Origin of the sequence: Novimethylophilus sp. (genome assembly GCF_036504375.1) — a bacterium.
Lineage (GTDB): Bacteria > Pseudomonadota > Gammaproteobacteria > Burkholderiales > Methylophilaceae > Novimethylophilus.
The window spans coordinates 1-54,593 of record NZ_DASXVH010000028.1; the positions used below are offsets into that span (position 1 = coordinate 1).

Annotated in this window: 63 protein-coding genes and 1 other RNA gene (1 of these 64 running past the window's edge); 46 read left to right on the top strand and 18 right to left on the bottom strand. The window is 57.1% G+C overall.

Annotation, left to right across the window (positions count from 1 at the left end):
- The 3 genes from rsmH to rnpB form a co-directional block, all read right to left on the bottom strand.
- Positions 1 to 671: 16S rRNA (cytosine(1402)-N(4))-methyltransferase RsmH (gene rsmH, locus VGK14_RS03290; protein WP_331507504.1), on the bottom strand; the 671-nt coding region annotated here is incomplete at its 3' end.
- Positions 668 to 1,114 carry a division/cell wall cluster transcriptional repressor MraZ gene (gene mraZ / locus VGK14_RS03295; RefSeq protein ID WP_331507505.1) on the bottom strand — a complete coding sequence of 149 codons (447 nt, stop codon included), beginning with the start codon at positions 1,112 to 1,114 and terminating at the stop codon, positions 668 to 670. The genes rsmH and mraZ, both read right to left, overlap by 4 nt.
- 295 nt (positions 1,115 to 1,409) lie before the next feature.
- Positions 1,410 to 1,740: RNase P RNA component class A (gene rnpB, locus VGK14_RS03300), an RNA gene on the bottom strand.
- Positions 1,741 to 1,843: 103 nt separating this feature from the next.
- Between rnpB and VGK14_RS03305 the strand changes: the two genes are divergently transcribed.
- The 23 genes from VGK14_RS03305 to tatC all read left to right on the top strand — a co-directional run bounded on the left by VGK14_RS03305 (position 1,844) and on the right by tatC (position 16,875).
- Positions 1,844 to 2,650, top strand: coding sequence for an ABC transporter ATP-binding protein (locus VGK14_RS03305; RefSeq protein ID WP_331507506.1), 807 nt, complete (start codon positions 1,844 to 1,846; stop codon positions 2,648 to 2,650).
- Entirely contained in the window at positions 2,643 to 3,440 is a 798-nt protein-coding gene (gene mlaE, locus VGK14_RS03310) for a lipid asymmetry maintenance ABC transporter permease subunit MlaE (RefSeq protein WP_331507507.1), read from the top strand. Before VGK14_RS03305 ends, mlaE begins: the two co-directional genes overlap by 8 nt.
- Positions 3,440 to 3,922, top strand: a complete 483-nt coding sequence (mlaD, locus tag VGK14_RS03315) for an outer membrane lipid asymmetry maintenance protein MlaD (RefSeq protein ID WP_331507508.1) — start codon at positions 3,440 to 3,442, stop codon at positions 3,920 to 3,922. The genes mlaE and mlaD overlap by 1 nt, the downstream gene beginning before the upstream one ends.
- Positions 3,919 to 4,554, top strand: a complete 636-nt coding sequence (locus VGK14_RS03320; RefSeq protein WP_331507509.1) for an ABC transporter substrate-binding protein — start codon at positions 3,919 to 3,921, stop codon at positions 4,552 to 4,554. The genes mlaD and VGK14_RS03320 overlap by 4 nt, the downstream gene beginning before the upstream one ends.
- Positions 4,555 to 4,560: 6 nt before the next feature.
- Positions 4,561 to 4,860 (top strand): STAS domain-containing protein, encoded by a 300-nt coding sequence (locus tag VGK14_RS03325; protein WP_331507510.1) that lies wholly within the window; start codon positions 4,561 to 4,563, stop codon positions 4,858 to 4,860.
- A gap of 30 nt (positions 4,861 to 4,890) precedes the next feature.
- The gene (locus VGK14_RS03330; RefSeq protein ID WP_331507511.1) at positions 4,891 to 5,793 is read left to right on the top strand and encodes an ABC transporter ATP-binding protein; all 903 of its coding nucleotides are present in this window, start codon (positions 4,891 to 4,893) and stop codon (positions 5,791 to 5,793) included.
- Positions 5,793 to 6,548: an ABC transporter permease gene (locus VGK14_RS03335; protein ID WP_331507512.1), complete on the top strand. Its 756-nt coding sequence runs from the start codon at positions 5,793 to 5,795 to the stop codon at positions 6,546 to 6,548. The genes VGK14_RS03330 and VGK14_RS03335 overlap by 1 nt, the downstream gene beginning before the upstream one ends.
- A 4-nt stretch (positions 6,549 to 6,552) precedes the next feature.
- Positions 6,553 to 6,816, top strand: a complete 264-nt coding sequence (locus VGK14_RS03340) for a BolA family protein (RefSeq protein WP_331507513.1) — start codon at positions 6,553 to 6,555, stop codon at positions 6,814 to 6,816.
- Positions 6,817 to 6,818: 2 nt separating this feature from the next.
- Positions 6,819 to 7,136, top strand: a complete 318-nt coding sequence (gene grxD, locus VGK14_RS03345; RefSeq protein WP_331507514.1) for a Grx4 family monothiol glutaredoxin — start codon at positions 6,819 to 6,821, stop codon at positions 7,134 to 7,136.
- A complete protein-coding gene (gene murA / locus VGK14_RS03350; RefSeq protein ID WP_331507515.1) occupies positions 7,136 to 8,389 on the top strand; it encodes a UDP-N-acetylglucosamine 1-carboxyvinyltransferase in 1,254 nt (417 codons plus the stop codon). The genes grxD and murA overlap by 1 nt, the downstream gene beginning before the upstream one ends.
- 8 nt (positions 8,390 to 8,397) lie before the next feature.
- Complete coding sequence (hisG, locus tag VGK14_RS03355) at positions 8,398 to 9,051, top strand: ATP phosphoribosyltransferase (RefSeq protein ID WP_331507516.1); 654 nt, start codon at positions 8,398 to 8,400, stop codon at positions 9,049 to 9,051.
- Positions 9,052 to 9,062: 11 nt separating this feature from the next.
- Positions 9,063 to 10,361, top strand: a complete 1,299-nt coding sequence (gene hisD, locus VGK14_RS03360) for a histidinol dehydrogenase (RefSeq protein WP_331507571.1) — start codon at positions 9,063 to 9,065, stop codon at positions 10,359 to 10,361.
- Positions 10,362 to 10,530: 169 nt separating this feature from the next.
- Positions 10,531 to 11,592 (top strand): histidinol-phosphate transaminase, encoded by a 1,062-nt coding sequence (gene hisC / locus VGK14_RS03365; protein WP_331507517.1) that lies wholly within the window; start codon positions 10,531 to 10,533, stop codon positions 11,590 to 11,592.
- An 80-nt stretch (positions 11,593 to 11,672) separates the two neighbouring features.
- Positions 11,673 to 12,260 (top strand): imidazoleglycerol-phosphate dehydratase HisB, encoded by a 588-nt coding sequence (hisB, locus tag VGK14_RS03370; RefSeq protein WP_331507518.1) that lies wholly within the window; start codon positions 11,673 to 11,675, stop codon positions 12,258 to 12,260.
- Positions 12,261 to 12,340: 80 nt separating this feature from the next.
- Positions 12,341 to 12,982, top strand: a complete 642-nt coding sequence (hisH, locus tag VGK14_RS03375; RefSeq protein WP_331507519.1) for an imidazole glycerol phosphate synthase subunit HisH — start codon at positions 12,341 to 12,343, stop codon at positions 12,980 to 12,982.
- An 18-nt stretch (positions 12,983 to 13,000) separates the two neighbouring features.
- On the top strand, positions 13,001 to 13,741 hold the full coding sequence (gene hisA / locus VGK14_RS03380; RefSeq protein ID WP_331507520.1) for a 1-(5-phosphoribosyl)-5-[(5-phosphoribosylamino)methylideneamino]imidazole-4-carboxamide isomerase: 741 nt from the start codon (positions 13,001 to 13,003) through the stop codon (positions 13,739 to 13,741).
- Positions 13,742 to 13,754: 13 nt separating this feature from the next.
- Positions 13,755 to 14,513 (top strand): imidazole glycerol phosphate synthase subunit HisF, encoded by a 759-nt coding sequence (hisF, locus tag VGK14_RS03385; RefSeq protein WP_331507521.1) that lies wholly within the window; start codon positions 13,755 to 13,757, stop codon positions 14,511 to 14,513.
- A complete protein-coding gene (gene hisI, locus VGK14_RS03390) occupies positions 14,510 to 14,902 on the top strand; it encodes a phosphoribosyl-AMP cyclohydrolase (protein WP_331507522.1) in 393 nt (130 codons plus the stop codon). The genes hisF and hisI overlap by 4 nt, the downstream gene beginning before the upstream one ends.
- Complete coding sequence (locus VGK14_RS03395; protein ID WP_331507523.1) at positions 14,895 to 15,215, top strand: phosphoribosyl-ATP diphosphatase; 321 nt, start codon at positions 14,895 to 14,897, stop codon at positions 15,213 to 15,215. The genes hisI and VGK14_RS03395 overlap by 8 nt, the downstream gene beginning before the upstream one ends.
- Positions 15,212 to 15,550, top strand: coding sequence for a histidine triad nucleotide-binding protein (locus VGK14_RS03400; RefSeq protein ID WP_331507524.1), 339 nt, complete (start codon positions 15,212 to 15,214; stop codon positions 15,548 to 15,550). The genes VGK14_RS03395 and VGK14_RS03400 overlap by 4 nt, the downstream gene beginning before the upstream one ends.
- A 20-nt stretch (positions 15,551 to 15,570) precedes the next feature.
- Positions 15,571 to 15,789 (top strand): Sec-independent protein translocase subunit TatA, encoded by a 219-nt coding sequence (gene tatA, locus VGK14_RS03405; RefSeq protein WP_331507525.1) that lies wholly within the window; start codon positions 15,571 to 15,573, stop codon positions 15,787 to 15,789.
- Between the two features lie 49 nt (positions 15,790 to 15,838).
- Positions 15,839 to 16,153, top strand: a complete 315-nt coding sequence (tatB, locus tag VGK14_RS03410) for a Sec-independent protein translocase protein TatB (RefSeq protein WP_331507526.1) — start codon at positions 15,839 to 15,841, stop codon at positions 16,151 to 16,153.
- On the top strand, positions 16,150 to 16,875 hold the full coding sequence (tatC, locus tag VGK14_RS03415) for a twin-arginine translocase subunit TatC (RefSeq protein ID WP_331507527.1): 726 nt from the start codon (positions 16,150 to 16,152) through the stop codon (positions 16,873 to 16,875). Before tatB ends, tatC begins: the two co-directional genes overlap by 4 nt.
- Positions 16,876 to 16,879: 4 nt before the next feature.
- On the opposite strand, the gene VGK14_RS03420 is transcribed toward tatC, so the two are convergent.
- A complete protein-coding gene (locus tag VGK14_RS03420) occupies positions 16,880 to 18,028 on the bottom strand; it encodes a Do family serine endopeptidase (protein ID WP_331507528.1) in 1,149 nt (382 codons plus the stop codon).
- Positions 18,029 to 18,107: 79 nt separating this feature from the next.
- On the opposite strand from VGK14_RS03420, the gene VGK14_RS03425 reads away from it, so the two are divergent.
- The 3 genes from VGK14_RS03425 to VGK14_RS03435 all read left to right on the top strand — a co-directional run bounded on the left by VGK14_RS03425 (position 18,108) and on the right by VGK14_RS03435 (position 20,936).
- Positions 18,108 to 18,854: a Nif3-like dinuclear metal center hexameric protein gene (locus VGK14_RS03425; RefSeq protein WP_331507529.1), complete on the top strand. Its 747-nt coding sequence runs from the start codon at positions 18,108 to 18,110 to the stop codon at positions 18,852 to 18,854.
- A gap of 103 nt (positions 18,855 to 18,957) precedes the next feature.
- The gene (rpmE, locus tag VGK14_RS03430) at positions 18,958 to 19,158 is read left to right on the top strand and encodes a 50S ribosomal protein L31 (protein WP_331507530.1); all 201 of its coding nucleotides are present in this window, start codon (positions 18,958 to 18,960) and stop codon (positions 19,156 to 19,158) included.
- A gap of 137 nt (positions 19,159 to 19,295) precedes the next feature.
- Positions 19,296 to 20,936, top strand: coding sequence for an ArnT family glycosyltransferase (locus VGK14_RS03435; protein ID WP_331507531.1), 1,641 nt, complete (start codon positions 19,296 to 19,298; stop codon positions 20,934 to 20,936).
- A 4-nt stretch (positions 20,937 to 20,940) separates the two neighbouring features.
- On the opposite strand, the gene VGK14_RS03440 is transcribed toward VGK14_RS03435, so the two are convergent.
- The 5 genes from VGK14_RS03440 to VGK14_RS03460 form a co-directional block, all read right to left on the bottom strand.
- Positions 20,941 to 21,591 carry an ABC transporter ATP-binding protein gene (locus tag VGK14_RS03440; RefSeq protein ID WP_331507532.1) on the bottom strand — a complete coding sequence of 217 codons (651 nt, stop codon included), beginning with the start codon at positions 21,589 to 21,591 and terminating at the stop codon, positions 20,941 to 20,943.
- On the bottom strand, positions 21,588 to 22,283 hold the full coding sequence (locus tag VGK14_RS03445; protein WP_331507533.1) for an ABC transporter permease: 696 nt from the start codon (positions 22,281 to 22,283) through the stop codon (positions 21,588 to 21,590). Before VGK14_RS03445 ends, VGK14_RS03440 begins: the two co-directional genes overlap by 4 nt.
- 9 nt (positions 22,284 to 22,292) lie before the next feature.
- Positions 22,293 to 23,123 carry a substrate-binding domain-containing protein gene (locus VGK14_RS03450; protein ID WP_331507534.1) on the bottom strand — a complete coding sequence of 277 codons (831 nt, stop codon included), beginning with the start codon at positions 23,121 to 23,123 and terminating at the stop codon, positions 22,293 to 22,295.
- An 18-nt stretch (positions 23,124 to 23,141) separates the two neighbouring features.
- The gene (locus VGK14_RS03455) at positions 23,142 to 24,638 is read right to left on the bottom strand and encodes an OprO/OprP family phosphate-selective porin (protein WP_331507535.1); all 1,497 of its coding nucleotides are present in this window, start codon (positions 24,636 to 24,638) and stop codon (positions 23,142 to 23,144) included.
- Between the two features lie 142 nt (positions 24,639 to 24,780).
- Positions 24,781 to 25,116, bottom strand: a complete 336-nt coding sequence (locus tag VGK14_RS03460; RefSeq protein ID WP_414691698.1) for a winged helix-turn-helix domain-containing protein — start codon at positions 25,114 to 25,116, stop codon at positions 24,781 to 24,783.
- A gap of 163 nt (positions 25,117 to 25,279) precedes the next feature.
- On the opposite strand from VGK14_RS03460, the gene moaA reads away from it, so the two are divergent.
- The 9 genes from moaA to VGK14_RS03505 all read left to right on the top strand — a co-directional run bounded on the left by moaA (position 25,280) and on the right by VGK14_RS03505 (position 35,975).
- Positions 25,280 to 26,275 carry a GTP 3',8-cyclase MoaA gene (moaA, locus tag VGK14_RS03465; RefSeq protein ID WP_331507537.1) on the top strand — a complete coding sequence of 332 codons (996 nt, stop codon included), beginning with the start codon at positions 25,280 to 25,282 and terminating at the stop codon, positions 26,273 to 26,275.
- Positions 26,275 to 27,081, top strand: coding sequence for a formate dehydrogenase accessory sulfurtransferase FdhD (locus VGK14_RS03470; protein WP_331507538.1), 807 nt, complete (start codon positions 26,275 to 26,277; stop codon positions 27,079 to 27,081). The genes moaA and VGK14_RS03470 overlap by 1 nt, the downstream gene beginning before the upstream one ends.
- Positions 27,078 to 27,647, top strand: a complete 570-nt coding sequence (mobA, locus tag VGK14_RS03475; protein WP_331507539.1) for a molybdenum cofactor guanylyltransferase MobA — start codon at positions 27,078 to 27,080, stop codon at positions 27,645 to 27,647. The genes VGK14_RS03470 and mobA overlap by 4 nt, the downstream gene beginning before the upstream one ends.
- A complete protein-coding gene (gene mobB, locus VGK14_RS03480; RefSeq protein ID WP_331507540.1) occupies positions 27,644 to 28,204 on the top strand; it encodes a molybdopterin-guanine dinucleotide biosynthesis protein B in 561 nt (186 codons plus the stop codon). Before mobA ends, mobB begins: the two co-directional genes overlap by 4 nt.
- Positions 28,201 to 29,469: a gephyrin-like molybdotransferase Glp gene (glp, locus tag VGK14_RS03485; RefSeq protein WP_331507541.1), complete on the top strand. Its 1,269-nt coding sequence runs from the start codon at positions 28,201 to 28,203 to the stop codon at positions 29,467 to 29,469. The genes mobB and glp overlap by 4 nt, the downstream gene beginning before the upstream one ends.
- Before the next feature lie 82 nt (positions 29,470 to 29,551).
- Positions 29,552 to 31,765 (top strand): TonB-dependent receptor, encoded by a 2,214-nt coding sequence (locus VGK14_RS03490; RefSeq protein ID WP_331507542.1) that lies wholly within the window; start codon positions 29,552 to 29,554, stop codon positions 31,763 to 31,765.
- Positions 31,766 to 31,841: 76 nt separating this feature from the next.
- Positions 31,842 to 32,981 (top strand): flagellar biosynthesis protein FlhB, encoded by a 1,140-nt coding sequence (gene flhB, locus VGK14_RS03495; protein WP_331507543.1) that lies wholly within the window; start codon positions 31,842 to 31,844, stop codon positions 32,979 to 32,981.
- Positions 32,981 to 35,062 carry a flagellar biosynthesis protein FlhA gene (flhA, locus tag VGK14_RS03500; RefSeq protein ID WP_331507544.1) on the top strand — a complete coding sequence of 694 codons (2,082 nt, stop codon included), beginning with the start codon at positions 32,981 to 32,983 and terminating at the stop codon, positions 35,060 to 35,062. Before flhB ends, flhA begins: the two co-directional genes overlap by 1 nt.
- Positions 35,063 to 35,243: 181 nt before the next feature.
- Positions 35,244 to 35,975, top strand: coding sequence for a quinoprotein dehydrogenase-associated SoxYZ-like carrier (locus VGK14_RS03505; protein WP_331507545.1), 732 nt, complete (start codon positions 35,244 to 35,246; stop codon positions 35,973 to 35,975).
- A gap of 65 nt (positions 35,976 to 36,040) precedes the next feature.
- Here the strand turns inward: VGK14_RS03505 and VGK14_RS03510 are convergent, their stop codons facing one another.
- Positions 36,041 to 36,640 (bottom strand): cytochrome b, encoded by a 600-nt coding sequence (locus VGK14_RS03510; RefSeq protein WP_331507546.1) that lies wholly within the window; start codon positions 36,638 to 36,640, stop codon positions 36,041 to 36,043.
- 232 nt (positions 36,641 to 36,872) lie between these two features.
- Here VGK14_RS03510 and VGK14_RS03515 point away from each other — a divergent pair, with 232 nt between their 5' ends.
- Together VGK14_RS03515 and VGK14_RS03520 are read left to right on the top strand one after the other, a co-directional pair.
- Positions 36,873 to 37,793: a quinoprotein relay system zinc metallohydrolase 2 gene (locus VGK14_RS03515; protein ID WP_331507547.1), complete on the top strand. Its 921-nt coding sequence runs from the start codon at positions 36,873 to 36,875 to the stop codon at positions 37,791 to 37,793.
- 106 nt (positions 37,794 to 37,899) lie between these two features.
- Complete coding sequence (locus tag VGK14_RS03520) at positions 37,900 to 38,637, top strand: energy transducer TonB (RefSeq protein ID WP_331507548.1); 738 nt, start codon at positions 37,900 to 37,902, stop codon at positions 38,635 to 38,637.
- Between the two features lie 288 nt (positions 38,638 to 38,925).
- Here VGK14_RS03520 and thpR read toward each other — a convergent pair whose 3' ends face one another.
- Positions 38,926 to 39,522, bottom strand: a complete 597-nt coding sequence (thpR, locus tag VGK14_RS03525; protein ID WP_331507549.1) for an RNA 2',3'-cyclic phosphodiesterase — start codon at positions 39,520 to 39,522, stop codon at positions 38,926 to 38,928.
- On the opposite strand from thpR, the gene VGK14_RS03530 reads away from it, so the two are divergent.
- From VGK14_RS03530 to lplT, 3 genes are all read left to right on the top strand, one after another.
- Complete coding sequence (locus VGK14_RS03530; RefSeq protein ID WP_331507550.1) at positions 39,522 to 39,977, top strand: peroxiredoxin; 456 nt, start codon at positions 39,522 to 39,524, stop codon at positions 39,975 to 39,977. The genes thpR and VGK14_RS03530 overlap by 1 nt on opposite strands.
- A gap of 81 nt (positions 39,978 to 40,058) precedes the next feature.
- Positions 40,059 to 41,459 carry a PhoH family protein gene (locus tag VGK14_RS03535; RefSeq protein ID WP_331507551.1) on the top strand — a complete coding sequence of 467 codons (1,401 nt, stop codon included), beginning with the start codon at positions 40,059 to 40,061 and terminating at the stop codon, positions 41,457 to 41,459.
- Between the two features lie 66 nt (positions 41,460 to 41,525).
- Entirely contained in the window at positions 41,526 to 42,701 is a 1,176-nt protein-coding gene (gene lplT / locus VGK14_RS03540; RefSeq protein ID WP_331507552.1) for a lysophospholipid transporter LplT, read from the top strand.
- Between the two features lies 1 nt (position 42,702).
- On the opposite strand, the gene VGK14_RS03545 is transcribed toward lplT, so the two are convergent.
- The 5 genes from VGK14_RS03545 to VGK14_RS03565 form a co-directional block, all read right to left on the bottom strand.
- Positions 42,703 to 44,043: an NAD(P)/FAD-dependent oxidoreductase gene (locus VGK14_RS03545; RefSeq protein WP_331507553.1), complete on the bottom strand. Its 1,341-nt coding sequence runs from the start codon at positions 44,041 to 44,043 to the stop codon at positions 42,703 to 42,705.
- A gap of 24 nt (positions 44,044 to 44,067) precedes the next feature.
- Positions 44,068 to 44,604 carry a c-type cytochrome gene (locus tag VGK14_RS03550; protein ID WP_331507554.1) on the bottom strand — a complete coding sequence of 179 codons (537 nt, stop codon included), beginning with the start codon at positions 44,602 to 44,604 and terminating at the stop codon, positions 44,068 to 44,070.
- Between the two features lie 111 nt (positions 44,605 to 44,715).
- On the bottom strand, positions 44,716 to 45,255 hold the full coding sequence (locus tag VGK14_RS03555; RefSeq protein ID WP_331507555.1) for a c-type cytochrome: 540 nt from the start codon (positions 45,253 to 45,255) through the stop codon (positions 44,716 to 44,718).
- A 126-nt stretch (positions 45,256 to 45,381) separates the two neighbouring features.
- On the bottom strand, positions 45,382 to 46,317 hold the full coding sequence (locus VGK14_RS03560; protein ID WP_331507556.1) for a substrate-binding domain-containing protein: 936 nt from the start codon (positions 46,315 to 46,317) through the stop codon (positions 45,382 to 45,384).
- Between the two features lie 110 nt (positions 46,318 to 46,427).
- Positions 46,428 to 48,305 (bottom strand): methanol/ethanol family PQQ-dependent dehydrogenase, encoded by a 1,878-nt coding sequence (locus VGK14_RS03565; RefSeq protein WP_331507557.1) that lies wholly within the window; start codon positions 48,303 to 48,305, stop codon positions 46,428 to 46,430.
- 258 nt (positions 48,306 to 48,563) lie between these two features.
- Here VGK14_RS03565 and pip point away from each other — a divergent pair, with 258 nt between their 5' ends.
- A complete protein-coding gene (gene pip / locus VGK14_RS03570; protein WP_331507558.1) occupies positions 48,564 to 49,526 on the top strand; it encodes a prolyl aminopeptidase in 963 nt (320 codons plus the stop codon).
- A gap of 23 nt (positions 49,527 to 49,549) precedes the next feature.
- Entirely contained in the window at positions 49,550 to 50,827 is a 1,278-nt protein-coding gene (locus VGK14_RS03575; protein WP_331507559.1) for a YhjD/YihY/BrkB family envelope integrity protein, read from the top strand.
- 9 nt (positions 50,828 to 50,836) lie between these two features.
- Here VGK14_RS03575 and radC read toward each other — a convergent pair whose 3' ends face one another.
- A complete protein-coding gene (radC, locus tag VGK14_RS03580) occupies positions 50,837 to 51,511 on the bottom strand; it encodes a RadC family protein (RefSeq protein WP_331507560.1) in 675 nt (224 codons plus the stop codon).
- Positions 51,512 to 51,560: 49 nt separating this feature from the next.
- Here radC and coaBC point away from each other — a divergent pair, with 49 nt between their 5' ends.
- The 4 genes from coaBC (at position 51,561) to rpmG (ending at position 53,717) form a co-directional block, all read left to right on the top strand.
- Complete coding sequence (coaBC, locus tag VGK14_RS03585) at positions 51,561 to 52,760, top strand: bifunctional phosphopantothenoylcysteine decarboxylase/phosphopantothenate--cysteine ligase CoaBC (RefSeq protein WP_331507561.1); 1,200 nt, start codon at positions 51,561 to 51,563, stop codon at positions 52,758 to 52,760.
- Between the two features lie 4 nt (positions 52,761 to 52,764).
- Positions 52,765 to 53,211 (top strand): dUTP diphosphatase, encoded by a 447-nt coding sequence (gene dut, locus VGK14_RS03590; RefSeq protein ID WP_331507562.1) that lies wholly within the window; start codon positions 52,765 to 52,767, stop codon positions 53,209 to 53,211.
- 90 nt (positions 53,212 to 53,301) lie between these two features.
- On the top strand, positions 53,302 to 53,538 hold the full coding sequence (rpmB, locus tag VGK14_RS03595) for a 50S ribosomal protein L28 (protein ID WP_331507563.1): 237 nt from the start codon (positions 53,302 to 53,304) through the stop codon (positions 53,536 to 53,538).
- Between the two features lie 11 nt (positions 53,539 to 53,549).
- Positions 53,550 to 53,717 (top strand): 50S ribosomal protein L33, encoded by a 168-nt coding sequence (rpmG, locus tag VGK14_RS03600; RefSeq protein ID WP_331507564.1) that lies wholly within the window; start codon positions 53,550 to 53,552, stop codon positions 53,715 to 53,717.
- Positions 53,718 to 53,794: 77 nt separating this feature from the next.
- On the opposite strand, the gene VGK14_RS03605 is transcribed toward rpmG, so the two are convergent.
- Positions 53,795 to 54,593 carry the 3' portion of a mechanosensitive ion channel family protein gene (locus tag VGK14_RS03605; RefSeq protein WP_331507565.1) on the bottom strand. Its footprint extends 449 nt past the window's final position, so the window shows 799 of its 1,248 coding nt (coding positions 450-1,248); its start codon lies off the right edge, out of view; its stop codon occupies positions 53,795 to 53,797.

A 54,593-nucleotide genomic window follows, 5' to 3' on the forward strand; every position in this document is an offset into this window, starting at 1 on the left:
GGCAATGCTAGCGACAATTCCTCAAGCTCCTGATTGAGGAAAATCCGTAGAGCCTGAAATGTGCGCGTCGCCGGGTCCTGACCAGGCTCGGCTTTGGGGATCGCGCTTGCCACGAGCGCGGCAAGCTGTCTTGTGGTGCCAGGGGACACCCCCCCTGCGCGAGCCGCAACAATCGCCCTTGCAATCTGTTTAGCAAACCGTTCTTCACCATAATTTTTTATAACCTCCTGAAGTTGTTGCTCGGATGCCGTTGCCAGAAATTCCGCCGCCGTCTGTCCGCGGCTTTGGTCCATGCGCATATCGAGTGGGCCGTTGAAGCGAAAACTAAATCCGCGCTCCGCCTCGTCGATCTGCGGCGAAGACACGCCCAGATCGAGCAGCACGCCATCGATACGCCGCACCTTCAATCCCTCCAGTGCCGCACGAATATCGCTGAACGCGCTATGCACCGCCGTGAAACGCGCATCCGCGATTTCGCGCGCGGCCATCACGGCGGATTGATCGCGATCCAATGCGATCAATCGCCCATTGGGGCCGAGCCGCGACAGAATCTCGCGGCTGTGGCCGCCACGACCGAATGTGGCATCCACGTAAACGCCGCCCGGCCGCACGTTAAGCGCGGCAACAGTTTCTTTCAGCAGTACCGGAATATGCTGTGAGCTTGCGCTCACAGCGAGAAGCCTTCGAGTTCCGCCGGCAGGTCCATGCCCTCGGCGGCCATCACTTTCTCCAGCTGCGCCTTCCAGCTGTCCATGCCCCACAGTTCGAAATGGCTGCCCTGCCCAACCAGCATCGCCTGCTTTTCGAGACCGGCAAATTCCCTGAGCGCTGGAGAGACCAGCAATCTGCCCGCGCTATCGAGTTCGAGATCTTCGGCATAGCCGACCAGCAGTCGCTGCAATGCGCTGGATTGCCGGTCGAAACTGGAAAGCGACATAATCTTGGCCTGAATGGGTTCCCAGGCGGGCTGGGGATAAAGCAAGAGACAGCGATGCGGGTGCGCGGTCAGCACCACGCGGCCCGCCGATTCGGCGAACAGGGCGTCACGATGCCGGCTTGGCACGGCCAGCCTGCCTTTGGCATCCAGATTCAACGATGTTGCGCCGCGGAACATGGCACCCCTTTAATATTTAAAAACCGGGCCTACAATTAAGGAACCATTGACCGCCCTTAGCCTCAGTCAATGGCTCCCACAAAAACCCACTTTTCCCCACTTCCACCCACTATAGATAAAAAAAATGGGCTATGCAAGCCCTTTCTCGGTATTTTTCCTTTTCGGCTCAATTACTTACGAGCAAAATCCGATAAAATATTTATGCTTAAAAATTAATGAGATAGAAAATTATTTGAAAGTAATTTATCAGGATACGCCGCTATGTTGCCCATGCTTGCGCGGGGACAAAACGAAAGGGGAAAGCTGGCCGATAAGCCGGGTTTTGTCGTGGACAGTCATTCCTCTAGGTGCGCAGTTGCCTACGCGCTCAAGCAGCCTACCCGGAAACAGCGCGAGCCACGCCATCGTTTCCCTATTTGGCCTTGCTCCGGATGGAGGTTACCGCGTTTCACGTCCACCGCGGCGAACCGCGGCTTACTCGTCTCTGTGGCCCTATTCCTCGCCTTGGCCCTCAGGTTTTGCAACCCAGGGTTGCTGCGTACGGCCGTTAGCCGTCATCCCGCTCTACGGAGCCCGGACTTTCCTCTCCCCGCCAGGCGGCGGGCAGCGACTGTCTGGCCAACTTTCCCAAGCGCAATTTTATCACGCGCCCACATGGAGTTTCCGGCCCCTTATGGATATATTCCAGCCCTGCCACATTCCGGCGTTTTAGATTAAAATGCCGCGACCATGACTGACAATATCGTTGAAATCGACAATCTGTCGTTTTCCTATAACAATCGTCTGCTGCATCAGGACATCAACATGCGCTTTCCACGCGGCAAGGTGGTAGCCATCATGGGCGGGTCCGGGTCCGGCAAGACGACCTTGCTGCGGCTGATCGGCGGCCAGCTGAAGCCCAAGACCGGCGCGGTAAGAGTCACCGGCAAAATCGTGCATGAGCAGGACGATGCCGGCATTTACCAGCTGCGGCGCAAGATGGGCATGCTGTTCCAGTTCGGCGCGCTGTTCACCGATCTTTCCGTGTTCGACAACGTAGCCTTTCCGATGCGCGAGCACACCAATCTGCCGGAATCCATTATCCGCGACCTGGTGTTGCTGAAACTGCATGCGGTCGGCTTGCGCGGCGCACGCGACCTGATGCCTTCCGAACTTTCCGGCGGCATGGCGCGGCGCGTGGCGCTGGCACGGGCGGTAGCGCTCGATCCTTCCATTATCATGTACGACGAACCATTCGCCGGGCTGGACCCCATCTCGATGGGCGTCATTCTCAACCTGATCCGCAGCCTCAACGATGCACTGGGCGCAACCTCGATCATCGTCACGCACGACGTGCACGAGACATTCGCGATGGTGGATTATGTCTATTTCGTGTCCGCCGGCCGCGTAGTGGCGGAAGGCACGCCGGACGATCTGCGCCAGTCCGCACTGCCGTTCGTGCATCAGTTCGTGCATGGAGAAGCAGACGGTCCCGTACCTTTCCATTACAATGCGCCGGATTATCGGCAGGATCTATTGCGGGGTGCGCATGCTTGAGCGTTTAGTCAACACCATACGCGGCATCGGCCATCGCACCGTGGATCGTGTCCACAGGCTGGGATTTGCCGCACGCTTCTTTTTATACTCGCTGACCTGTTCCGGCGAGAGCTTTCGCCGTTTTCCGCTGGTCATCAAGGAAATCTATTTTACCGGCGTGCTGTCGCTGATCATCATTCTGGTATCGGCGCTGTTTGTCGGCATGGTGCTTGGTCTGCAAGGCTACAACACCCTGCAGCGCTACGGCTCGTCGGAGGCTGTTGGCGTGCTGGTGGCATTATCTCTGGTGAGGGAACTTGGCCCGGTGGTGACTGCCCTGCTGTTTGCCGGCCGCGCAGGCACCGCAATCACTGCCGAGATCGGCCTGATGAAAGCGACCGAACAGCTGTCTGCGATGGAAATGATGGCGGTCAACCCCATCGCCCGCGTCGTCGCCCCGCGCTTCTGGGCCGGCGTGATTTCGATGCCGCTCTTGGCCGCGTTGTTCAGCCTGACCGGCGTATTCGGCGGATTTCTGGTGGCGGTGCCGCTGATCGGCATCGATGACGGCGCATTCTGGTCGCAGATGCAGGCGAACGTGGATTTCCGCGAGGACATCGTCAACGGTGTCATCAAAAGCATGGTGTTCGGCGTTGCTTGCACCATCATCGCGCTGTTCGAAGGCTATGACGCGCCGCCGACCGCCGAAGGGGTCAGCCGCGCTACTACCCGCACCGTGGTGAACTCATCGCTGGCGGTGCTGGGGCTGGATTTCATAATGACGTCGTTCATGATACACGGAGGAAACTGATGGAACGGGCGACCATAGATTTGTGGGTGGGACTTTTTGTCGTGGCAGGAATAGCCGCATTGATGGCCTTGGCGATGAAAGTGGGCAACCTCACCTCGCTGAATGTCGGGGAAACCTATACCGTTTCCGCCTATTTCGAAAATATCGGCGGACTGAAAGCGCGCGCACCGGTCAAGAGCGCCGGCGTGGTGGTAGGCCGGGTTTCGGAAATCAACTTCGACGATGATAAAAAAGAGGCGCTGGTTACGATGAAAGTCGACACCAAGTATCATTTCGACAAGGATACCAATGCCAGCATTCTCACTTCCGGCCTGCTGGGCGAACAGTACGTCGGGCTGGAAGCCGGCGGCGACACCGAAATGCTGAAGAACGGTGATAAAATCAAGCTTACGCAAGGCGCTGTCGTCCTGGAAAAACTCATCAGCCAGTTCCTCTACAGCAAAGCATCCGAAGGCAACGAAAAGAAAGCAGATTCCAAATGAAACTGATTAGCACCCTCGTGGCGGCGACCGCCATGATCATATCGAGCACTGCATCGGCAGGTGACATCATCCCGCCCGACGCGCTGGTAAAAAATACCGCTACCGAAGTCATCGACGTCATCAAGAAGGACAAGGATATCCAGGCCGGCGACATGAAAAAGATCGTCGCGCTGACGGAAGAAAAAATCCTGCCGCATTTCGACTTCGAGCGCATGTCCAAGATCGTATTAGGGCGTAATTGGAGCAAGGCAAGCAAGGAGCAGCAAACGCAGTTCGTCAGCGAATTCCGTACCTTGCTGGTGCGCACCTATTCTTCCGCGCTGGCCAAGTACCGTAACCAGGCCATCGAATACAAGCCTTTGCGCGCCGCCCCCGGCGATACCGACGTTACCGTCAAGACGCAAATCGTACAGCCGGGCGGACCTCCGGTACTGGTGGATTATTCGCTGCAAAAGCGTGACGACGGCTGGAAGGTGTACGACGTCGTGATCGAGGGTGTCAGCCTGGTCACCAACTATCGCGGCCAGTTCTCCAGCGAGATCAAGCAGGGCGGCATGGATGGACTGATCCAGAAGCTGGCGGACAAGAACAAGCAAGGCACGGCTTCTGCGTCGGACAAGAAACAGGGCTGATTCCGCATGGCACTGATCGAACAGCAGGGCCATCGTCTCATCGTCAAAGGCGCGATGACGACGGAAACCGTCTGCGCCTTGCTGGCGGAAACCCTGCCTTTGCTTAAAGGCAACATTGAAGTCGACCTGGGCGAAGTCGAAGAGGCCGACTCCGCCTCAATCGGCCTGATGTTCGAATGGCTGCGCCAGGCGCATGCACAACAGGCCAGCATGGTTTACAGCAACCTGCCCCAGATATTGGTGAGCCTATCCACGCTGTATGGCGTGCTCGATCTGATTCCGCAACGGACTGCCTCGGCTCATTGATTTCTTCGGCCTTTTTGGCCGCACCCCGTTATGCCCCCCGCCATCAAGATCGAACAGGTCCATAAATTCTTCGGCAAGCTGCATGCCTTGCGCGGCATCGACCTCGCGATCGAGCAGGGCGAGTTTTTTGCGCTGCTGGGCCCCAACGGTGCCGGAAAATCCACGCTGATCAACCTGCTGGCGGGCTTGTTGCGCCCCAGCGGCGGCCGCCTTTCGGTACTGGGGCACGACGTAGTCGAAGACTACCGCGCCGCGCGCAGAATATTGGGCGTAGTCCCGCAGGAGCTGGTATTCGACCCGTTTTTCAACGTGCGCGAAATGCTGCGTTTCCAGGCCGGCTATTTCGGCTGCGGGCCGGAAAACGACCCATGGATAGATGAAATCCTGGAGGGGCTGGGCCTCGCCGACAAGGCCGGCACCAACATGCGCGCGCTTTCCGGCGGCATGAAACGACGCGCGCTGATCGCCCAGGCATTGGCGCACAAACCGCCGGTATTGGTGCTGGACGAGCCCACCGCCGGCGTCGATGTCGAATTACGCCAGATGCTGTGGGAATTCATCAAACGCCTCAACCGCGAAGGCCATACCATCATACTGACCACGCATTACCTGGAAGAAGCCGAAACCCTGTGTTCGCGCGTGGCAATGATGAAGCAGGGAGAAATCGTCGCCCTGGATTCGACGCGCAATCTGCTTGACCGTTTTCAGTCCAGGCAGCTTAAAATCAAACTGGCGCAAGACAGATTGCCCGACACCTTGGTGCCGCTGCTGCGCGGCAAGGAAAGCGATTATTTCACGCTGGCATTGAATGAAGCGGTGCAAATCGAATACGTCCTGGCGGAATTGCGCGCTGCGGGAATCGCCGTGGAAGACCTCAGGCTGACAGAAGCCGACCTCGAGGATGTATTTGTCGAAATCGTGGGGAGGCATTGATGCGCGGGTTGTACACCCTGTTCAAGAAAGAACTGCTGCGTTTCTGGAAGGTGAGCTTCCAGACCGTGGCCGCGCCGGTAATGACCGCACTGCTCTACCTGCTGATTTTTTCGCATGTGCTGGAATCGCATGTGCAGGTGTATCCGGGCGTCAGCTACACCGCGTTCCTGATCCCCGGCCTGACGATGATGTCGCTGCTGCAGAATGCGTTCGCCAACAGCTCTTCCAGCCTGATCCAGTCCAAGGTAATGGGCAACATCGTATTCCTGCTGCTGACGCCGTTGTCCTATTGGGAGTTTTTTGTGGCTTTCCTGGCGGCTGCGATAGTGCGCGGCCTGGTGGTGGGAGCCAGCGTATACCTGATGGCGCTGTTCTGGGTCGACCTGCCGCTGGCGCATCCGCTGCTGATCCTGGCGTTCGCGCTGATAGGCAGCGCGATGCTGGGCGCACTGGGGATCATCGCCGGCATATGGGCGGACAAATTCGACCAGCTGGCGGCATTCCAGAATTTCATCATCATGCCACTGTCGTTTTTATCCGGCGTATTTTATTCTATCCATTCGCTGCCGCCATTCTGGCAAAAGGTGTCGCACCTTAACCCGTTCTTTTATATGATTGACGGTTTCCGTTACGGCTTTTTCGGCCAGGGCGACATTTCCCCCTGGATAAGCTTGTCGATTGTCTCTCTATGTTTTTTGGCTTTATCATGGTCGACTTTGCTTCTGCTCAAGCGCGGTTACAAATTGCGGGGGTGATCTCATGTTGACGTCGGAACAACTCAGGAATTACATCATGCAGGGCCTGCCCTGCGATTTTGTCGCGGTACACGGCAATGACGGCCAGCATTTCGAAGCGGTCGTCGTCAGCCCCCAGTTCGCGGGGAAAAACATGGTGCAGCAGCATCAGCTCGTCTATAAAGCATTAGGCGAACGGATGCGCGAGGAAATCCACGCGCTTTCTCTACGCACTTACACGCCGGAGGCGTGGGCGCGCAATGCCAATGAAATGACTTCGGAGAATTAATCATGGACGTACAGGAACGCATCAAACAGCAGGTAAGCAGCAATTCGGTAGTGCTGTACATGAAAGGCACGGCGCAGTTTCCGCAATGCGGGTTCTCGGGCGCGGCGGTGCAGATGCTCAAGGCCTGCGGCGTACAAGGCCTGGTGACGGTGGATGTGCTGGCCGACCCGGAAATCCGCGAAGGCATCAAGGCCTACGCCAACTGGCCAACCATCCCGCAACTCTACATCAACGGTGAATTCGTCGGCGGTGCCGATATCATGCGCGAAATGTACCAGCAGGGCGAACTGCAAAAATTGCTGGAGGCCGCCGCTACCTGATGGATAAGCTGGTAATTCAGGGAGGAGTGCCGCTCAACGGCGAAATCCGCATTTCCGGCGCCAAGAACGCCGCCCTGCCGATACTTTGCGCCGGGCTTTTGGCCGAACAGCCGCTGCGGCTTTCCGCGGTGCCGCATCTGCGCGATGTCACCACGATGCTGGAACTGCTGGGCCACATGGGCATGCGCATCGCCGTGGATGAGCGCATGAACGTCGAACTGGATGCCGGCGACATCCACACGCCCGAGGCGCCGTACGCGATGGTGAAAACCATGCGCGCGTCCATCCTGGTGCTGGGCCCGCTGCTGACGCGCTTCGGCCATGCGCGGGTATCTCTGCCCGGCGGCTGTGCGATCGGCTCGCGCCCGGTGGACCTGCACATCAAGGGCCTGCAGGCGATGGGGGCCGAGATCCATATCGAGCACGGTTATATCGAGGCCAGGGCCGACCGTCTCAAGGGCGCGCGCATCTTCACCGATCTGGTCACCGTCACCGGCACCGAAAACCTGATGATGGCAGCCGCGCTGGCCGACGGCACCACGGTGCTGGAAAACGCCGCGCGCGAACCGGAAGTCATCGACCTGGCCGAGTGCCTGATCAAGATGGGCGCGCGCATCGAGGGCGCCGGCAGCGACGTGATCACGATACATGGCGTGGAACGCCTGTACGGCACGGAACATCGGGTCGTGTGCGACCGCATCGAGGCCGGCACCTATCTGGTGGCGACGGCAATGACCGGCGGCAAGGTCAGGCTCGCCAATGCGCGCGCCGACTTGCTGGAGGCAGTGATCGAAAAATTGCGCGAAGCCGGCGCCGACGTGGAGCATGATGCCGACTCCATCGGCATCCAGCGTCACGGTACGCTAAAATCGGTCAACGTACGCACCGCGCCCCACCCCGCGTTCCCCACCGACATGCAGGCGCAGTTCATGGCGCTCAACACCGTTGCCGACGGCATCGCGCGCGTCACCGAGACCATTTTCGAAAACCGTTTCATGCATGTACAGGAAATGCGCCGGCTGGGCGCCGACATCGAGGTGGATGGCCACACCGCCATTGTGCGCGGCGCTCCGCATCTGGACGGCGCCACGGTGATGGCGACCGATTTGCGCGCTTCCGCCAGCCTGGTGCTGGCCGGACTGGTGGCGCGCGGCGACACCATGATAGAACGGATTTATCATATCGACCGCGGCTACGAGCGCATCGAGGAAAAACTGTCGGCCTTGGGTGCGCGCATCAAACGGGTACACTAACGAACAATATGAGCCAGATCACCATCGCCCTGTCCAAGGGCCGTATTTTCGAAGAAACCACGCCGCTGCTGGAAGCGGCCGGCATCGTGCCGCTGGAAGATCCGGAGGCCTCGCGCAAGCTGATTCTGCCGACCAACCGCGACGACGTGCGGCTCATCATCGTGCGCGCCACCGACGTGCCGACCTATGTGCAATACGGCGCGGCTGATCTGGGCATTGCCGGCCGCGACGTGCTTTACGAGCATGACGGTAGCGGTCTCTACCAGCCGCTGGACCTGAAAATTGCCCAATGCAAAATGATGGTGGCGGTACAGGCAGGCTTCGATTATTTCGGCTCGGTACGCAGCGGCGCCCGGCTGAAAGTGGCCACCAAGTACGTCAAAACCGCGCGCGAGCATTTTGCCGGCAAGGGCATGCACGTAGATCTGATCAAGCTCTACGGTTCGATGGAACTGGCACCGCTGGTGGGCCTCGCGGACGCCATCGTCGACCTGGTCAGCACCGGCAGCACCTTGCGCGCCAACAATTTGAAAGCAGTGGAAGAGATCATGCCGATCAGCTCGCGCCTGGTAGTCAACCAGGCGTCGCTCAAGCTCAAGCGTACGCAGATCCAGCCGATCATCGATTCATTTGCCACAGTTGTGGCACAAAAACAGGGTTAGGAGCCCTTATGCTGAAAATCAGACGCTATTCGACCACCGACACCACCTTCGAGGCCTCGCTGCATCAGTTGCTGGCTTTCGAGGGCGCGCAGGACGACAAGATCGACCAGGTGGTCGCCGATATTCTCAGGGACGTAAAAACGCGCGGCGACGCGGCGGTGCTGGAATACACGCGGCGCTTCGACCGCGTCAGCGCCGACCAGTTATCCGACCTCGAATTGCCACAGGCGCGGCTTACCGAGGCCCTGGGCGGGCTGCCGGCCGAGCAGCGCGAAGCGCTCAAGCTGGCAGCCGAGCGCGTGCGCGTCTACCACGAGAAGCAGCTGATGTCCTCCTGGAGCTACACCGAAGCCGACGGCACCATGCTGGGCCAGCAGGTCACCGCGCTCGACCGCGTCGGCCTCTATGTGCCGGGCGGCAAGGCGGCTTACCCGTCTTCCGTGCTCATGAACGCGATCCCGGCCAAGGTTGCCGGCGTGGGTGAGTTAATTATGGTCGTCCCGACGCCAGACGGCGAGCGTAATCCGCTGGTACTGGCCGCCGCCGCGGTATGTGGCGTCGACCGCGTGTTCTGCATCGGCGGTTCGCAGGCGGTGGGGGCGATGGCTTACGGTACAGAAACCGTGCCGCAGGTGGACAAGATCGTCGGCCCCGGCAACGCCTACGTGGCCGCCGCCAAGCGCCGCGTATTCGGCGTGGTGGGCATCGACATGGTGGCCGGGCCGTCCGAGATTTTAGTCATTTGCGACGGCAAGACCAACCCCGACTGGGTGGCGATGGACCTGTTCTCGCAAGCCGAGCACGACGAACTGGCGCAGGCCATCCTGCTGTCGCCGGACGGCGATTTCCTTGACCGCGTCGCGGCCAGCATCAACCGGCTGATTACCGAAATGCCGCGCAAGGAAATCATCGCCACCTCGCTGCTGGATCGCGGTGCGCTGATCCAGGTGCGCGATCTCGACGAAGCAGCCGAAATCGCCAACTACATCTCACCGGAACACCTTGAACTGTCGGTAGACGATCCGGTGGCGCTGACCAAAAAGATCAAGCACGCGGGCGCGATTTTCATGGGCCGCCAGACTTGCGAATCGCTGGGCGACTATTGCGCCGGCCCCAACCACGTATTGCCGACCTCGCGCACCGCACGTTTCTCCTCGCCGCTGGGGGTGTACGACTTCCAGAAGCGTTCCAGCCTGATCATGGTATCGGAAGCCGGCGCACAGACGCTGGGCCGCGTCGCTACCACGCTGGCTTACGGCGAAGGCCTGCAAGCGCACGCCCGTTCCGCGGAGTATCGGTTAAAACCTTGACCTAACCGCCGATAAACGCCGATGAAATTCAAAAGCAAAATCATGCCTCGACAATCGAGGACTGGTGCCGCTGCAGAAATGCTGAATACCAATATGCGATTCTCTACAACTCCCGTAGTGATCGGCGTTTATCGGCGTTCATCGGCGGTTAGCTGTTCATGGGGCCGGGATGAGTAAATTCTGGAGCCAGGTCGTCCACGACCTTACCCCTTATGTGCCGGGCGAACAACCCAAGCTGCCGGACCTGGTCAAGCTCAACACCAACGAAAACCCTTACGGCCCCAGCCCCAAGGTACTGGAAACATTGCGGGCGGAAGCGGGAGATACGCTGCGCCTCTATCCGGACCCCAACAGCGGCCGCCTGCGCCAGGCCATCGCCGATTACCATCACGTAACGCCGGCACAGGTGTTCGTCGGCAACGGCTCCGATGAAGTACTGGCGCATGCTTTCCAGGCGCTGCTCAAGCACGATGCGCCGATTCTGTTTCCGGACATCACTTACAGCTTTTATCCGGTGTATTGCGGGCTATATGGCATCGCCTACCGCCAGCTGCCGCTGAACGAAGCATTCGAAATTCGCGTCGACGACTATCTGCAACCTAACGGCGGGATCATTTTCCCCAACCCGAATGCCCCCACGGCAAGGCTGCTGGCACTTTCCGAGATCGAACGTCTGCTACAGGCGAATGCCGACTCGGTGGTGGTGATCGACGAGGCCTACGTCGATTTCGGCGGCGAATCGGCAGTCGGGCTGGCGGCGCGCTACCCGCAGTTGCTGGTGGTCCACACGCTGTCCAAGGCGCGCTCGCTGGCCGGGCTGCGCGTGGGCTATGCGGTGGGACATGCGGATTTGATCGAGGCTCTGACCCGGGTCAAGGACAGTTTCAACTCCTATCCGCTGGACCGTTTTGCCGAGGCCGGCGCGGTTGCCGCGATGCAAGACCAGGCATGGTTCGACGAGACGCGCGGCAAGGTGATCGCCAGCCGCGACAAACTGGTAGCCGAACTGGAAATGCTGGGCTTCGCAGTACTGCCGTCCGCCGCCAATTTCATTTTTGCGCGTCACCCGGCGCATGACGGCGCAGCCTTGACTGCCAGCCTGCGCGAACGCAGCATCATCGTGCGGCATTTCAAACAGCCGTCGCGCATCGCGCCGTTCATGCGTATAACGATAGGCACCGACGCCCAGTGCGCGGCGCTGGTGAACGCGCTGCGCGAAATTATTGCCTGATGGCCGGACGATGCTTTATCCGTTTGACCATGTTGGGGTAGAATGAATAAAAATTTCAGCGACTTAGAATTTACTTTCAGATGCGTCAAGCCCAGATAACCCGCAACACCAAGGAAACCCAGATTTCCGTTTCCCTCAATCTGGACGGTTCGGGCAAGGCCAACCTCGCTTCCGGGCTCGGTTTTCTCGACCACATGCTGGACCAGGTCGCGCGCCACGGCATCATGGATATCGATGTCAGCGCACAAGGGGATTTGCATATCGACGCCCACCACACCGTGGAAGACATCGGCATCACACTGGGCCAGGCGTTCGCCAAGGCGATCGGCGACAAGAAAGGCATCCGCCGTTACGGCCACGCCTATGTACCGCTGGACGAAGCTTTGTCGCGCGTGGTGATCGATGTTTCCGGCCGGCCGGAAATGCAATACGACGTCAAATTCACCCGTGCGATGATAGGCAATTTCGACGCCGACCTGATCCATGAGTTCTTTCAGGGTTTCGTCAATCACGCCCTGATCACATTGCACATCGACAACCTGCGCGGCAACAACGCCCACCACCAGGCGGAAACCGTGTTCAAGGCGTTCGGCCGCGCGTTGCGCATGGCGGTGGAAGCCGACCCGCGCATGGCGGGCGTGACGCCATCCACCAAGGGAAGTTTGTAAATAGCCATCAGCAGAGCTTGCAGCCAACACCAGATATGCTTAATTTTTTGCTGATCGCCAAAAGCTGACAGCTATCCATCATGAGTGACATTGCAGTCATAGACTATGGCATGGGCAATCTGCGTTCGGTATCGCAGGCGCTGGAACATGTCGCCGGCGGCAAGACGGTAACCGTCAGCAGCGACCCGGCCGTGATCGCGGCTGCCGAGCGCGTGGTGTTCCCTGGACAAGGCGCGATGCCGGACTGCGTGCGCGAACTGGACAGCCGAGAATTGCGCGCTGCCGTGGTTGACGCCGCGGCGAGCAAGCCATTTCTCGGTATCTGCATCGGCCAGCAGCTGCTGTTCGAGCACAGCGAGGAAGGCAATGTCGATGGTCTGGGCATACTGGCCGGGCGCGTACGGCGCTTCCCGTCAGGCATGTCGGATGCCGATGGCGCCAAACTCAAAGTGCCGCACATGGGCTGGAACCAGGTGATGCAGGCGATGGATCACCCGCTGTGGGCCGGCATCGATCGCGACGCACGGTTCTACTTCGTCCACAGCTATTATGTCGACCCGGCCGATCCGACCCTGGTCGGCGCCTGGACGGAATATCCGTTCCGTTTTGCCAGTGCGGTAGCGCGCAACAATATTTTTGCCGTACAGTTCCACCCGGAAAAAAGCCAGCAAGCCGGGTTGGCGCTGCTTTCCAACTTCGTCAACTGGGACGGACGTCCCTAAGCATTCAATAACACTACCATGCTCATCATCCCCGCGATCGATCTCAAAGACGGCCATTGCGTACGACTCAAGCAAGGGCTCATGGAAGATGCCACGGTGTTTTCGGAAGACCCGGGCGCCATGGCTGCCACCTGGGTAGGACAAGGCGCGCAGCGCCTGCATCTGGTGGACCTCAATGGCGCGTTTGCCGGAAAGCCGGTCAATGAAGCCGCCATCAAGGCCATCGTCGATGCGGTGGGCGGCGAGATTCCGATCCAGCTGGGTGGCGGCATACGCGATCTGGATACTATCGAGCGCTATCTGGACGACGGCATCAGATACGTCATCATCGGTACCGCCGCGGTGAAAAATCCAGGTTTCCTGCACGAAGCCTGCGATGCCTTCCCCGGCCATATCATCGTTGGCCTCGATGCCAAGGACGGCAAGGTCGCGGTGGACGGCTGGTCCAAGCTGACCGGCCATGACGTGCTCGACCTGGCCCGCAGATTCGAAGGCTACGGCGTCGAAGCCGTGGTGTATACCGACATCGGCCGCGACGGTATGCTCACCGGCGTCAATATCGAAGCCACAGTGGCTTTGGCGCAAGGATTGAAGATTCCGGTCATCGCCAGCGGCGGCATCACCAACCTGGAAGACGTCAAGCGCCTCTGCGCAGTGGAAAGCGAAGGCATCATGGGCGCCATCACCGGCCGCGCGATTTACGAAGGCACGCTGGACTTCGCTGCTGCCCAGGCGCTGGCCAACGAATTGAGTGGCTGATGGAATCTGCTTCATGGGCTTAGCCAAACGCATCATTCCCTGCATGGACGTCACTTGCGGCCGCGTGGTCAAGGGTGTGAATTTCGTCGAGCTGCGCGATGCCGGCGATCCGGTGGAGATTGCCAGAAGATACGATGAACAAGGTGCCGACGAGTTGACCTTTCTCGACATCACCGCCAGCTCGGACAATCGCGGCCTGATTTTCCATATCGTCGAAGCCGTCGCCTCGCAGGTATTCATCCCCTTGACCGTGGGCGGCGGCGTGCGCGCGGTGGAAGACGTGCGCAACCTGCTCAACGCCGGTGCCGACAAGGTCAGCATCAACACCGCCGCGGTGGTCAATCCGCAACTGGTGGCAGACGCCGCCGGCCGCTTCGGCTCGCAGTGCATCGTCGTGGCAATCGACGCCAAGCGCGTCGGCGATCATTGGGAGGTCTTCACCCACGGCGGCCGCAAACCCACCGGCTTGAACGCGGTAGAATGGGCGCAGCGCATGACGGCACTGGGCGCCGGCGAAATCCTGCTCACCAGCATGGACCGCGATGGCACCAAAAGCGGCTTCGACCTGGAACTGACGCGCGCCATCAGCGACGCGGTGGAAGTGCCCATCATCGCCAGCGGCGGCGTCGGCAATCTGGATCACCTGGTGGAAGGCGTCAAGCAAGGCGGCGCGGATGCGGTGCTGGCCGCCAGCATTTTCCACTATGGCGAATATTCGGTACTGCAGGCTAAACAATACATGAGAGAGCATGGCATCGAGGTGAGACTATGACCGAAAGCTGGCTCAACAAGGTCAACTGGACGCATGACGGGCTGGTGCCGGTCATCACGCAGGAAGCCGGTACCGGCAAGGTACTGATGTTCGCCTGGATGGACCGCGAGGCGCTCAGGTTGACCGTCGAAACCGGCCATGCGGTGTACTGGTCGCGCTCCCGCAAGAAACTGTGGCACAAGGGCGAGGAGTCCGGCCATGTACAGCAGGTGAGGGAAATCCGCCTGGATTGCGACGAAGACGTAATCCTGCTGACGGTGGAACAGTTGGGCGGCATTGCCTGTCATACTGGCCGTCATAGCTGCTTTTTCCAGAAACTGGAAGAAAAGCAGTGGGTCACGGATGAGCCGGTGCTGAAGAATCCAGAGGACATTTATCGTCATGAGTGACATCCTCGACCGTCTGGCCGAAGCGCTGGAAGCGCGTAAACACGCCGACCCGCAGTCGTCCTACGTGGCGAAGCTGTACGCCAGGGGCACCGACAGCATCCTGAAGAAAGTGGGCGAGGAAGCCGCTGAAACCATCATCGCGGCCAAGGGCGGCGACCGCGAGCAGATCGTTTATGAAACCGCCGACCTGTGGTTCCACACGCTGGTGATGCTGGCCAATGCGGGCCTGCATCCAAACGACGTGCTGAACGAACTGGCCCGGCGTGAAGGCCTGTCCGGAATTACAGAAAAAGCAGCGAGGAAAGACCAATGAGCGATTGTATTTTCTGCAAAATCGCCAAGGGCGAAATTCCCAGCAAAAAACTTTACGAAGACGACGAGGTAATCGCCTTCCACGACATCCGCCCCATTGCTCCGGTGCATTTTTTGCTGATGCCCAGACTGCATGTGGAAAGCCTGAATGAATGCAGCGAAGTACATGCAGCGCTGTTGGCAAAAATGCTGTTGCTGGGCAGCCGGCTGGCAAAAGAACAAGGCCTGGGTACGGGGTTCCGTACCATGATCAATACCGGAACAGGCGGTGGACAAGAAGTCTTCCACTTGCATTTCCATATATTCGGCGGCAGTGCGGCGCTGCCTAAAACTTGAGCAGGTCATAGGAGAAACAAATGGGATCGTTCAGTATTTGGCATTGGCTGATAGTTCTGGTTATCGTTCTGCTGATTTTCGGCACCAAGAAATTACGCAATATCGGCGGAGATCTCGGTGGCGCGGTGAAAAACTTCAAGGATGCGATGCGCGAAGAGCAGGCTGCACCCAAAGTGGAACAGAAACCCGATGGCTCCGTCATTGAAGGCGAAGTCACCCAAAAAACCAAAAGCCAATAAAACGACGACGCCAGCTTCAGTCGATTAAGCCGGCACTGCCTCATTTTGCATGTTTGACGTCGCCTTCTCGGAAATTCTGGTCATCGCCGTTGTGGCGCTGATTGTGATCGGCCCGGAGAAACTGCCCAAGGTAGCACGCACGCTGGGACTGTTGACGGGGCGTTTGCAGCGTTACGTGTCATCGGTGAAAGCGGACATCGAGCGCGAAATGCGCATGGAAGACATGCGTAAACTGGAAGAAGAAACGCGGCAGAGCATCCTCGATGTCAAGTCCGACGTAGCGGCCGAAGCAGGGAAAATGGAGCACTCCATCAAAACTGCTACGGATATCAACGCGCCGGACAAGCCCGAATCCCCAACATGAGCGAGCAGGAAACCTTTATCGCCCATCTGATCGAGTTACGCGATCGATTGTTGCATATGGTGGTCGGCTTCCTGCTGACCTTCATCTGCCTCTTCCCTTTCGCCAACAAGCTTTATTCGCTACTGGCGCAGCCTTTGCTGTCACGGCTCCCGGCCGGCGGCAAGCTGATCGCCACGGCAGTGACGACGCCGTTTTTTGTGCCGATGAAAGTCGCAATGCTGGCCGCCGTAGTGCTGTCGCTGCCTTACACGCTATACCAGGCATGGAGCTTCATCGCACCGGGGCTTTATGCTCACGAAAGGCGTTTCGTGCTGCCGCTGGTTGTCACCAGCACGCTGCTGTTTCTGACAGGGATGGCTTTCGCCTATTTCCTGGTATTTCCGGTGATTTTCGGCTTCATCGTCGGTACCGCGCCGGCCGGTGTCGCGGTCATGACGGACATCGGCAATTACCTGGATTTCGTCATTACGCTGTTTCTTGCCTTCGGCCTCGCATTCGAGGTGCCGGTGGTGGTCGTGGTGCTGGTGCGCATGGGCATCGTGAGCGTGCAGGTGCTACAGGAGGTTCGTTCCTACGTGATCGTCGGCGCTTTCGTCATCGGCGCCATTTTCACGCCGCCCGACGTGGTGTCGCAGATCATGCTGGCGGTGCCGCTATGGCTGCTTTACGAAGCCGGAATACTAGCTGCGCGGCTGATGGGCCGGAATCGCCAAGCAGTCTGAGCGTTTAGTTTTGCTGCGCCGCTTCCGGTTTGGGTCTGCGTCCGATCGTCGCAGTCAGCGATTTTTCCACGCCGTTGCGCATGACCTTGAGCGTAGCGGAACTGTTCGGCTTGAGCGCTGAAATCAGGGTGAGCATGCCGGAAGTATCCTGAATTCTCTTGCCATTGATTTCCAACAGAATATCGCCTGGCCGCACGCCCGCCTTGTCAGCCGGCCCGCCGCGCAGAATGCCGGCGATCAATGCGCCTGAAGCATCCTTGAGATGAAAGGATTCAGCCAGTTCCGGCGTGACATCCTGCGCTTCCACGCCCACCCAGCCGCGCGTCACGCTGCCCTGCCGCACGATCTGCTCCATCACCTGTTGCGCCAGGCTCACCGGGATGGCGAAGCCTATCCCCATGGAACCGCCGCTGCGGGAATAGATCGCGCTATTAACACCGATCAGGTGGCCTTCGATGTCGACCAGCGCTCCGCCGGAATTGCCCGGATTGATCGGTGCATCGGTCTGGATGAAATTCTCGAAGGTATTGATGCCCAGATGATTGCGCCCCAACGCACTGACGATGCCCTGGGTTACGGTCTGGCCAACGCCGAAAGGATTGCCAATCGCGAGCACGACATCGCCGATGCCAAGCTGATCCGAACGGCCGAAGATGATCGCCGGCAGATTCTTCGCATCCACCTTGATGACTGCGAGGTCGGTTTCGGGGTCGGTACCCACCACCTTGGCCGGCAAGGTTCGCCCGTCCGCCAGCGCGACCTCGATCTCGTCAGCGGTTTCCACGACATGGTGATTGGTAAGTATCAGCCCCTGCGCGCTGACGATGACGCCGGAACCCAGGCTGTTTTCCTTTTGCGGCGGTTCGTCGCCGGGATCGCCGAAAAAATGCCTGAGTATCGGATCGTTCAGGCGGGGATCGACCGTTTTGGCGGGTTCTTTGCTGGTAAAAATATTAACCACAGATGGCATGGCCCGCTGTGCGGCCAGCCGATATGAGCCGGCGGTATTGATTTCTTGTTTGGCAGCCGCCTGCTTCACTTCGATGATGTGTTCGCGCCGCGCCAGAAGATCGGGATGAAAAATCTGTATTACAAAAACGATACCCAGACTGATCGTGACGCTTTGTGTAAAAATGAGCCAGAATTTTTTCATAATTGGCGTTAGCTTATCAGGAATCCGGCCGGTTTCAGGAACGCGAATGCCTCGGAAGCTATTGAGTCTGGAGCAATAAATGGGAATCAAGAGTCTATTGGATTATACCGGACAGCTGCTGGAAATCGAGCGTTTCCGCGACTACTGCCCCAACGGCTTGCAGGTGGAAGGGCGACCCCAGGTAAAAACGCTCATCAGCGGGGTTTCAGCCAGCCAGCAATTGCTCGAAGCCGCCGCGGAGGCCGGTGCGGACGCCATCCTGGTGCACCACGGCTGGTTCTGGAAAAACGATGCCCTGCCGGTTACCGGCATACGGCGCCGTCGGCTCAAATTCCTGCTGGAACGTGAAATCAACCTGGTCGCCTACCATTTGCCGCTGGACGCCCATCCCCGGTTAGGCAATAATGCCCAACTGGCGCAGCAGCTGGGGTTCGATATCGACGGCTGGTTCGGCGAACAGCAGACCGGCGCATATGGCGTCCTGCAAGCACCGTCGACACTCTTGGATTTGGGTGTCCGCGTGGAACGGGCGCTGCGCCATAAACCCTTGCTCATCGGCGAACCGCAGCGCCAAATCCGGAGCATCGCCTGGTGTACCGGCGCAGCCCAGGATTACCTGCAGTTGGCGATAGAGCTCGGCGTCGATGCCTTTCTCACCGGCGAAGTATCAGAACATACGGTGCACCTGTCGCGGGAATCCGGCGTCGCGTTTATCGCCGCCGGCCACCACGCCACCGAGCGCGGTGGTATCAAGGCGCTGGGAGAACATCTGGCTGCGCATTTCGGGCTGACGCACCGCTTCATCGATATCGACAATCCGGCCTGAACATCTCCCGGTCAAGTATCGAATTAAGTCAGGCCTTGAATAATTTTGTTAATTCATTGATAATTGCACGTTTTCCGCGATAGCATCGAAGGACATTTAGAGCATGAAGCCCGAAACCCACCCGAATTACGAAGAAATCAGCGTTGTTTGCAGCTGCGGCAACAGCTTCAAGACCCACTCCACGAACTGCAAGGATCTGCATATCGAAGTGTGTTCGCTGTGCCATCCTTTCTACACCGGCAAGCAAAAGATTGTGGACACCGCCGGCCGTGTCGAGAAGTTCCGCCAGAAGTACAGCATGTAATTATTGGCAAGACCCGAAAAAGGCAGCTTCGGCTGCCTTTTTCATTTGCTAGAATGACGATATGAGCGATCTCAAACAGATATCCCTTGCCTATTGCGAGCGTCCCACGCCCGTGGTGGAAGCCTGGAAAGACTAAGATGTCGGTCGAAATGGAGCATGACTGGCAAGCCATCTTCGCCACGCCGAAACCGAAAATCGGCGAGCGCGCCAAGACTAATCTGCTGTTGCTGCTTTGCCTGCTCTGGGTGTGTTTCGGCTTGGTCGGACATACCCCGTGGAAGCCGGACGAACTGCAGAGCATCAGCGTCATCAAGCATCTCCTGCAGGGCGGCAGTTGGGTAGTTCCGTCGATGGCGGGAGAACCATTTCTGGAAAAGCCGCCGCTGTATTACCTCTCGGCAGCGGTGTTTGCCAAGCTGTTTTCCCCGCTGTTCGCCCCTCACGATGCGGCTCGTCTCGCCACCGGCATGTGGATGGCGCTCACGCTGACATTCATCGGCATGACCGGGCGCGAACTATGGGGGATGGGTTCCGGTCGCCAGGCAACGCTCATCTTCCTGGCTTCGATCGGACTGGTATTTTCCGCTCACACTTTGAATCCGGATGTCGCAGGACTGGCCGGCTATGCGATGGCCTTTTATGCGCTGGCGCTCGCGCCTCGCAAACCGCTGCGCGCAGGCCTGGTTCTGGGCACCGGCGCGGGCATCGGCTTTCTCTCCAAGGGCTTATTGCCGCTTGCAGCCATCCTGGCGACAGCGCTGCTGTTGCCGCTCCTGTTTCGTCACTGGCGACGCACTTCCCACCTGCTGGTGCTCGGCACAGCCATTATCAGCGCCTCACCGTGGATTGCTCCCTGGCTGATCGCATTGAAGCAGCAGCCCCCTGCGCTGCTCCAGTTATGGCTTGCATCGGAAACCGCCGGCAGCGTCGCTTTCGGATATTTCACCAAGACGCTCAGCTGGTATGCTTGGCCAGCGCTGCCGCTAGCGGCATGGACGCTATGGCGCATGAAGCCGGATCGCTCTTCCATCCAGTTGCCATTGTTGTTTTTTCTGGTCATTTTTCTCGTGCTGGGCATAAGCGCGAGCAGCCGCGATATTCATGCCTTGCCGCTGTTATTGCCTCTCGCCCTGCTTGCCACGCCCGCCGTCGATACGCTGCGCCGCGGCGCTGCCAGTGCGCTGGATTGGTTCGGCGTCATGCTGTTCGGTACTTTCGGTTTCCTGGTCTGGCTGGGCTGGTTCGCAATGATGACCGGCATGCCAGGCAAGCTGTCGCAGCGCATGCACAAATTATCTTTGGCATATGTGCCTGAATTCAGCCTGCTGGCCTTTCTGTTGGCGCTCGCATTGACCATGGTATGGGCCGCAGTGGTTTTCAAAGCCAACAAGCGCAGCAACCGCGCAGCGGTTACCGACTGGGCAGTAGGCATGACGATGGTATGGGGGTTGGTAATGACACTATGGCTGCCCTGGCTGGACGCCACCAAAAGCTATCAAGGGACTTTCGAGTCACTGCGCAAGGCATTGCCGTCAAGCTACGCCTGCGTCACCGGGCGCGATCTGGGCGATTCGCAACGCGGCGCGCTGGATTATCATGCCGATATCCGCGTACAGCGTTTCGAAACGGCACAGCGCCTGGAATGCGACCTTTACCTGATTCAGGACGAGCGCGGCCAGGATAAAATCGATCCGGGATCGGATTGGCGATTGATCTGGGAAGGTAAACGGCCCAACGATAGGCGCGAAAGCTTCAGGCTGTTTCAGCGCCGCCAGTAAGCCATCAGCCTATTCTCAAACGACTGCTTTCCAGGCTGAGCCGGATCGCGCCTTCCAGCGTCATCAAATCCCTGTCGTGGGTCGCGATCAGCACGCAATTGTTGGCGTCGCGCATCTGCCGGATCAAATCGGCAACCTGCTCGCGCGCGACATCATCCAGGTTGGCCGTCGGTTCATCCAGCAGCAATAATTCCGGTTTGAGCACGCGCGCCCGGGCCAGCGCGACACGCTGCTTCTCCCCGCCGGAAAGCTTTTGCGGCGGGACATCAGCCAAATGGGAAATGCCCGCCCACTCCATTTCTTTCCGCACCAGTTCCAGGCGCTCCCGACCCGGCACCCCGCGCAATTTGAGACCGTATTCGATATTGGCGATCACGCTGGTATGGAACAGATAGGAATGCTGATGCAGATAGATCATGCGCGGCGCCAGCCGCGCACGTTCGACCGCGCGATCGTAACGTACGCCGTCGAATACGAACGCTCCGCTCTGTGCCTGCTCCAGACCGGCCAGAATGCGCAGCAAGGTAGTCTTGCCGGCGCCGTTTTCGCCTAGCAGCAGATAAGTTGCGCCGCGCACCAGCATCAACGCATCGATTTCCAGCAGTAGCCGCTCGCCGTGCGCTTTACGCAAGCCCTGTACTGCCATCAGCGTCATCGCATGTCCCCCTTGCCCTGCAACCAGGCGAGGATGAAATTCACCGTCAATGCCAACGCCACCAGCACCGTGCCTAGCGCGATACCTTGCGCGAACTCGCCCTTGCTGGTTTCGAGCGCAATCGCGGTGGTAATGTTGCGCGTGGCACCGGCGATATTGCCGCCGACCATCATGGCGCAGCCGATTTCCGACAATACGCGACCGAAACCATTGGCGATTGCCGCCATTACCGAAAACCGAGCTTCCATCAATATCGTCAACGCCGCGCGTAGCGGCGATGCGCCCAGTGTGCGTGCGGTTTCCGCGGTGCGGGGATCCAGCCCCTGCACCGCGGTCAGCGTCATTGCGGCAAGAATGGGGAAGGCCAGCAGCGCCTGGCCCAGAATCATCGCTTTCTGGGTGAACAGCCAGTGCCATTCGCCCAACGGGCCAACGCGCGACAGCACCAGATAAAGCAGCAGGCCGATCACCACCGTGGGTAAGGCTAGCAAAGTCTGCAGCAAGATAATCAGCAGGCGGCGGCCGGGAAACGTGAGTGTAGCCAGCACAAAACCAAACGCCACGGCAGGTGCGACCGCCAGCAGCAACGCAAGCAAGGATACGCGCAGGGAAATCCAGATGATTCCCCACAACGCGGCATCGCCGCCCAGCAATAACTCGAATGCGTGCCGGGCGGCTTCTGCCAGAGTCATTTGCGGAAATTACTTAGCGGAAGGCATGAACAATTGTTCGCCACCGACCTTGAAATCGGCGATCAGCTTTTGCCCTTCCGCTGAAGTGATCCAGTTGATGAGTTCGGTCGCCCCCTTGTAATTGATATCCGGATATTTCTTCGGATTGACGGCGATGATGCCGTAGGGATTGAACATTCTGGGATCGCCCTGCATCAGGATGGGAAGCCCGATTTTATCGCGATAGGAAATATAGGTACCGCGATCGGACAGCGTATAGGCTCGCATTTCACCTGCCATCATCAGCACCTCGCCCATGCCCTGCCCGGCGGAGACATACCATCTGGATTGAGCATTATTCTCTTCGGGTTTGGTACCGAGCGCCTTCCAGTAGCCTTTTTCCATCTGGTCGGTGCCGGAATCGTCCCCGCGCGAGATGAATTTCCATTTGGTATCGGCAATCTTCTTCATCGCCGCCAGCACGTCCTTTTCGCTTTTAATTCTGGCCGGATCGTTGTTGGGGCCGATCAACACGAAATCGTTATACATCACGTCGCGCCGGTCTATGCCATGCCCGGCGGCGACAAAGGCATCCTCGGCCGAGCGCGCATGCACCAGCACCACGTCCACGTTGCCGTCCTCGCCCAGCTTGAGTGCCTTGCCGGTGCCAACCGAGATGACGTTCACCTTGCAGCCGCACTTGGCCTCGAACCTGGGCAGCAGGTAATCCAGCAGGCCGGAATTGGAGGTGCTGGTAGTTGTTGCAAGGCGCAGAATATTCTTGTCGGTTGCCTGCGCCGGCAGCGCCATCAGCCCCGCAAGAAGAATCAAGCCTATGAATGACCGAAGTAATCGTTGCATTTTTTCGCACCTTAGCCGTTAAAAATCATACTGAGCCCGCAGCACGAGCGCATCTTCGTTGTCGTCGACCTTGCCGTTTATTGTGATTGGCGTATCGAACCTGGTGTGCGTGTAGTTCAACACGATTCGCGCATTGGGATTAAGTATCCATTTAGCCCCGGCAGTCCAGGCATCGGCCTCGCTGGTAAGCGCAGTGCTGGCCGTCGCGACCGGCAACAACGCCTTAAAGTCGGATGCGTCAAATTTGCTGTAGCGGATGCCCAGTTCGACCGCACCCCAACCGTCTTTATCACCGAAATTATGCTTAGGCCGGATACGGCCGAATACTCCGCTCTTGTAACTATCCGACCAGCTTTCACCGCTTACCAGCCAGTTCAAATCCGCGTACCAAACTTTGATGTCATTATCAAATATCGTTGTGTTATTGGGCGTCAGGAGGGCTGTGCCCACGCGCTTGCCTTCAAAATTAGCATCGATGTATTCCGTCTGGAACTTGACCGGGCCATAAGCAAGAGCGGTTTCCAAGCCCCAGCGGGTACGATCCGCCCTATTGTGTCCACCCAATGCCGTTACGCTAAAGAACGTGGCGCCATTGGCTTCCGTAACTTGACTGATACTATTGCCCGCTGACGTGGAAAAACCGATATTGCCCGTGCTGGCAGAAGCGCCGACATGAATGACAGCATTTTTAATATCTGCCAGATTGGCGAAGTTAGCGTTGATGCGGCCGCCGATGTCTTTAGAATCGTTCACATCATCGTTGTTCTGGCCGGTGCCATTGACGACATAAGCGTTGTAGTTGAGCCAGGGGGCAGGATCACCATAAACCATGATGCCGCGATCATAGGTTGAAGTGAAAATACTGCCGTTGTTAGTTGCAATCGAGAGCTCTGTAAAATCCGTGAAATTGGTGCTGGTCGTACGTTCCAAGCCGAAGAAAGGCTTGAACTGCCCCGCGCGAATTTTCGCTCCGCTCCAATGGGTATAGTCGAGGTAGCCATAGGTCAGTGCCGTCGTTCCTTTTGCGCCCGTATTATCGTTGGCATATTCGCCCTCCACACGCACGGCGAAATCTTTCAGGAAAGAAAATGTGCCGCCAAAACGTCCCCTGCGGATGCTGAAAGTGTCATTCTTCCATTCTGTGGGATCATACGTGCGGTAATCTGCCTGTATTCGCCCATTAATTTGCAGCTTCCAGTTTCCGGTACTGTCCTCGAACGCCAGCCCATCCTTGAAAGCAGCAAATACCGGATTGCCGGTACTCTTGCCCTTCTCGGCCATTTTGCCTTCCCTGGCCTGTGCCAGTTGATCCTGCACAGCCATCAGCTCCTTGCTCAGCGCCTGCAGTTGCTGATCCTGTTCCGCGCGCTGCTGCTGCATCTGCTGCATCATTTTTTCCAGTTGTTGCATGCGCGCATTGGCATCCGTTACGGAATCATCCGCCAGAGACAGGGTTGGCAGCACCAGCGCAGCGGCTACCGCAAAAAGCAATTGCTTCTTGATCAAGGGGATCATTTAGAGGGGCTCCGGAGGTAAGGTTATCGTAATATATAGATAAGCAAAACGAAACGGAATATTTAAATGTATATAACGATAAATGTCAAAGATCCCATACCTTGGGAAAACCATTAGTGTGAACACGCCCCAGGAAATCAGGCTACTCTACCGGCCGCAGCAGTATTGCCAGCGCTTCGACTTCGGCAGTGACAGCGGCATTGGCCTTCAGCTCCAGATCGCGATAGCGGCCTAGTACTTCAAGACCGAATGCCGTGACCTGCGCCCCGCCACCATGACTGCCACCGGTTGCCGTCTCCACCACCGGCTGGAGGAAACAGCGGTTCATGGTATCCACCAGGTCCCAGGCCCGGCGATAGGACATGCCCATCGCGCGCGCCGCCGCGGAGATGGAGCCCGCGCGCTGGATCGCCTCCAGCAGGTCCGCTTTGCCCGAGCCTATCGCCGACTCGGTACCGTGCGGGATATGAATTTTCAAAAACTTGGATGACATGATGACCGCCGCGCAATAATTGAGTAAAATACTCGGTTATTAACCTTGGTTCCGTCGGCGTTGTTTTACGCTGGCGAAACGCATAAAATCGCTATGCTGTCTAACGCATTACATTATTTCGGCCTTATTTTATCACCACACCGCTAACGTGCCCTCATCCACCACCCTCATTGATCGCTTCGGCAGGAAAGTCGACTACATCCGGCTCTCCATCACGGATCGTTGCGATTTTCGCTGTACCTATTGCATGGGCGAAGACATGGAGTTCCTGCCGCGCGACGAAATCCTCACGCTGGAGGAATGCGCTCGCTTGGTGTGTGCGTTCGTCGATTTGGGCGTCGGCAAGGTACGCATTACCGGCGGCGAACCTCTAGTCCGCAAGGATGCGCTCAAGCTGTTCCAGGACATCGGCCGCCTGCCGGGTTTGCGCGAACTGACCCTGACCACTAACGGTTCGCAACTGGAGCACTATGCGGACGACTTGCGCGCGGCCGGCGTGCGGCGCATCAACATAAGTCTCGACAGCCTTAAGCCCGAGGTTTTCCGCCGCATCACGCGCGTCGGCGATCTATCCAAAGTATTGGCCGGCATCCGGGCAGCGCAAAAGGCCGGTTTCGAGAACATCAAGCTCAACGCCGTGCTTATGCATGGCATCAACGATCATGAACTGTTCGACCTGGTGGATTTTGCAATCACCCAGCCACTAGACATTTCCTTCATCGAGGAAATGCCGCTGGGCGAAGTCGACCACGCGCGCCGGCAAACCTGGTGCAGCAACGACGAGACGCTGAAACGCCTGCAGCAGCAATACACCATGCTGGCGAGTGCCGAAAGCACGGGCGGACCGGCCAAATATTGGCGCATCGCGGACACACACACCAAGGTCGGCTTCATCTCGCCGCACAGCCACAACTTCTGCGAAGACTGCAATCGCGTGCGCATTACCTGCAAGGGTGAGCTGTTCCTGTGCCTGGGCCAGGAGGATAAGGTCGATTTGATGCCATTGCTGCGCGGCACCACAGATGACGCCCCGCTGCGCCAGGCCATCGTCGACTCGATGCAGATCAAGCCCAAGGGCCACGATTTCGATATCCGGCGCGCGCAGCCGTCGGTGGTGCGGTTCATGTCAATGACGGGCGGATAATGGCTTATCGTCCGCAGCTGACCCAGGCCAGCCGACCGGCAACCTTTCCCGCTCTTGCCCTGGATGAAACCGGTAGTGAAATCGCCGTAGAGATCGCCGGCGAGCACCCGCTCACGCTGTACGTCGACAAACGCGAGATCGTCACGCTGATGACCCTGGGCGCGGCGCCGGAAGCGCTCATCGTCGGCTACCTGCGCAACCAGCGCATGGTGGGAAGCCTCGAGGAAATCGCCGCGGTACAGGTGGACTGGGAAACCGAGGCAGCCGCGGTGACGACCCGCCACGGTGTCGAGAACCTGGACGAACGCCTCGGAAAACGCACCGTCACCACCGGCTGCGGCCAGGGCACGATGTTCGGCGACCTCATGGAAGAATTCGAGCATCTGCATCTGCCCGACGACGCCGTTCTCACCGAAGCGACGATGTACGCGCTGCTCGACAACCTGCGTCATTACGACACCCTCTACAAACGCGCCGGCGCCCTGCACAGCTGCGCGCTGGCCCAGGGCAGCGAAATCCTCTATCACGTCGAGGACGTCGGCCGCCACAACGCAGTGGACGCAATTGCCGGCCTCATGTGGCTGGATGATATCGAAGGCGCGGACAAGGTTTTCTACACCACCGGGCGGCTGACCTCGGAAATGGTCATCAAGGCGGCGCAGATGGGCATCCCTTTCATCGTCTCGCGCTCCGGTATCACCCAGATGGGCTATGAGGTCGCGCAGCAGGTGGGCATCACACTGATCGGCCGCGCCAAGGGCAGCCATTACCTGTTGTTCACGGGGCGGCACCGTTTGCGCAAATGAAGATCACCGGCATGATATTGGCGGGCGGGCTGGGGCGCCGCATGGGGGGGGTTGATAAAGGCTTGGTCCTGCTGCACGGCAAGCCCATGGTTGAACATGTCGCCGCCCGCTTCGCACCGCAGGTGGACGAATTGCTGATCAACGCCAACCAGAATACGGAGGCTTACGCCCGGCTTGGATACCGTGTCATCCCGGACGCCATGACCGGCTATGCAGGCCCGCTGGCCGGGTTGCAAACCGGCCTGGCAGAGGCTGGCCGCGAACTGGTGGCTACCGTGCCCTGCGATTCGCCTTTTCTGCCCGATGATCTGGTTATTCGCCTGGAGTCGGCATTGCAGGCTCAAGATGCCCAGTTGGCAGTCGCCGTTACTTTTGACCAGCCTCATCCGGTATTCTGCCTGTGCCGGCGCGACGTATTGCCGCATCTCACCGCTTTTCTCGATAACGGCGGCCGCAAGATCGACGCCTGGTATGCCACCTTGCGCGTGGCCGAGGTCAATTTCGACGATGAAGCGGATGCTTTCATGAACATCAACACCCCGCAAGAACTGGATGCCGCCAAATGAAGCATGCGACCCCATTGCTTGGCTTTTGCGCCTGGGGCAGCGGCATCGGCAAAACCACGCTGCTCACCAGCCTGATCCCGGTACTGGTAGCGCATGGCGTGCGCCTGTCTGTCGTCAAGCACGCGCACCACACTTTCGACATCGACCACCCCGGCAAGGACAGCTACCGCCTGCGCGAAGCCGGCGCCGTGCAGATGCTGCTCGGCTCGAAAAACCGCTGGGCGCTGATCACCGAGCGCTCGCGCACCGACGAAGGCCAGCGCGAGGTCGGGCTGTTCGACCTGCTGCCGCACATGGATACCGCGCAGGTGGACATGATTCTCGTGGAGGGCTTCAAGCAGGAGCCCATTCCCAAGATCGAAGTGTTTCGTCCGTCGCTGAACAAGCCATTGTTGGCGGATAGCGACCCCAATGTCATTGCGGTCGCCGCCGACGGCCCGGTTCAAACCCGGCTACCGGTGCTCGACCTCAACAATCCGAACGCCATCGCCGATTTCGTGCTGGACTGGCTGAGACGCCAGCAGCCCGCCGTCAAATTACAGGGAGCCGCCGTATGACCCAACCCGATTTCATCCAGGCCAGCTGCGCCGACGACTACGACCCCGACTCGATGCCGGTGGACAAGGCGCGCCATTTCATTCGCGCCTATCTGGAACCGGTCCAGGCACAGGAGAGCATTCATTTGCGCGGCGTGTTGGGCCGCGTATTGGCGCAGGACATCCTGTCGCCCTGCAACGTCCCCAACCACGACAATTCGGCGATGGACGGCTACGCCCTGAACGGCGCCGACCTGCCCGCAAGTGGCCAGGCTTCGTTGCAGGTCGTCGGCACCGCCTTCGCCGGCAAAACCTTCGCCGGCAAGGTGGGAAGCGGCGAATGCGTACGCATTATGACCGGTGCGGTAATGCCGGACCAGACCGACACCGTCATCATCCAGGAGCACGTCCAGGCCGAAGGCGACCGCATTACCTTCGGCGCTGGCACCAAAGCCGGCCAGAACCGGCGCTTCGCCGGCGAGGATCTCAAGCTGGGGCAAGTGGTATTGCCGGCCGGCCATCTGGTGCGGCCAGCCGACCTGGGGCTGATCGCTTCGCTCGGCATCGGCGAAGTCAGGGTTTACCGTAAGCTGCGCGCGGCCTTCTTCTCCACCGGCGACGAACTGGCCAGTATCGGCCAGCCTCTCGCAGCCGGTCAGGTGTACGACAGCAACCGCTATACCATCTACGGCATGCTGTCACGGCTGGGGGTGGAAATCATCGACATGGGCGTGGTGCGCGACGATCCCATACTGCTGGAAAAAGCGTTGATAGAAGCCTCGCAATCCGCCGACGTCGTGCTCACCAGCGGCGGCGTCTCGGTAGGCGAGGCCGACTACATGAAGGAGCTGCTCAACAAGCTGGGGCAGGTGGTGTTCTGGAAGATCGCGATGAAACCCGGCCGGCCGCTGGCTTACGGCAGAATCGGCCATGCTCATTATTTCGGCCTGCCGGGCAATCCGGTTTCGGTGATGGTTACGTTCTACCAGTTCGTGCGCGACGCGATGCTGGTGCTGATGGGGCAAGCCAATCCGCAACCGGCGCCGCTGCTCAACGCCGTGTGCATCACGTCCATCAAAAAAACCCCCGGGAGAACCGAATTCCAGCGCGGCGCCCTCGGCCTGGGCGATGACGGCGCATGGACGGTGCAGGCTATCGGCAACCAGGGCTCAGGTGTATTGCGCTCGATGAGCGAAGCCAACTGTTTTATCGTGCTATCCGACAGCTGCGGCAATATCGACGCAGGCATGACCGTCCAGGTGCAGTTAATGGACGGAATCATTTGAATTCATGAAAATCCTGATGGTTGCTTGCTTGCTGCACAGGTAGAATTGCGGACTTTGTGGTCTTCAAGACTGGAAAATGCCAATGTTTTTACCTAATTCTCTAGCTTGCGCCGTTGCCGGCACTTTTGTCGCAACCTGCGGCTGGGCGGAAGAACCGCCCAAAACTCCCGACACCGTTGTCGCCCCGGTCGTGGTAACAGCCACGCGTAGCGAACAGAACAGTTTCGACTTGCCGGTTTCGATCGACGCCATCAGCGGCGAGACTCTGCGCGAGGGGCAGCTACAGGTCAACCTTTCCGAAAGCGCCGTGCGCGTACCGGGAGTCGTCGTCAACAACCGTAACAATCCTGCCCAGGATCTCGCCATCCAGGTGCGCGGCTTCGGCGCACGCTCGGCATTCGGCGTACGCGGCGTGAGGCTTTATGCCGACGGCATCCCCATGACCATGCCGGACGGGCAAGGCCAAACCGGCACATTCAATCTGGATACGGCCAAAAGTGTGGAATTCCTGCGCGGCCCTTTTTCCGCGCTCTACGGCAACTCCTCCGGCGGCGTGGTGCAGATCTTCACGCAGGACGGCACTGACGAACCCGTGCTTTCCGGCGGCGCCACCTTTGGCAGCTACAACACGCGTCGCGGCAGCCTGACGTTAGGCGGCGACAATGACGGTTTCAATTACATCGTCAACGGATCGACCTTTCGCACCGATGGCTACCGCGATCATTCCGAAGCCCGCCGCGATACCGTGCATGGCAAAATCAAGGCCAACCTAGGCAAATCAACTTCCCTGACCATAGTCGCCACCGCGCTGGACCAGCCCGACAACAACGACCCACAAGGCCTGACGCCGGAGGAATACCGCGCCAACCCCAAGCAAGCCAGCCAGGCCGCGCTCACCTTCGACACCCGGGTTTCGCGTAGCCATGAACAAGTCGGCGCGACACTGGAGCATCGCCTGACCGCAGCCGACACTTTGCGCGTAATGGGCTATTTCGGACGCCGCCAGAACGAGCAGTTTCTGTCCACTGCAATTGGCGCGCAAACCGGCAACGACCTGAATGGCGGCGGAGTATCCACCATCGACCGGGATTTTGGCGGCGTCGACCTGAGATGGGAGCATGCAGGCAAAATCGCCGAACTCCCCTACACCTTTACTGCCGGCCTCAATTACGACCAGATGAATGACGCGCGCAAGGGTTATGAAAATTTCGTCGGCGGCTCGGGCACGGTCTGCGGCGCCAGCGGGCGCATATGCGGCGTGAAGGGCGCGCTGCGGCGCGACGAGGACAACGACCTGTTCAATTTTGACGAATATCTGCAAGCCTCGGTCGATCTACACCCGCGCTGGACCGTGAGCGGCGGGATACGTCATAGCAAGGTCAACTTCAAGGCCAGGGACCGCTTCACCCGCGACACGGCAGCAGCCGGAATCAATGGCGACGACAGCGGATCGGTGACCTATACCGAAACCACGCCGGTGATAGGTGCAGTGTTCCGCTTTACCGACAGCATCAACCTCTACGCCAATGCCGGCAAAAGTTTTGAAACACCGACATTTGTGGAATTGTCCTACAGCCCTACCGGCAGTGGCCTGAACTTCGGCCTCAAGCCGGCCACGAGCCGCCAGTACGAAGTCGGCGCCAAGGCAGTATTGAGCACCACCACACTGGTCAATCTCGCATTATTCAAGATCAAAACCGATGACGAGATCGTCGTGTTCCAGCAGGTAGGCGGGCGCACCGTCTATCAAAACGTGCCCAGCACGGAGCGCAAAGGTCTGGAACTGGCGCTGGACAGCCGTCCCGGCCACGGGCTCGGATTCTATCTGGCCTATTCCTTGCTGGACGCCGAATTCACCTCGCCTTTCCAGGCCTGCAACATTCCAGGCGGCGCGGGCACCACCACCTGCAATCCAGCCACCCCCGGCAACCTGGAAACCATCCGCTCCGGCGGCAACATCCCCGGAACTTACCGTCATACCCTGTATGGCGAAGCGTCCTGGAAGCATCGAGCGAGCGGCTTCTCCACAGCGATCGAAATGCGCAAATTCAGCAAGACCTACGTCAATTTTGATTCCCAAGACGGGGCGGCCGATGGCTATACGGTATTCAACTGGCGCGGCGGATTCAGCCAGCAGCTGAAAGGCTGGAGCTTCAGCGAATTCCTGCGCATCGAAAACCTGTTCGCCCAAAAATATGTCGGCTCGGTACGGGTTGCAGATCTTCAGCGTAAATTCTTCGAACCTGCACCGCCCCGCAACTGGCTCTTCGGCCTCAACGCCGGTTACCAGTTTTAAGGCATGCACTACTGCAAAAAACCCGCCTCTGGCGGGTTTTTTTCTTGCAGCTTAAGCTTTGCAGTAAAATTCTTCCATGGCTGATGACAGCGATCTCGAACGCACTGAACCGGCGTCAGGACGGCGCCTGGATGAGGCGCGCTCCAAAGGCAATATTCCCCGTTCACGCGAACTCAACACCTTTGTCATCCTGATGGCCGGCGGAGCCGGGCTCATGATTATGGGTCCCAAGCTGGCCAACGGAATACTCGATCTGGCGCATCAATGGTTCACGTTCAACCAGGTCTCCCTGGCCGACCCCAACCTGATGTGGAAACGTTTCATCGATACGGCAATTTCGATGATCGGCCTGTTCATGCCGCTGCTGGTGGTATTGCTGATCGCGGTGCTGGCCGCGCCACTGGCCATCGGCGGCTGGCTGTTCAGTGTCGAAGCGCTGCAACCCGATTTCGGGCGGCTCAATCCGTTGAAAGGCCTCACCCGCGTATTCTCGGTCAACGGACTGGTGGAACTCGTCAAAGCGCTGGCCAAAACGCTAGTGGTTGGCAGCGTGGCGTACTGGGTGCTGATGGGCAAAAAAACCGAAATCCTTTCACTGGCGGCTGAACCCATTAGCGGCAGCATTCCGCATCTGGCGAACATGCTTGCCTGGACCTTCATTCTGATCACGGGCGCGATGGCGTTGATCGTTTCCCTGGATGTTCCGTTCCAGCTCTGGGAGTACTACCGCAAATTGCGCATGACCAAGGAAGAGGTGCGCAAGGAATCCAAGGAAAGCGAAGGCGACCCGATGATCAAGGGACGCATTCGTGCCCTGCAGCGCGAGGCGGCGCGCAAGCGCATGATGGCGGAAGTGCCCAAGGCCGATGTCATCGTCACCAACCCGACCCACTATGCAGTGGCGCTTGTCTATCGCGAAAAAGAAATGCGCGCGCCGCGGGTGGTGGCAAAAGGCTCCTATCTGCTGGCGCAACGCATCCGCGAACTGGGCGAAGAACACCATATCCCTATCCTGCAAGCGCCGCCATTGGCGCGTGCGCTTTACAAGCACACCGAACTGGACCAGGAAATCCCCTCTGCATTGTTTGCCGCAGTCGCTGAAGTGCTGGCCTACGTGTACCAATTGCGCAGCTATAATAGCGGGGCCGGCGACATGCCCCAAAAACCGGCTGACTTGCAGGTACCGGAAGGCATGGATTTCGAGGACACCGAGTAATGGCCGTATTGGCTGCCCCCAAGCTGAACATGCGCGAGTTTGCAGCTCCGCTGCTGATCATCATGATCCTCACGATGATGGTGCTGCCGTTGCCGCCGTTCTTGCTCGACCTGCTGTTCACCTTCAACATCGCCCTGGCCATCATTGTCATCATGGTCAGCGTGTACACGCTCAAGCCGCTGGATTTCGCCGCCTTTCCCACCGTGCTTCTATTGACCACGCTGTTGCGGCTTTCGCTGAACGTAGCCTCGTCGCGCGTGGTGCTGATGGAAGGCCATACCGGTCCCGATGCCGCCGGCAAGGTGATCGAAGCATTCGGCCATTTCCTCGTCGGCGGCAACTATACCGTCGGCATCATCGTCTTCATCATTCTGGTGATCATCAATTTCGTGGTGATTACCAAGGGTGCCGGCCGCATCGCCGAGGTGAGCGCCCGCTTCACCCTGGACGCGATGCCGGGCAAGCAAATGGCGATCGATGCCGACCTCAATGCCGGCATGATAGGCGAGGAGGTCGCCCGGAAAAGACGTACCGAAATCGCTCAGGAAGCCGAGTTCTACGGCTCCATGGACGGGGCCAGCAAATTCGTGCGCGGCGACGCGATTGCCGGCATCATGGTCACCCTGATCAACATCATCGGCGGCCTGATTGTCGGCATGGTGCAACACGACCTCGATTTTGCCACCGCCCTCAACAACTACACACTGCTGACCATCGGCGACGGCCTAGTGGCACAGATTCCGGCGCTGATCATCTCGACCGCGGCCGGTATCGTCGTGACCCGTGTCGGCGGGGATGGCAGCGAAGACGTCGGTACCCAAATGCTGGGGCAGATGTTCTCCAATTCCAAAGTGCTCTACCTGACGGGCGGCATGCTGGGCACGCTCGGCATTCTCCCCGGCATGCCGCATTTCGCTTTCCTTTCGCTTGGCTCGCTTACCGGCGGCATCGGCTATTTGCTGGATAGCCGCGCGCGCGAAGCCCAGGCCGGCGCTGCCATGGAGCAGGAAGCCGCCGCCGCTTCTCCGCCGACCGAGATGCCGGAGGTCGGCTGGGACGATGTGATGCCAGTGGACGTTCTGGGCCTGGAAGTGGGCTACCGCCTGATTCCGCTAGTAGACCGCGGCCAGGACGGCGAATTGCTGCGGCGCATCCGCGGCATTCGCAAAAAGTTCGCGCAGGACATGGGTTTCCTGGTGCCGGCAGTGCATATTCGCGACAATCTGGAACTCAAGCCCAATGCCTACCGTATCACGCTCAAGGGAGTGGAAATCGGCCAGGGCGAGGCTTTCGTCGGCCAATTTCTGGCGATCAATCCCGGGCGCGTGATGGGCGAACTGCCCGGCGCCAAAACCAAGGACCCGACCTTCGGTTTGCCGGCCACCTGGATAGAAGGCGAAATGCGCGACCAGGCGCAGGCCTTTGGCTATACCGTCGTCGATGCCTCCACCGTAGCCGCCACGCATCTGTCCAACGTCATCCAGGGCCATGCACCGGAATTGCTGGGACGGGAAGAAACCCAGCAGCTGCTCGACCGCGTCGGCAAGGAATCGCCCAAGCTGGTGGAAGATCTCATCCCCAAGTCGTTGCCGCTGGGCACCTTGCAAAAGGTTCTGCAAAACTTACTGGCCGAAGGCGTGCATATCCGCGACATGCGCACCATTATCGAATCCCTGTCGGACAATGCCCCGCGCATCCAGGATGCCGACCAGCTGACCTCCGCCGTGCGTGTAGCCTTGGGCCGCGCGATCACCCAGCAGTTGTTCCCGGGAAATTCCGAAATGCAGGTCATCGCCCTCGCCCCCCGTCTTGAAGGCATTCTGATGCAAGCCACCCAGATGCCGGGCACGGACGGGCCCGGCCTGGAGCCGGGACTCGCCGATCAGCTACTGCAAGGCGTCAGCCATGCCGCCGAACAACAGGAACAAATGGGCATGCCGGCAGTGCTTTTGGTTCCGGGGCCATTACGCAGCTTGCTGGCGCGTTTCCTGCGGCGGTCGGTACCCCAGCTCAATGTGCTGGCCCATACCGAGATTCCAGATGGGCGGACGATACGCGTCATACATACCGTAGGCAACTAGGGCGTGCTCACACTAGCTCTGCATCATCGCCAATACCCACATCAAAACAAGGAACTTGTTGCATGGTGTAGGGGTCTGTCAGGAACAAGGTTCTGCTAAACGGAGGGGGATAGTCGTGTGTAGCTCAAAATACAGGATGGCGGGGTTTGCCTTAGCCTTAAGCGCATACAGTGGCGCGGCATTGGCCCAGGCTTCAGAAGCCTTGTGGCCGGTGCTGAAAGAAGTCTTTTTTGCCGGAAAAACCGTGGAGAAAGCGAATTTCATCAAGCTTGAAGGGCCGGTCCGCGCCGAAAGTGGCGCCCAGGTCCCAATTACGCTGACGGTGGAAAAGCCTCTGCATACCGCCGACGCCATTAAAAGAGTGTATATCATCGTCGATGCCAACCCGATCCCGCTGGCGGCTACCTATCATTTCACTGCGCTGAGCGGCAAGGCGCAAATCGCCACCCGCATTCGCATGGAAACCGATTCGTATGTGCACGCTATCGGCGAAACCGCCGATGGCAGACTGTATATGACTGCGCTGCCCATTCGCGCAGCCGGCGGCTGCGGCGGTCCGGTCGATGGCGACGAAACGGCCATTCGAGCCGCTGCCGGCAAGATCAAGCTAAACGTCGAACAACCCGTCAAATTCGGTGAAGCCAATCTTGCCACGCTGATGATCAAACACCCGATGTTTACCGGCTTGCAGCGCGACCTGGTGTCAGGCGGTTATCGCCCGGCGTTTTACATGCAGAAACTGGATTTGAGCTATAACGGCAAGCCTGTCATGCACGTCGATTTCGGTGTAGGCACTGCCGAGGACCCTTATATGCGTTTCTTCTATCAGCCGGATGCACCCGGCACGCTGGACGTCAAGGCTATCGACAACGAGGGCAAGGAATTCAGCCAGCATATCGATGTCGCGAGCTGATTTTTACGCCACACAACGACAAGGGGCGCTCAGGCGCCCTTGTTATCCCCGATGAAACTCGGCCGTTACTTCAACAACATGCGATCCATGACTTCATCCTTATCAACCACCTTGTGCTTGATAGCTGCTGCCACATGGAGAGCAATCGCAACCAGCAATATCCAGCCGACAATTTCGTGGCTTTCCTTGAAAATCTCGCGCAGCCCGGCATCATCCAGGCCCGCAACCAGCGGCAGGCCAAACCATTTGATGCCATATTTGCTGTAAACCGCAGTCGCCGCTCCCAGCAGGGGTACAGCCACCATCAGCACATACAGCAGCTTATGCATAAGCTCGGAAAATTTGATTTCCCAATCCCGCATGCTGGCCGGAAAAGCCGGATAACCTTGTCGGATGCGGATATATACGCGGACCACCAATATCAGCAGCAAGGTAACACCCAACGATTTGTGCAGATTGAAATAAAACGTGCGGGAAGAAATGGCTTCCACGAATTGCATGGTATAGATGCCGAGATCGAATAAATCCAACGATGTAGACTTGGGACCTTTTTGCGGCAATTCGGCCATGTACCAGCCCAAGCCGAACAATGCCAGAATAATCAACGCCGTCAGCCAGTGCAGAATGATCGCGGATTTGCTGTATTTTTGTATTGCTTCGCTCATAAGCTCTACCTAAATTATTAAAGAGATTTTTCAGGGAAATGTGCCACAAGTGGGTTCGATTTACGGCATTGTCTGCGGTTTGCAATATACTCTTTTTTATCTGTCGGATGTATCGCGGCTTGGGAGCCAGTAATGTCTGGCAGGCAGAAACTCAACGGTTACGCCATGGTCGAACCTAATCTTGTCATGATAACCTTAACCAGATTTTGACCAATCGGTTCTTTCAGCTCCCATGCCTAAAAACTTCATGCAGCTATTATTTTTATTGCCCCTCCTGCTTTCACCCGTTGCTTGGGCCCAGCCCTTGCCGGTAGAGGAAATCGCTGACGGCGTGTATGTCCATCACGGCATTCATGAAGAACTGGACGATGGCTACCACGGAGACATCTGTAATATCGGTTTTATCGTCGGCCGGAAAGGGGTGGCCGTCATTGACAGCGGCGGTACCTACAATATTGGCCAGCGGCTCAAGGAGGCCATTCGCAAGGTTACCGACCTGCCTATCCTGTATGTGATCAATACGCACGTCCACCCCGACCATATCTTCGGCAATGCGGCATTCAAGGCGGATCATCCGATGTATGTCGGCCATGCCAAACTGGCCGAGGCCATGGAACGGCGCGCGGAAACCTACTTGCGCAATAATACGGCCTGGCTGGGCGCAGCCTTTGCCGGCAGCGAAATCATAAAACCAACCGCAACCGTCGACACCACACTGGAACTCGACCTTGGCGGACGCACGCTTGTACTCACCGCCTGGCCGCCCGCCCATACCAATACCGATGTTACCGTGCTGGACCGTAATACCGCAACATTATGGACCGGCGATTTGCTTTTCATCGAGCGTACGCCTTCGATGGATGGCGACACCCGAAATTGGCTCAAACTGATCCCACAACTCAAGGAAATTCCGGCCAAACAGGCTGTGCCTGGTCATGGGCCGGTTACCGCAAACTGGCGCGCCGCCATGGATAACGAGAAGCATTATTTCGATATTTTGTTGAGCGATATTCGGGACAGTATCCGGAAGGGCATCTCGATGGAAAGAACCATGAGCACGGCCGCTGCCAGCGAAAACAGCAAGTGGGTTTTATTCGACACCGTTAATCGCCGCAATGTGAATATTCTCTATCCCCAACTGGAGTGGGAATAATCTACATTCAGAAGTATTTTTCATTAATTTCATAATGTTAGACGGGTAAAAGCGACATTTTATTTGCTGCTATAATCCGTTCCTTTTGCTCGCTCATCGCATACCCATGGCACCACGCTCAGAAACCCGTCAACATGGCCGCGTGAATGTCATGCTCATGGCTGCGCTGTTGTTCTCGCTGGGTTTGCATATGGTAGTGCTTGCCGTGCTTCCCGGAATGCCGACAGACCAGAATAAAACTCCTGTTCAGCTATCCGTGGAATTGCAACCTCCACCCAACCCGCTGCCGCCACTCGAACCACCGAAACCACCGGAGTCCGAAAAACCCAGGCAGCCTCCCAAAAAACCGCTGCCGCAGCCAAAACCCAAGCCATTCCCTGCCCCGCTACCGCACGCGGAAACGCCACCGACGCTGGTACATGCGCCCGAGCCGCAACCTGCGCCGCCGGTCAGCAGCGCCGCGCCTCCGTCCGTGACACCGCCGCCAACGTTTAGTGCGCCTCCGCTGCCGGAGCCTCCCAAACCCAGAGGACCTTCGGAACAGGAAATTGAAAATGCGCGCGGCAATTACGGCAATTTGCTGTCACGCGAATTTGCCAAGCATAAGCAATATCCGCGTATCGCCCAGATACGCGGCTGGCAGGGGAGCGTCAAGGTCGAACTGCACATCGATGCCAACGGCGGCATCACTTCGATAAATATCAGTGAATCCAGCGGCTTTGAAGTACTGGACAAACAGGCGCTCGAAATGGTGCGTAAGACATTGCCGCTGCCACAGTCGCCGGAGGCGTTGCGCGATCGGCAGTTCACCATTATCGTGCCGATAGCGTTTCGCCTCGAATAACTCTCATGCAGCAGGGCTGCAGGCGCGCGGTGATCTCTATCGCCAGATGAAGGAACTGTTCGATGCCCAGTTTCTCGCCGATCCACAGGCTTAGGCCGAATACGATGAATTTACGCTACGCATAGAAGAGCATTTTCGCCAGCTCGAATCTCTTGCCGAAGGGCGCAACGGAGCTGGCTACGCTGGAAGCAAGGTCTGCAAAACGCACGGCGGCAGGATCAGTTTCAGCGCACAAACCGGCGGCGGAACGCAGGCAATGCTCCTAGCCAACCACATCGCAACAGCAAATTACGCCAGCGGCCAGCGGCCGAGTATCCGATAATGCACCTGTTCCATTTCTGTCACCGACTGCACTAGAACAAACTCATACACTGGCCATAACATCGGCGCTATCGGCTGCGCCTGAGGCGTATGCGCCATTTTGCGCAGCAATGTGACATGTGGCGTAAATGAACGCTGATCGAAATGAAAGCCGGCCTCAGCCACGCACGACCGCAGGCGCAGGACCAGCGCAGACAAGGCATCCGCTGTAGAGGTGGGGGCCGCATATCCGATCGCGTTGTGCCGCCAGCCGGCAAATTGTTCCAGTGTCAGGCTGAATGCGGAACCATGCACGGCGGCTACGGCGGATTTCAGCTGAAGCAGGCGCCCAGCAGAAATATCTCCAAGAAACAGCAAGGTAAGATGGAGGGACTCCGCACGCATTACCCGGCCGCCGCATTGCGTTTGATAGTGCCTGGCCAGCCCATGCAACGCACCGCTTATCGGAGAATCCGGCCATAACGCAAAAAATAGGCGCAGTTTCTCCTTGTCTGGCTGTTCGCTCTTGCCTTGCTCACGGTTTTTCACAACAATGACGACATTCGCTTTAATATTGGTACACAATGCTAAACCAGTCCGTACCGGATTTCGAGCTTCCTGCCACCGGAGGCGTTCAATTCCGGCTTTCCCAGTGCAAAGGCAAACTGGTCGTCATTTACTTTTATCCCAAGGACTCCACGCCTGGCTGCACCACGGAAGGGCAACAGTTCCGCGATCTCTATCCGGAGTTTCGAGCCGTTGGCGCAGAGATATTCGGCATATCGCGCGACAGCTTAAAATCTCATGAAAACTTCAAGGCCAAGCTAAGCCTGCCCTTCGCATTGTTGAGCGACACGGCGGAATCGGCCTGTACGCTGTTCGGCGTTATGAAGATGAAAAACATGTACGGTAGACAAGTGCGAGGCATCGAACGCAGCACTTTCGTCCTCGACGCACAAGGCGTACTGCGGTACGAGTGGCGCGGCGTCAAGGTCGACGACCATGCGCAACAAGTATTGGATTTTATTAAAACGCTCTGAATCATTGCAACTCAGAAATTATCAAAAGCACAGTGTACTCATCATCTTTGACCTTCGTGACACAATAAAGGATAGCCTCGCATGACCAAAAAACGCGGCACCCACTCCAAGCTGTTCGTCCTCGACACCAACGTACTGATGCACGACCCTTCCAGCCTGTTCCGCTTTGAAGAACATGATGTCTATCTGCCGATGGTGACGCTGGAAGAATTGGACAACAACAAAAAAGGCATGACGGAAGTTGCACGCAATGCCCGCCAGGCCAGTCGTTTTATTGAAGAAATCATCGGGTCAACGCTCGACAGCCTGGAAGATGGCTGCCCGCTTTCCAAAAACGGCAATAACTTCAGTAGCGGTCGGTTATTTCTGCAAACCCGTGCCGTCGTCACCGTCGAGCTCCCGATGCTGGCCGGCAGCAAGGCCGACAATCAGATACTGGGGGTGGTTGCGGACCAGCAGAAGAAATTTCCGGAACGCCAGGTGATCCTGGTCAGCAAGGACATCAACATCCGCATCAAAGCCCGTGCAATGGGTATCGCGGCACAGGATTACTTCAACGACAAGGTACTTGAAGATACCGAATTGTTGTATACCGGCACCACGGAGCTGCCTGCGGATTTCTGGGACAAGCACAGCAAGAACATGGAATCCTGGCAGGAAGCCGGGCGTATGTTTTATCGGGTAACCGGGCCGTTATGTTCTTCGTTGCTGGTCAACCAGTTTGTTTATTATGACTTCGAAACCCCGATGCATGCCATCGTGCGCGGACAGGAAGGCAATAGCGCCGCGCTCGAAGTACTCAAGGATTACACCCAGCCCAAACATAACGTCTGGGGCATCACCGCACGCAACCGCGAGCAGAATTTCGCATTGAATCTGCTGATGGATCCGGAGATCGATTTCATCACGCTTCTCGGCCAGGCCGGCACCGGCAAAACACTGCTGACATTGGCTTCCGCGCTGACCCAGACGCTGGACAAAAAAATCTACAGCGAAATCATCATGACGCGGGTAACCGTTCCGGTTGGCGAGGATATCGGTTTCCTGCCGGGGACCGAAGAGGAAAAAATGACGCCGTGGATGGGTGCGCTGGAAGACAACCTGGACGTACTCAACAAAACCGACGACGAAGCCGGCGACTGGGGGCGCGCCGCCACCCAGGATCTCATCCGCACCCGCATCAAGGTGAAGTCGATGAACTTCATGCGCGGACGCACCTTTCTGCATAAATTCCTGATTATCGACGAGGCGCAGAACCTCACGCCCAAGCAGATGAAAACACTGATCACCCGCGCCGGCCCCGGCACAAAGGTGGTCTGTCTCGGCAACATCGCTCAGATCGACACCCCATATCTGACCGAGGGCAGTTCGGGCCTGACCTACGTGGTGGATCGCTTTAAAGGCTGGTCGCACAGCGGCCATATCACGCTGATGCGTGGAGAACGTTCGCGTCTGGCAGATTTTGCGGCCGAGACCCTGTAAACTCCTATATCATATAAAACATAACAACCACGGCGGCGCGTTTCGGCCTGCCGTGGTTAATTATTCATGAATCCAGGCTTTTATCTCATTCTTGCGGCACAGTTTCTGTCCGCCCTCGCCGACAATGCCTTGCTGTTTGCAGCCATCGCGTTGCTCAAGGAGCTTTCCGCACCCGATTGGCATACCCCGCTGCTGCAAGAATTTTTCATTATTTCCTATATCCTGCTAGCGCCCTTCGTCGGTCCGTTCGCCGATGCCCTACCCAAAGGCCGGGTAATGTTCATCTCCAACGCAATCAAATTCGGTGGCTGCCTGGCGATGTGGATGGGAATGCCCCCGCTTTATTCCTATGGCATTGTCGGCATAGGCGCGGCAGCTTATTCACCAGCCAAATACGGGATTCTGACGGAATATCTACCGCAGCATTTGCTGGTCAAAGCCAACGGCTGGATGGAAGGCACGACGGTGGCAGCGATCATTTTGGGAGCCATCGTCGGCGGCATGCTCGCCACCATCAGCCCACACCTCGCTCTTGCCGTCATTACCGGCCTCTATCTGCTGGCGGCCGGTTTCAACCTGCGCATTCCACATGTGCCTATCGACCATCGTATGCCCAAGAGAAATCCGTTATATGCGCTACATGATTTCTGGCATTCTTTCACCGCGCTTTGGCGCGATCCTCAAGGGCAGGTTTCGCTCGCGGTTACGACCTTATTCTGGGGTGCTGGCGCCACCATGCGCCTTGTGGTCATTGCCTGGGCTGCAGCCGCTCTCAATCTAGGTTTGGACCGTGCGACACAACTGACCGCAACCGTCGCGCTCGGTATCGCTTTCGGTTCGGTATTCGCGGCACGTTACGTCAAGCTGCACGAATCAGCCAAGGTATTGCCAGCCGGCATCGCGATGGGCATCCTGGTTGCCGCCATGGCAGTGATACATGATTGGCGGCTCGCCAGTTTTCTGCTGTTTCTGATCGGAGTGCTTTCAGGCTATTTTGTCGTGCCACTCAATGCCTTATTGCAACACCGCGGCCACATTCTGATCGGTGCCGGACACTCCATTGCGGTACAGAACTTCAATGAAAATCTGGGGATCCTGCTGATGATCGCCGCCTACACCATGATGGTGAAGGCAGCCCTTCCAATCAACTGGATAGTGTTGATTTTCGGCGGATTTGTCAGCCTCAGCATGACGATGATTTATCAGCGCTACCGCCGGCAATCCAGAAACTCACAACAATAAATCAATGCAGCTTGACGCGCGGTTGGGTGCGACGCGTGATCATGCGCGCCAATGTGTCGAGAAATACCTTGCTGAAACCGTGTAACGCGTACAAATGCATTTTATAAAGTGAGCGATACATCAGTCCGGCTATCGTCCCCTGAATGAACAGTGCTCCACCAGTCAGGCTGCCCATCAGGTTGCCGACAGTTGTGTATTTGCCCAGATTCACCAGCGATCCGAAATCGCGGTACTTGTATTCCGGCAAGGGTCTGCCTTTGAGCCTGTGGTTGATAGTCTTTACCAGCATCGAAGCCTGCTGGTGCGCTGCCTGGGCCCGTGGCGGCACCAATGCGTTCCCCGCCTTGCCAGGCAATGGGCAAGCAGCGCAATCGCCCAGCGCGAAGATATTGCCGTCTCTGGTGGTTTGCAGCGTAGGCTCAACCACCAGTTGATTCGCCCAGTTTGTTTCGAGGCCATCCAGATCTTTCAGGAAATCCGGCGCCTTGATGCCCGCTGCCCATACAATCAGCTGCGCCGGAACAATTCGCCCGCTTTGCGTATGGACTCCCTTCTCGTCTACTTTGGTCACGCGCTCCCCCAACTCCAACGATACGTTCAACTTGCCCAACTGGCGCTGCACTTCCAGCGACAGCTCTTCCGGCAATGCGGATAAAACGCGCGGGGCCGCCTCAACGATACTCAACTTCACGTCACGATCAGGCTCAATGCGGTCGAGGCCATAAGCCGCGAGCTCACGGGTGGTATTATGCAATTCGGCCGCAAGCTCCACCCCGGTTGCACCAGCACCGATGATCGCCACATTCAGCTGGGCTACCGGCATTCCCGTTTCCTGAACTTGGGCTCGTATACAGGCGTTGATCAGCCGTTTATGAAACATCACGGCCTCGGCCTGAGTATCCAGGGAAATGCAATGCTCTTTCACGCCCGGCACACCGAAATCATTCGACACGCTGCCTAACGCCATTATCAGGGTGTCATATCGCATCGTGCGGCGCGGAATCAATATCTCGCCATCATCATCGTAGGTGGGCGCGAGGTAGAGCTCGCGCATATTCCGGTTCAACCCCTCCATCGCCCCCAGCCTGAAGTTGAAATGATGCCAGCGCGCCTGCGCCATATATTCAATTTCATGCTCATCCAGATCCATACTGCCCGCAGCCACTTCATGCAGCAAAGGCTTCCACAAATGGGTAGCTGACATATCCACCAGCGTGATGATCGCCCTTTCGCGTTTGCCCAAGGTGTCACCCAGGCGGGTGGCAAGCTCCAGCCCTCCTGCGCCCCCTCCTACGATTACGACATGATGGGATGGGCCCGATATCGGATGCGTTGATGCCATTAATGTTCCGTCCTGGTTTTTTTATTACTCGTTGCCGGTAGTCTTGCCGTGGGTACGTATCCAGGCTTGAATCTGCAGCACTTCGTCCGGCATCAAGCCGTTATTGGGGTCCGTCGGATCCATCAGCCCTTTGCCCTTGGCTCCCATCCCGCCATTGGTACCGTGCCAGATGGTTTCGAACATGCCTTTATTGGTCGCGTCCTTGGCATATTTGAAGTCAGGGCCATGCAGGCTGGGACCAGTTTGCCCTTGCGCGTCGCCACCATGACATTGGGTGCAGGAATATAATTGGAACAATTTCTTGCCCTTATCGATAGCCTCTTGCTTGCCGATATATGGATTTTTGCCCGTCGCAACAAATTCCTTGGCTGCAGGGGTATCAAACAGCTCAGGCTTGATCGGCATCGGGCTGCCATCCTGCGTGACTACAAAATCGATTATCTTGCCGCTGGTTTCAACAGCCGCAGCCTTTTCACTCTTACCCGCAGTTCCGCCTTTATCGCAGGCCGCCAAAGCGAAAACCGAGATTGCTGCTATCGTAAGCATTACGATTTTCTGCATGATTTTTCCTATCGCTCAAAGGAAGAACATTTTAACTTAAAAACTCCAACCGCCTAAAACACAACGGCCGTCAATCCAAGGATGACGGCCGTTGCAAAAATATTTCAGCGATTACTGAGCAGGTTTCTCATCCAGCCAGGGCTTGTCGCCACCACCCTTATACATGGAGCGTAACCAGCCGATGATGACCAAAATATCATCAGTAGAAAGCAATTCCGGATTTCCGGAAGGTTGCTGATGCCAAGTCGGCATCCCGGCATCGGAACCGCCGGCAATAGTCTCGAATATGCCCTTGTCGGTCACATGCTTGGAATATTGCCAACGGTCATCGGTAATGCTCGGGCCGGTTTGACCGCCGGCATTGCCACCGTGACATTGAGTACAGGAATAATAGCCGAACTTCTTTTTCCCGGCTTTTGCAGCTTCGGCATCGGCAACAAAACGCTTGGTATAAGGATTGACGCAGGTTTCCAGGAACTGTTTGGCTTCCGGTGTATCCTTGTCAGTTGGCTTGATAATAAGCGGCTCATTACCTGCCTTGGTAGACACGAACTTACATTCGGCAGCCGCATTTCCACTGATAACCATTGCACCGCCCAGTGCCAGTACTGACAAAATCCACCGGGCTCTGCCTAATTTCCTGCTAACCATGTCGTCTCCTCGATTATAGATTTAAGTTACAGCTTCAATTTAAACATACAGCAATTTGTATTTCAAATAACGAGCCCGCACCGGATATGGTTGACTCCGCGTCAACAAATGTCCATTGGCGAACCATTATTCAAACTTTGGAATAGCGTCGCCGCGGTCTTTGTCTTTCGACTGACTTTTAACCATTTCAGTCTTGCGCTCGTCCACTATTTGCACATTCGGGATTCCGTAATCATTCAGAATCTTCTGAATATCGCCCTTACGCCGCTCAAGAACTTCATTAATCATCGTTATGCGCTCTTTATCCTTTTTGCGAACACCGACGGAAATATTCCAATATTCCTTACCGTGCACATTATTTTGTTCATACTCCGGGGCTGGCACTACGACCAGATCCGATCCCGCTCTTTTGGCGAAGTAACCACCAATGGGGCCCCATACTACAGCGACATCAATGTCGCCCTTGACCAGATCGTCGATCATGAAGCTCGGGGGCAGGTTCAGGTCTCGCATAATGCGATACGGGCGTGAATTTTCCAGTAAGCCCTTATCTGATAAAGGTCGAGTGGGAGGGGTCTGGCCGATAACACCGATTTTGGCTTTGTGCAGATCCGGGGAATCCCAATCTTTAATATTCAAGCCACTGCCTTTCTTGTAAACGAAGACATAGCCTGAGCGGTAATACGGCTTGGATGTCAGCATCATATCGTTGCCCGCGACAGTGCCGATGATCACATCACAACGTCGTGCATTCAATGTATTGCGGATAAATCCTATGCGATCGTACCAGAACTGATACTTAACCTGTTTTCCCAGATCCTTCGCTATCAGTTCGGCAATCTTATTCTCAAACCCTTCCATCTTGTCGTTTGAATAAGGAAGATTATCCTTATCGGCGCATACGCGGAATTCACCCGCGTCTTCGGTGCGCACAGGCTCTCCACCACGGCCTATCTCCGCATCAAAATCCAGTTCCTGCTTTACTGCTTCAGCTGCGTATCCGTTTGTCGCAAACACACCGAATATCACTACAACTGCAAAACATTTCAATTTGGCAAGCATTCCCCATACCTCATCGTCAATTTAGTGGATGTGCGCTTTAAGACAAAAAACACCCCGCCGAAGCGGGGTGTTTAACTGACACACTAACTGACGGTTAGTTCTGTAACGAATTACAGGCTGAACACGGTCAGTGCACCGCCGCCAGGAGCAGCGTTGTACTTGGTCAGTTCCTTGTAGCCACCAGCAGCACCCAGTGCGTCGGTGTCGTTGGTCAGGCCCAGGTTCATCGCCACGCCAGCCCAGCCGCCGATACCGGACAGCACGCCAACGTATTGTTTACCCTTGTGGCCATAGGTAAAGGCATTGCCGATCACGCCGGAACCAACTTGGAACTTCCACAGCTCCTTACCGTTCTTCGCGTCAACAGCCTTGAACCAACGGTCCAGGGTGCCGTAGAACACGATGTCGGATGCGGTAGCCAGAGAACCGCCCCATGCGGAGAATTTCTCTTTGTTGTACCACGCGGCCTTGCCCTTGGAACCATCCCAGCCCATGAAGCCGCCCATCACGCCATCCGGACCAGCAAACATGGTCAGGGTAGCGCCAACCCAAGGTTGACCGGCAACGTACTTGGACTCAACCGGCTCGTAAGTCATGCAAACGTGGTTGAGCGGAACGTAGAACAGGCCGGTCTTGGGAGAGTAAGAAGCCGGTTGCTCGTCCTTGGTACCCAGCGCTGCCGGGCAGATGCCCTTGGCGTTGTAGTCTTGGTGGGTGGAGTACTTGGCATCCTTATCAGGTACGCCAGACTTCATGTCAACCTTGGTTGCCCAGTTAACGAACGGGTTAACCTTTTCAGCAACCAGCAGCGAGCCGTTGGCAGCGTCAAAAGTGTAGCCGAAACCGTTACGGTCGAAGTGCGTAGCCAGCTTCTTGCCACCCTTGTCCCACAGGATAACTTCGTTAATGCCGTCATAGTCCCACTCGTCGTGCGGGGTCATTTGATAGCCCCACTTGGCGACACCGGTGTCGACGTCACGGGCGAAAATGGTCATGGACCACTTGTTGTCGCCAGGACGAACGTCCGGGTTCCATACGGACGGGTTACCGGTGCCGTAGTAGACCAGGTTGGACTTAGGATCATACGGCCACCAGCCCCATACGGAACCACCACCGTGTTGCCAGCCATCCTTGACAGCTTGCGGCTTGAGCCAGGTCTTCACGCCAAGATCCTTTTCCGGGAACTTGAGTTGATCCTTGGACAGAGCCTTGAAGGAACCACCCTGCTTGTTACCACCGTTCACATCTTCATAAACGGACAGAGCATTGTAGTGCGGGTTGGCAGAGTTGAAATCAGCGCCGATCAGGACTTCGCTGTCCGGGCCAGTGCTGTATGCCTTCCAAGCCAGGGAGCCATCCTTCAGGTTGTAAGCGGCGATGAAGCAGCGAACGCCGAATTCAGCACCGGAACAACCGGTCAGAACCTTGTCCTTGATGACGTGAGGAGCATTGGTGTTGGTTGCGCCAACCTTCGGGTCGTTAACCTTCACGTCCCAAACCTTGGCACCGGTCTTCGCATCCAGAGCGACCAGCATGCCGTCGTTCTGTTGCAGGAAGATCTTGCCGTCGCCATAGCCCAGACCACGGTTCACGTTGTCGCAGCACAGCACTGCTTGAACGGACGGATCCTGCTTAGGGAAGTAAGCCCAAGAGATCTTTTGGTTGTCATTCAGGTCCAACGCGTAAACGTTGTTCGGGAACGCAGTGTGAACGTACATCATGTTGCCAATAACCAGCGGGGAACCTTCATGACCGCGGTTTACACCGGTAGCGAATGTCCAGGCAGCCTTCAGGTTCTTGACGTTGCCCTTATTGATTTGGGTCAGTCCGCTGAAGCCTTGGTTGGTATGGTCATGACGTGGGTGGGCCCAGTTATTTTGATCCGCAATTGCGGCCTCTTGATCTGCAGCAGCCATGGCAGCCATCGGCATCGCGACGGACATACCAAGTGCAACACCAAGAGCGACCTTGATTTTGCTCATCTCCATGTTAAATCTCCATAGTGATTACTAAGGGTTTAGAGTAAGCGTGGCCTCCTCGGGGTTCACGCCATCCCTAGGGATGGCACAAAACCTTTTGGAGACCAGCTTCGCAACACTTTTTAAGTGCAGCTGATGCATGGTAGATCAGTCACAATCGATTTGCAACACCATCGCAACAAATTGATCGAGCCTTGAAATATCCTACCCTGCGGTGGTGCTATCATACACAAAAAAATATCGGACACAATAGGGGCGCGACATCCCATGGCATCTCCCTCTGAAAGCCTTATATTTCCTGCCATTGAGCCCTATAGCAGCGGTTGGATTCAGACCTCGTCGGTACATAAATTTTATTATGAGGAATGCGGCAATCCTGCTGGTGCGCCAGTCATAGTACTGCATGGCGGCCCCGGCAGCGGCTGCACGCCGGCGCAACGGCGTTTCTTCGATCCCGCCCACTATCGAGTCGTCCTGTTCGACCAACGCGGCTGCGGCCGCAGCGAACCTGCGGGTTGCACCGAGAATAATACGACGCAGGACTTGATCGCTGATATCGAATGCCTGCGCCAGCATTTGGATATTGGCAAATGGCTGGTATTCGGCGGATCCTGGGGCAGCACTCTGGCGCTAGCTTATGCTGCAACCTACCCGCAGCACATATGTGGGATGGTGCTGCGCGGCATTTTCCTGGCTCGCAGCAATGAACTGGATTGGTTTTTGCATCAGGCCCGCCACATCTTTCCTGAAACCTGGGAGCAATTCGTCTCGGCCCTAGCCCCAGAGGAGCAAACAGATATTCTTACTGCTTATGCGCACCGCATATCCAACGACGACGCCTCGCTACACATTCCCGCAGCTCGCATCTGGAGTGCGTATGAAACCTCCATCATGACCCTGCTGCCGACCGAGCCATCCTCTACCCCTTTAACCGATGCCGCCATCCTGGCACGCGCTCGCATACAATTACATTATCTGACCAACGGCTGTTTCATATCAGACACCCCTCTTTTGGATCAGGTGCAAAGCTTCCGCCATATTCCAGCCGCAATCATTCAGGGCCGCTACGACATGGTATGCCCCATATTGAGCGCGCATGAATTGCATAAGGCATGGCCCGAAACCGACTTTCATATCGTCCCCGACGCAGGTCATGCCGCGTTCGAGCCCGGCATCGCCGCGGCGCTCATTCAAGCCACGGAACGCTTCAAATCCGGCCAGAATCCATAACGGCAGCACAAGTGCCGCACACAATGCCATTCATTAAAGCCAAAAAAATCGCAGGCCGAAGCATCGCCGCCCCCAAGGCAGTGATGGCGCGCCACCGCTACAGCGCTCCCCTATTCGTGCTGAGAGAGTCGCTGTCGGCCTTTAGACGCCACAATGGTTTTGGAATATCCGCCTCGCTCTCGTTCTACGCCCTGTTTGCAATGATTCCCATGGCGTTGCTGATTTTCTTTTTGCTAAGCCATTTTGCAGTGTCTTCCAGCTACGCCATCGTGAAACTGGCAATACTGGTCAGCAACCTGGTGCCGAAGTACAGCAACCGCATCATGATCGAGGTATACAACATCGCCAAGCACAAAGCGGTATGGGGGGTTTTTGGCATGATCGCTTTACTATGGGCGGCAACACCGCTTGCCGGAGCGTTGCGAAGCGCCTTTTTCACGATAGCCCGAGTTGCGGAACATCCTTCCTATCTAAAGCGCAAGCTGGAAGACGTACTGGGAGTCGTCGGCATTCTGGCCTTATTTTTTCTTTTCACTTTTAGCGGCCTGATGCTGGAAAAGGCTTTGGGCATCTTCAGCCACTTGCCCTGGTTTGCCAGCACGCTCAACTGGCTGGCCTCGCTGATTGTCAGCACATTATCGATCGCCCTTTTTTATCGCACCTTCTCTCCTGCCGTCACCAGATGGCGGCATATTTTAACTGGATCGCTCATTACCGCCCTGCTGTGGAGCGCAATGCGGCCGGCATTCGGGCTCTTCCTGATAGCCAACCATTCATATGGCACGATCTTCGGTGGCATGAAAAATCTGTTCCTCTCCATCGGCTGGCTCTATTACGGTTTCGTCGTTTTTCTGATCGGCACTGAAATCATCGCCACCCTGCATAAACGGGATGTGCTGATGCTGCGCGGCCTGTTCCTCGACACACCGTCCGATCCCGACCAGTACCACAGCAGGCTGATGGCTTTGTTCGGCCGCACTTATCAGAAACATGAGCCCGTCTTTCGGCAAGGCGAGACAGGAAACAGCCTGTATTACATACTCTCAGGCGATATCGCCATTCGGCATGATCACCATCTATTGAGAACGCTTGGGGCAGGCGGTTATTTTGGCGAAATGGCATTTTTGACTGGTACGCCACGTACCGCCGACGCTCTCGTCGAGTCCGAATCCGCGCGGATTGTTGTCATAAGCCCCGAAAATCTTGAGATGCTGCTATTAGAAGAACCCAAGGTAGCGCTGGGTTTTCTGAAGGAGATGGCGCTGCGCCTTAAAGAAAGCAACGTCCGCCAGGCACATTAGCTTTCAGATTCATAGCAATCCGCGCTCGGCAAATGACAGCGCCGTATTGCCGGCTATCACGAAATGATCGAACACCTTCACATCCACCAATCCCAGAGCGTCTTTAAGCGTTCGGGTCAGCACCTCGTCGGCGCGACTCGGTTCGGCAACCCCCGAGGGATGGTTGTGGGCAAAGATAACGGCGGCCGCATTATGGTGCAGTGCACGCTTGACGATCTCGCGCGGATAGACGGACGTTTGCGTCAGCGTACCGGAAAATAAATTTTCCGATCCGATCAAGCGATTCTGCGCATCCAGAAACAGCACCATAAACACTTCATGCTGAAGCTTGCCCAATTGCAAACGCAAAAAATTTCGCACCTGCTCCGGCGAGGACAGCACATCGCGCACCTGCATCTCTTCGCCAAGCGCGCGCTGCACCATTTCAAAAATGGCTTGCAACTGAACATATTTGCTCATCCCCATGCCATGCACCTCAGCTATGTCGGGCTGGCTGGCAGCAAAAATACCACCCAGATTACCGAAGCGAACCAGCAGATCGCGAGCCAGATCCACGGCGCTTTTTCCCTGAACTCCAATACGCAGGAAAATAGCCAGCAGTTCGGCATCGGACAACGCTCCGGCACCTTTCGCCAGCAGCTTCTCCCGGGGGCGCTCATCAGCCGGCCAGTCCGTAATCGCCATCAATAATCCTTTCGTATAGAATTGATGCAACAATAAATTTCAGAAGATTATGACGCAATCCACCTTCAAACGCCTGCTGCTTGGCATTACCGGCGGTATCGCTACCTACAAGGCGGCGGAACTGGTACGCCTGCTGGTCAGGCAAGGCGTTGAGGTGCAGGTGGTGATGACGCAGGCGGCATGCCAGTTCATCACGCCGGTGACGATGCAGGCGCTTTCCGGACGCCCGGTATTTACCGATCTGTGGGATAACCGCATAGACAACGGCATGGCGCATATCGAATTTACCCGGGATGTCGATGCCATCCTGATCGCTCCGGCCAGCGCCGACTTTCTCGCCAAGTTGGCGCAAGGCCGTGCCGATGACCTGCTTTCCACCTTGTGTCTGGCCCGCGCCTGTCCTTTGATGGTGGCCCCGGCGATGAATGTCCATATGTGGAAAAATGCTGCCACCCAACGCAACTTGGCCTTGCTGAAAAAAGACGGCGCACTGATATTCGGCCCGGGCAGCGGCGAACAGGCATGCGGCGATGAGGGATTCGGCCGCATGCTGGACCCGGAAGTACTGCTCGAAGCCCTCGAAGCCAGCCAGCAGCCAAAATTATTGGCCGGCAAAAAGTTACTCATCACCGCCGGACCGACTTTCGAGGCCATCGATGCAGCTCGCGGCATCACCAACCTGAGTTCGGGAAAGATGGGCTATGCGATCGCCCGCGCCGCGCTTGAGATGGGGGCTGAAGTCACCCTGATCAGCGGCCAAACCTCTCAAATCCCGCCATATGGCGCCAACCTGATAAAAGTTACCAGCGCACAGCAGATGCTCACCGCCGTCATGGCCAACCTGGTAAGCAAGGATGTATTCATTGCCGTGGCCGCCGTCGCCGATTATTACGTCCTCAACCCCAGCGAACAGAAAATCAAGAAAGATGCGCACATACTGACGCTGGAACTGGCACCCAATCCCGATATTCTCGCCAATGTCATGAACCTGCCGGACCCGCCCTTCTGTGCCGGGTTTGCCGCAGAAAGCGAGAATCTTATCGAATATGCGGAACATAAACGTCGCCGCAAAAATCTTCCGCTACTTGCCGCCAACCTGATCCAGGACGCTTTTGGCGGCGACGACAGCGAACTCGTGCTCCTGGATGACAAAGGCGCGCACCCCTTGCCGAGAGCGCCTAAAATCATTCTGGCACGGCAGCTGTTGCGCCATCTGGCAAGAATGCTGCCAAAAAAACCGAAGGATTAATGCCATGCATATTGATGTCAAAATACTCGACCAGCGCCTGCGCAATCATCTTCCCGCTTATGCCACAGCAGGTTCTGCCGGCCTCGATTTGCGCGCCTGCATTGAGCATGTATTGACGCTGCATCCCGGAGAGACCGAATTGTTGCCTACCGGCATGGCCATTCATTTAGCCGACCCCGGCTATGCCGCCTTGATTCTGCCCAGATCCGGCTTGGGGCACAAACATGGCATCGTGCTCGGCAACCTGGTGGGACTGATCGATTCCGATTATCAAGGCCAGCTGTTCGTCTCTTGCTGGAATCGGAGCCGCGAGGTTTTCATGCTGAACCCCATGGAGCGTATCGCCCAGCTTGTGATCGTTCCGGTAGTGCAAGCCGATTTCAATATTGTTCAGGAGTTCCCGGAAAGCCCGCGCGGCGCCGGAGGCTTCGGCAGCACCGGCAAGCATTAGGAATGCGAAGCCTGCATAATCGATGATCGGACTTGAACCGAAGCACGCTTTTATGGTATAAAAGCGGTTTTTCCAAATTCGGAGACAACCATGGCACGCGTATGTCAGGTGACCGGCAAAAAGCCGATGAGCGGGAATAATGTTTCCCACGCCAACAACAAGACCAAACGACGTTTTCTGCCCAATCTGCAGAATCGCAAATTCTGGGTCGAAAGCGAAAACCGCTGGGTGAGCATGCGCATCACCAATGCTGCACTGCGTACAATTGACAAGAATGGCATCGATGCGGTGCTGGCCGATATGCGCGCCCGCGGCGACAAGATTTGAGGGATTGAACCATGGCAACCAAGATTCGTGAAAAGATCAAGCTGGAGTCTTCCGCAGGCACCGGCCATTTTTACACCACCACCAAGAATAAGCGCACCATGCCGGAAAAGATGGAGATCTCCAAATTTGATCCGGTAGTTCGCAAGCACGTCGCTTACAAGGAAACCAAGCTGAAATAAGCCTGAATTTCCCCAATAAAAAAGCCCGCAGATTGCGGGCTTTTTTATTGCGTCACTATCTCTACCCCACCTATCTGCTAGCCAAGCATGCGAACTTCCCGCTGGGGGTAAGGAATAGCGATGCCATTGACGCGAAACTCTTCCAATATTTTCAGATATAACGCGGATTTCAGGCTGGAGAAGCCTTCTTCCGGATCATCCACCCATAGCGATAGCTGCAAATCAATTCCATTTTCTCCCAAGCCCTGCACTACGACATTCGGCTCCGGAGTTCGCAACACCCGCGGATGGCAAATCGCAGCCTCACGAACGATCTGCATCGCCTTTTCCAGCGGGCTGTCGTAGCTGACTTGCAAAGGCATCAATACGCGCGCATTGCGATCGGAAAATGAATGGTTAATGACTGTGGAGGTAATAAGCGTGTCGTTCGGGATCACGACTTCGGTACCATCCAATTTACGCAGGACCAGGTAACGCCCATGTAACTGATGAACTACGCCATAATGCCCGTCTACGGTCAGCATATCTCCCATATGCAGCGAGTGATCCAAAAGGATGATGAATCCGCTGAGATAGTTGCTGGCGATTTTCTGCAGCCCAAAACCCAGCCCGACGCCAAGCGCTCCGCCGAAAACCGATAGCAACGTGATGTCGAAGCCTACCGCGGAAAGGGCCGCCAGGACACCCACCATGATCAACAGTATGCGCAACAGCTTGGTAAGCACGACGCGCAGGTTCAGGTCGATGCGCTCGGCGCTCATCACCTTGTTTTCGAGCAATCGTCCTATCCATAAAGCCGCCACCAGGGTAGCAGCTGCCGTCACAAGAGCCTGCAGGATGAGCAAGACGGATACTTGCCGATGGCCGATACTGAAA

Excerpts from the sequence above, each read along its gene's own strand:
- VGK14_RS03575 (WP_331507559.1), top strand. The coding sequence starts at position 49,550 with ATGCCATTCATTAAAGCCAAAAAAATCGCAGGCCGAAGCATCGCCGCC.
- murA (WP_331507515.1), top strand. The coding sequence starts at position 7,136 with ATGGATAAGCTGGTAATTCAGGGAGGAGTGCCGCTCAACGGCGAAATC.
- VGK14_RS03435 (WP_331507531.1), top strand. The coding sequence starts at position 19,296 with ATGTCGGTCGAAATGGAGCATGACTGGCAAGCCATCTTCGCCACGCCG.
- VGK14_RS03400 (WP_331507524.1), top strand. The coding sequence starts at position 15,212 with ATGAGCGATTGTATTTTCTGCAAAATCGCCAAGGGCGAAATTCCCAGC.
- grxD (WP_331507514.1), top strand. The coding sequence starts at position 6,819 with ATGGACGTACAGGAACGCATCAAACAGCAGGTAAGCAGCAATTCGGTA.
- VGK14_RS03510 (WP_331507546.1), bottom strand. The coding sequence starts at position 36,640 with ATGAGCGAAGCAATACAAAAATACAGCAAATCCGCGATCATTCTGCAC.
- tatB (WP_331507526.1), top strand. The coding sequence starts at position 15,839 with ATGTTTGACGTCGCCTTCTCGGAAATTCTGGTCATCGCCGTTGTGGCG.
- VGK14_RS03340 (WP_331507513.1), top strand. The coding sequence starts at position 6,553 with ATGTTGACGTCGGAACAACTCAGGAATTACATCATGCAGGGCCTGCCC.
- hisF (WP_331507521.1), top strand. The coding sequence starts at position 13,755 with ATGGGCTTAGCCAAACGCATCATTCCCTGCATGGACGTCACTTGCGGC.
- VGK14_RS03535 (WP_331507551.1), top strand. The coding sequence starts at position 40,059 with ATGACCAAAAAACGCGGCACCCACTCCAAGCTGTTCGTCCTCGACACC.
- VGK14_RS03440 (WP_331507532.1), bottom strand. The coding sequence starts at position 21,591 with ATGACGCTGATGGCAGTACAGGGCTTGCGTAAAGCGCACGGCGAGCGG.
- VGK14_RS03530 (WP_331507550.1), top strand. The coding sequence starts at position 39,522 with ATGCTAAACCAGTCCGTACCGGATTTCGAGCTTCCTGCCACCGGAGGC.
- pip (WP_331507558.1), top strand. The coding sequence starts at position 48,564 with ATGGCATCTCCCTCTGAAAGCCTTATATTTCCTGCCATTGAGCCCTAT.
- lplT (WP_331507552.1), top strand. The coding sequence starts at position 41,526 with ATGAATCCAGGCTTTTATCTCATTCTTGCGGCACAGTTTCTGTCCGCC.
- VGK14_RS03455 (WP_331507535.1), bottom strand. The coding sequence starts at position 24,638 with ATGATCCCCTTGATCAAGAAGCAATTGCTTTTTGCGGTAGCCGCTGCG.
- VGK14_RS03450 (WP_331507534.1), bottom strand. The coding sequence starts at position 23,123 with ATGCAACGATTACTTCGGTCATTCATAGGCTTGATTCTTCTTGCGGGG.
- tatA (WP_331507525.1), top strand. The coding sequence starts at position 15,571 with ATGGGATCGTTCAGTATTTGGCATTGGCTGATAGTTCTGGTTATCGTT.
- VGK14_RS03335 (WP_331507512.1), top strand. The coding sequence starts at position 5,793 with ATGCGCGGGTTGTACACCCTGTTCAAGAAAGAACTGCTGCGTTTCTGG.
- hisH (WP_331507519.1), top strand. The coding sequence starts at position 12,341 with ATGAGTGACATTGCAGTCATAGACTATGGCATGGGCAATCTGCGTTCG.
- mlaD (WP_331507508.1), top strand. The coding sequence starts at position 3,440 with ATGGAACGGGCGACCATAGATTTGTGGGTGGGACTTTTTGTCGTGGCA.
- flhA (WP_331507544.1), top strand. The coding sequence starts at position 32,981 with ATGGCCGTATTGGCTGCCCCCAAGCTGAACATGCGCGAGTTTGCAGCT.
- mlaE (WP_331507507.1), top strand. The coding sequence starts at position 2,643 with ATGCTTGAGCGTTTAGTCAACACCATACGCGGCATCGGCCATCGCACC.
- coaBC (WP_331507561.1), top strand. The coding sequence starts at position 51,561 with ATGACGCAATCCACCTTCAAACGCCTGCTGCTTGGCATTACCGGCGGT.
- hisB (WP_331507518.1), top strand. The coding sequence starts at position 11,673 with ATGCGTCAAGCCCAGATAACCCGCAACACCAAGGAAACCCAGATTTCC.
- hisA (WP_331507520.1), top strand. The coding sequence starts at position 13,001 with ATGCTCATCATCCCCGCGATCGATCTCAAAGACGGCCATTGCGTACGA.
- VGK14_RS03395 (WP_331507523.1), top strand. The coding sequence starts at position 14,895 with ATGAGTGACATCCTCGACCGTCTGGCCGAAGCGCTGGAAGCGCGTAAA.
- dut (WP_331507562.1), top strand. The coding sequence starts at position 52,765 with ATGCATATTGATGTCAAAATACTCGACCAGCGCCTGCGCAATCATCTT.
- VGK14_RS03325 (WP_331507510.1), top strand. The coding sequence starts at position 4,561 with ATGGCACTGATCGAACAGCAGGGCCATCGTCTCATCGTCAAAGGCGCG.
- rpmB (WP_331507563.1), top strand. The coding sequence starts at position 53,302 with ATGGCACGCGTATGTCAGGTGACCGGCAAAAAGCCGATGAGCGGGAAT.
- VGK14_RS03305 (WP_331507506.1), top strand. The coding sequence starts at position 1,844 with ATGACTGACAATATCGTTGAAATCGACAATCTGTCGTTTTCCTATAAC.
- glp (WP_331507541.1), top strand. The coding sequence starts at position 28,201 with ATGACCCAACCCGATTTCATCCAGGCCAGCTGCGCCGACGACTACGAC.
- hisG (WP_331507516.1), top strand. The coding sequence starts at position 8,398 with ATGAGCCAGATCACCATCGCCCTGTCCAAGGGCCGTATTTTCGAAGAA.
- rpmG (WP_331507564.1), top strand. The coding sequence starts at position 53,550 with ATGGCAACCAAGATTCGTGAAAAGATCAAGCTGGAGTCTTCCGCAGGC.
- hisI (WP_331507522.1), top strand. The coding sequence starts at position 14,510 with ATGACCGAAAGCTGGCTCAACAAGGTCAACTGGACGCATGACGGGCTG.
- VGK14_RS03420 (WP_331507528.1), bottom strand. The coding sequence starts at position 18,028 with ATGAAAAAATTCTGGCTCATTTTTACACAAAGCGTCACGATCAGTCTG.
- VGK14_RS03515 (WP_331507547.1), top strand. The coding sequence starts at position 36,873 with ATGCCTAAAAACTTCATGCAGCTATTATTTTTATTGCCCCTCCTGCTT.
- mobB (WP_331507540.1), top strand. The coding sequence starts at position 27,644 with ATGAAGCATGCGACCCCATTGCTTGGCTTTTGCGCCTGGGGCAGCGGC.
- VGK14_RS03565 (WP_331507557.1), bottom strand. The coding sequence starts at position 48,305 with ATGGAGATGAGCAAAATCAAGGTCGCTCTTGGTGTTGCACTTGGTATG.
- mobA (WP_331507539.1), top strand. The coding sequence starts at position 27,078 with ATGAAGATCACCGGCATGATATTGGCGGGCGGGCTGGGGCGCCGCATG.
- flhB (WP_331507543.1), top strand. The coding sequence starts at position 31,842 with ATGGCTGATGACAGCGATCTCGAACGCACTGAACCGGCGTCAGGACGG.
- VGK14_RS03330 (WP_331507511.1), top strand. The coding sequence starts at position 4,891 with ATGCCCCCCGCCATCAAGATCGAACAGGTCCATAAATTCTTCGGCAAG.
- VGK14_RS03470 (WP_331507538.1), top strand. The coding sequence starts at position 26,275 with ATGGCTTATCGTCCGCAGCTGACCCAGGCCAGCCGACCGGCAACCTTT.
- VGK14_RS03550 (WP_331507554.1), bottom strand. The coding sequence starts at position 44,604 with ATGCAGAAAATCGTAATGCTTACGATAGCAGCAATCTCGGTTTTCGCT.
- VGK14_RS03560 (WP_331507556.1), bottom strand. The coding sequence starts at position 46,317 with ATGCTTGCCAAATTGAAATGTTTTGCAGTTGTAGTGATATTCGGTGTG.
- VGK14_RS03425 (WP_331507529.1), top strand. The coding sequence starts at position 18,108 with ATGGGAATCAAGAGTCTATTGGATTATACCGGACAGCTGCTGGAAATC.
- hisC (WP_331507517.1), top strand. The coding sequence starts at position 10,531 with ATGAGTAAATTCTGGAGCCAGGTCGTCCACGACCTTACCCCTTATGTG.
- VGK14_RS03320 (WP_331507509.1), top strand. The coding sequence starts at position 3,919 with ATGAAACTGATTAGCACCCTCGTGGCGGCGACCGCCATGATCATATCG.
- VGK14_RS03555 (WP_331507555.1), bottom strand. The coding sequence starts at position 45,255 with ATGGTTAGCAGGAAATTAGGCAGAGCCCGGTGGATTTTGTCAGTACTG.
- mraZ (WP_331507505.1), bottom strand. The coding sequence starts at position 1,114 with ATGTTCCGCGGCGCAACATCGTTGAATCTGGATGCCAAAGGCAGGCTG.
- tatC (WP_331507527.1), top strand. The coding sequence starts at position 16,150 with ATGAGCGAGCAGGAAACCTTTATCGCCCATCTGATCGAGTTACGCGAT.
- radC (WP_331507560.1), bottom strand. The coding sequence starts at position 51,511 with ATGGCGATTACGGACTGGCCGGCTGATGAGCGCCCCCGGGAGAAGCTG.
- VGK14_RS03545 (WP_331507553.1), bottom strand. The coding sequence starts at position 44,043 with ATGGCATCAACGCATCCGATATCGGGCCCATCCCATCATGTCGTAATC.
- VGK14_RS03520 (WP_331507548.1), top strand. The coding sequence starts at position 37,900 with ATGGCACCACGCTCAGAAACCCGTCAACATGGCCGCGTGAATGTCATG.
- rpmE (WP_331507530.1), top strand. The coding sequence starts at position 18,958 with ATGAAGCCCGAAACCCACCCGAATTACGAAGAAATCAGCGTTGTTTGC.
- VGK14_RS03490 (WP_331507542.1), top strand. The coding sequence starts at position 29,552 with ATGTTTTTACCTAATTCTCTAGCTTGCGCCGTTGCCGGCACTTTTGTC.
- VGK14_RS03445 (WP_331507533.1), bottom strand. The coding sequence starts at position 22,283 with ATGACTCTGGCAGAAGCCGCCCGGCACGCATTCGAGTTATTGCTGGGC.